Origin of the sequence: Pseudomonas sp. W5-01 (genome assembly GCF_046540435.1) — a bacterium.
Lineage (GTDB): Bacteria > Pseudomonadota > Gammaproteobacteria > Pseudomonadales > Pseudomonadaceae > Aquipseudomonas > Aquipseudomonas graminis_B.
On the sequence record NZ_JAXCIP010000004.1, the window covers coordinates 575,803 to 632,453 of the forward strand.

At 59.0% G+C, this 56,651-nt stretch carries 50 protein-coding genes, 3 pseudogenes and 1 riboswitch (1 of these 54 running past the window's edge); of the genes and pseudogenes, 26 read left to right on the forward strand and 27 right to left on the reverse strand.

The features are described 5' to 3' along the window. Nucleotides 1–183 precede the first annotated feature (183 nt). The 3 genes from SLW75_RS16095 (at nt 184) to SLW75_RS16105 (ending at nt 2,634) form a co-directional block, all read left to right on the forward strand. Nucleotides 184–528, forward strand: coding sequence for a YXWGXW repeat-containing protein (locus SLW75_RS16095; RefSeq protein ID WP_074884139.1), 345 nt, complete (start codon nt 184–186; stop codon nt 526–528). A gap of 343 nt (nt 529–871) precedes the next feature. After that, entirely contained in the window at nt 872–2,317 is a 1,446-nt protein-coding gene (locus SLW75_RS16100; RefSeq protein WP_410934911.1) for a DUF6861 domain-containing protein, read from the forward strand. 8 nt (nt 2,318–2,325) lie between these two features. Next, entirely contained in the window at nt 2,326–2,634 is a 309-nt protein-coding gene (locus SLW75_RS16105) for a hypothetical protein (RefSeq protein ID WP_065991887.1), read from the forward strand. Nucleotides 2,635–2,790: 156 nt separating this feature from the next. Here SLW75_RS16105 and SLW75_RS16110 read toward each other — a convergent pair whose 3' ends face one another. Next, nucleotides 2,791–3,210 (reverse strand): phosphate-starvation-inducible protein PsiE, encoded by a 420-nt coding sequence (locus SLW75_RS16110; RefSeq protein ID WP_410928410.1) that lies wholly within the window; start codon nt 3,208–3,210, stop codon nt 2,791–2,793. A 448-nt stretch (nt 3,211–3,658) separates the two neighbouring features. On the opposite strand from SLW75_RS16110, the gene SLW75_RS16115 reads away from it, so the two are divergent. Then, nucleotides 3,659–3,925, forward strand: coding sequence for a YebG family protein (locus SLW75_RS16115; RefSeq protein WP_065991884.1), 267 nt, complete (start codon nt 3,659–3,661; stop codon nt 3,923–3,925). Nucleotides 3,926–3,980: 55 nt separating this feature from the next. Here the strand turns inward: SLW75_RS16115 and SLW75_RS16120 are convergent, their stop codons facing one another. Then, nucleotides 3,981–5,003 carry a Glu/Leu/Phe/Val dehydrogenase family protein gene (locus SLW75_RS16120; protein WP_065991883.1) on the reverse strand — a complete coding sequence of 341 codons (1,023 nt, stop codon included), beginning with the start codon at nt 5,001–5,003 and terminating at the stop codon, nt 3,981–3,983. A gap of 195 nt (nt 5,004–5,198) precedes the next feature. On the opposite strand from SLW75_RS16120, the gene SLW75_RS16125 reads away from it, so the two are divergent. After that, nucleotides 5,199–6,002, forward strand: a complete 804-nt coding sequence (locus tag SLW75_RS16125; protein ID WP_065991882.1) for a SirB1 family protein — start codon at nt 5,199–5,201, stop codon at nt 6,000–6,002. Here SLW75_RS16125 and SLW75_RS16130 read toward each other — a convergent pair. Continuing rightward, complete coding sequence (locus SLW75_RS16130) at nt 5,999–9,475, reverse strand: dermonecrotic toxin domain-containing protein (protein ID WP_410934912.1); 3,477 nt, start codon at nt 9,473–9,475, stop codon at nt 5,999–6,001. The genes SLW75_RS16125 and SLW75_RS16130 overlap by 4 nt on opposite strands. 383 nt (nt 9,476–9,858) lie before the next feature. On the opposite strand from SLW75_RS16130, the pseudogene SLW75_RS16135 reads away from it, so the two are divergent. Continuing rightward, a pseudogene (locus SLW75_RS16135) lies at nt 9,859–10,080 on the forward strand (hypothetical protein); the annotation flags it as partial. Here the strand turns inward: SLW75_RS16135 and SLW75_RS16140 are convergent. After that, a complete protein-coding gene (locus tag SLW75_RS16140; protein ID WP_410934913.1) occupies nt 10,081–13,557 on the reverse strand; it encodes a dermonecrotic toxin domain-containing protein in 3,477 nt (1,158 codons plus the stop codon). A 578-nt stretch (nt 13,558–14,135) separates the two neighbouring features. Between SLW75_RS16140 and SLW75_RS16145 the strand changes: the two genes are divergently transcribed. Beyond that, the gene (locus tag SLW75_RS16145; protein ID WP_410934914.1) at nt 14,136–14,534 is read left to right on the forward strand and encodes a hypothetical protein; all 399 of its coding nucleotides are present in this window, start codon (nt 14,136–14,138) and stop codon (nt 14,532–14,534) included. A gap of 52 nt (nt 14,535–14,586) precedes the next feature. Here the strand turns inward: SLW75_RS16145 and SLW75_RS16150 are convergent, their stop codons facing one another. The 3 genes and pseudogenes from SLW75_RS16150 to SLW75_RS16160 form a co-directional block, all read right to left on the reverse strand. Beyond that, nucleotides 14,587–15,111 carry a hypothetical protein gene (locus SLW75_RS16150; protein WP_410934915.1) on the reverse strand — a complete coding sequence of 175 codons (525 nt, stop codon included), beginning with the start codon at nt 15,109–15,111 and terminating at the stop codon, nt 14,587–14,589. Between the two features lie 184 nt (nt 15,112–15,295). After that, nucleotides 15,296–16,205, reverse strand: a pseudogene (locus SLW75_RS16155) (SDR family oxidoreductase). Between the two features lie 251 nt (nt 16,206–16,456). Then, nucleotides 16,457–16,912: a flavodoxin gene (locus SLW75_RS16160; protein WP_192132606.1), complete on the reverse strand. Its 456-nt coding sequence runs from the start codon at nt 16,910–16,912 to the stop codon at nt 16,457–16,459. Between the two features lie 340 nt (nt 16,913–17,252). Between SLW75_RS16160 and SLW75_RS16165 the strand changes: the two genes are divergently transcribed. From SLW75_RS16165 to SLW75_RS16195, 7 genes are all read left to right on the forward strand, one after another. Then, nucleotides 17,253–17,858 (forward strand): hypothetical protein, encoded by a 606-nt coding sequence (locus SLW75_RS16165; protein WP_065991868.1) that lies wholly within the window; start codon nt 17,253–17,255, stop codon nt 17,856–17,858. Nucleotides 17,859–18,045: 187 nt separating this feature from the next. Next, nucleotides 18,046–18,615: an antibiotic biosynthesis monooxygenase gene (locus SLW75_RS16170; protein WP_065991866.1), complete on the forward strand. Its 570-nt coding sequence runs from the start codon at nt 18,046–18,048 to the stop codon at nt 18,613–18,615. 231 nt (nt 18,616–18,846) lie between these two features. Further along, nucleotides 18,847–19,557 carry a dihydromonapterin reductase gene (gene folM, locus SLW75_RS16175; RefSeq protein WP_065991864.1) on the forward strand — a complete coding sequence of 237 codons (711 nt, stop codon included), beginning with the start codon at nt 18,847–18,849 and terminating at the stop codon, nt 19,555–19,557. A 20-nt stretch (nt 19,558–19,577) separates the two neighbouring features. Continuing rightward, complete coding sequence (gene folE, locus SLW75_RS16180) at nt 19,578–20,138, forward strand: GTP cyclohydrolase I FolE (protein WP_410934916.1); 561 nt, start codon at nt 19,578–19,580, stop codon at nt 20,136–20,138. A gap of 3 nt (nt 20,139–20,141) precedes the next feature. Continuing rightward, nucleotides 20,142–20,513, forward strand: a complete 372-nt coding sequence (folX, locus tag SLW75_RS16185; protein WP_065991860.1) for a dihydroneopterin triphosphate 2'-epimerase — start codon at nt 20,142–20,144, stop codon at nt 20,511–20,513. 89 nt (nt 20,514–20,602) lie between these two features. Then, nucleotides 20,603–20,899, forward strand: coding sequence for a DUF1244 domain-containing protein (locus SLW75_RS16190; RefSeq protein WP_065991857.1), 297 nt, complete (start codon nt 20,603–20,605; stop codon nt 20,897–20,899). Beyond that, nucleotides 20,892–21,233 (forward strand): HopJ type III effector protein, encoded by a 342-nt coding sequence (locus SLW75_RS16195; RefSeq protein WP_065991855.1) that lies wholly within the window; start codon nt 20,892–20,894, stop codon nt 21,231–21,233. The genes SLW75_RS16190 and SLW75_RS16195 overlap by 8 nt, the downstream gene beginning before the upstream one ends. Nucleotides 21,234–21,318: 85 nt before the next feature. On the opposite strand, the gene trxB is transcribed toward SLW75_RS16195, so the two are convergent. Further along, nucleotides 21,319–22,281, reverse strand: a complete 963-nt coding sequence (trxB, locus tag SLW75_RS16200; protein ID WP_065991852.1) for a thioredoxin-disulfide reductase — start codon at nt 22,279–22,281, stop codon at nt 21,319–21,321. A 384-nt stretch (nt 22,282–22,665) separates the two neighbouring features. Here trxB and cysZ point away from each other — a divergent pair, with 384 nt between their 5' ends. After that, nucleotides 22,666–23,421 carry a sulfate transporter CysZ gene (gene cysZ, locus SLW75_RS16205; protein ID WP_410934917.1) on the forward strand — a complete coding sequence of 252 codons (756 nt, stop codon included), beginning with the start codon at nt 22,666–22,668 and terminating at the stop codon, nt 23,419–23,421. 79 nt (nt 23,422–23,500) lie between these two features. On the opposite strand, the gene SLW75_RS16210 is transcribed toward cysZ, so the two are convergent. Continuing rightward, nucleotides 23,501–24,133, reverse strand: coding sequence for a hypothetical protein (locus SLW75_RS16210; RefSeq protein ID WP_410934918.1), 633 nt, complete (start codon nt 24,131–24,133; stop codon nt 23,501–23,503). Between the two features lie 204 nt (nt 24,134–24,337). Here SLW75_RS16210 and SLW75_RS16215 point away from each other — a divergent pair, with 204 nt between their 5' ends. Both SLW75_RS16215 and SLW75_RS16220 read left to right on the forward strand, forming a co-directional pair. Next, on the forward strand, nt 24,338–24,643 hold the full coding sequence (locus SLW75_RS16215; protein WP_410934919.1) for a hypothetical protein: 306 nt from the start codon (nt 24,338–24,340) through the stop codon (nt 24,641–24,643). A gap of 169 nt (nt 24,644–24,812) precedes the next feature. Further along, the gene (locus tag SLW75_RS16220) at nt 24,813–25,979 is read left to right on the forward strand and encodes a glycosyltransferase family 4 protein (RefSeq protein ID WP_410934920.1); all 1,167 of its coding nucleotides are present in this window, start codon (nt 24,813–24,815) and stop codon (nt 25,977–25,979) included. Nucleotides 25,980–26,105: 126 nt separating this feature from the next. On the opposite strand, the gene SLW75_RS16225 is transcribed toward SLW75_RS16220, so the two are convergent. The 3 genes from SLW75_RS16225 to SLW75_RS16235 all read right to left on the reverse strand — a co-directional run bounded on the left by SLW75_RS16225 (nt 26,106) and on the right by SLW75_RS16235 (nt 28,416). Beyond that, nucleotides 26,106–27,209: an NADH:flavin oxidoreductase gene (locus SLW75_RS16225; RefSeq protein ID WP_410934921.1), complete on the reverse strand. Its 1,104-nt coding sequence runs from the start codon at nt 27,207–27,209 to the stop codon at nt 26,106–26,108. Between the two features lie 124 nt (nt 27,210–27,333). Then, nucleotides 27,334–27,816 carry a glutathione peroxidase gene (locus SLW75_RS16230; RefSeq protein WP_065991844.1) on the reverse strand — a complete coding sequence of 161 codons (483 nt, stop codon included), beginning with the start codon at nt 27,814–27,816 and terminating at the stop codon, nt 27,334–27,336. A 114-nt stretch (nt 27,817–27,930) separates the two neighbouring features. Beyond that, the gene (locus SLW75_RS16235; protein ID WP_065991842.1) at nt 27,931–28,416 is read right to left on the reverse strand and encodes a peptidylprolyl isomerase; all 486 of its coding nucleotides are present in this window, start codon (nt 28,414–28,416) and stop codon (nt 27,931–27,933) included. On the opposite strand from SLW75_RS16235, the pseudogene SLW75_RS16240 reads away from it, so the two are divergent. From SLW75_RS16240 to SLW75_RS16250, 3 genes and pseudogenes are all read left to right on the forward strand, one after another. Next, nucleotides 28,385–28,746: pseudogene (locus tag SLW75_RS16240) on the forward strand (DUF3565 domain-containing protein). The gene SLW75_RS16235 and the pseudogene SLW75_RS16240 sit on opposite strands and share 32 nt — an antisense overlap. A gap of 94 nt (nt 28,747–28,840) precedes the next feature. After that, entirely contained in the window at nt 28,841–30,934 is a 2,094-nt protein-coding gene (gene pta / locus SLW75_RS16245) for a phosphate acetyltransferase (RefSeq protein WP_065991837.1), read from the forward strand. An 82-nt stretch (nt 30,935–31,016) separates the two neighbouring features. Further along, nucleotides 31,017–31,916 carry an acyltransferase gene (locus SLW75_RS16250; protein ID WP_410934922.1) on the forward strand — a complete coding sequence of 300 codons (900 nt, stop codon included), beginning with the start codon at nt 31,017–31,019 and terminating at the stop codon, nt 31,914–31,916. A 66-nt stretch (nt 31,917–31,982) separates the two neighbouring features. On the opposite strand, the gene SLW75_RS16255 is transcribed toward SLW75_RS16250, so the two are convergent. Then, nucleotides 31,983–32,684, reverse strand: coding sequence for an OmpA family protein (locus SLW75_RS16255; protein ID WP_065991834.1), 702 nt, complete (start codon nt 32,682–32,684; stop codon nt 31,983–31,985). A gap of 422 nt (nt 32,685–33,106) precedes the next feature. Here SLW75_RS16255 and SLW75_RS16260 point away from each other — a divergent pair, with 422 nt between their 5' ends. Next, nucleotides 33,107–34,306, forward strand: coding sequence for an HD-GYP domain-containing protein (locus SLW75_RS16260; protein ID WP_410934923.1), 1,200 nt, complete (start codon nt 33,107–33,109; stop codon nt 34,304–34,306). A 24-nt stretch (nt 34,307–34,330) separates the two neighbouring features. On the opposite strand, the gene SLW75_RS16265 is transcribed toward SLW75_RS16260, so the two are convergent. From SLW75_RS16265 to SLW75_RS16310, 10 genes are all read right to left on the reverse strand, one after another. Next, nucleotides 34,331–34,621 carry a helix-turn-helix domain-containing protein gene (locus SLW75_RS16265; RefSeq protein WP_410934924.1) on the reverse strand — a complete coding sequence of 97 codons (291 nt, stop codon included), beginning with the start codon at nt 34,619–34,621 and terminating at the stop codon, nt 34,331–34,333. Then, entirely contained in the window at nt 34,618–35,940 is a 1,323-nt protein-coding gene (locus tag SLW75_RS16270) for a type II toxin-antitoxin system HipA family toxin (protein WP_410934925.1), read from the reverse strand. Before SLW75_RS16270 ends, SLW75_RS16265 begins: the two co-directional genes overlap by 4 nt. 114 nt (nt 35,941–36,054) lie before the next feature. Continuing rightward, nucleotides 36,055–38,817, reverse strand: a complete 2,763-nt coding sequence (locus SLW75_RS16275; RefSeq protein ID WP_410934926.1) for a LuxR C-terminal-related transcriptional regulator — start codon at nt 38,815–38,817, stop codon at nt 36,055–36,057. A gap of 370 nt (nt 38,818–39,187) precedes the next feature. Next, nucleotides 39,188–40,552 (reverse strand): DUF1329 domain-containing protein, encoded by a 1,365-nt coding sequence (locus SLW75_RS16280; protein WP_369318527.1) that lies wholly within the window; start codon nt 40,550–40,552, stop codon nt 39,188–39,190. 14 nt (nt 40,553–40,566) lie between these two features. After that, the gene (locus SLW75_RS16285) at nt 40,567–42,489 is read right to left on the reverse strand and encodes a DUF1302 domain-containing protein (protein WP_065991819.1); all 1,923 of its coding nucleotides are present in this window, start codon (nt 42,487–42,489) and stop codon (nt 40,567–40,569) included. 362 nt (nt 42,490–42,851) lie between these two features. Beyond that, nucleotides 42,852–44,528, reverse strand: coding sequence for a fatty acid--CoA ligase (locus SLW75_RS16290; protein ID WP_410934927.1), 1,677 nt, complete (start codon nt 44,526–44,528; stop codon nt 42,852–42,854). Between the two features lie 215 nt (nt 44,529–44,743). Then, nucleotides 44,744–45,646, reverse strand: coding sequence for a hypothetical protein (locus SLW75_RS16295; protein ID WP_410934928.1), 903 nt, complete (start codon nt 45,644–45,646; stop codon nt 44,744–44,746). A gap of 44 nt (nt 45,647–45,690) precedes the next feature. Then, nucleotides 45,691–45,954, reverse strand: a complete 264-nt coding sequence (locus tag SLW75_RS16300) for a bacteriocin immunity protein (RefSeq protein ID WP_369318529.1) — start codon at nt 45,952–45,954, stop codon at nt 45,691–45,693. Next, entirely contained in the window at nt 45,944–47,965 is a 2,022-nt protein-coding gene (locus SLW75_RS16305; RefSeq protein ID WP_410934929.1) for an S-type pyocin domain-containing protein, read from the reverse strand. The genes SLW75_RS16300 and SLW75_RS16305 overlap by 11 nt, the downstream gene beginning before the upstream one ends. A 292-nt stretch (nt 47,966–48,257) precedes the next feature. After that, nucleotides 48,258–48,887: a LysE family translocator gene (locus SLW75_RS16310; protein WP_122536168.1), complete on the reverse strand. Its 630-nt coding sequence runs from the start codon at nt 48,885–48,887 to the stop codon at nt 48,258–48,260. An 88-nt stretch (nt 48,888–48,975) separates the two neighbouring features. Between SLW75_RS16310 and SLW75_RS16315 the strand changes: the two genes are divergently transcribed. From SLW75_RS16315 to SLW75_RS16325, 3 genes are all read left to right on the forward strand, one after another. After that, nucleotides 48,976–49,941, forward strand: coding sequence for a 2-hydroxyacid dehydrogenase (locus SLW75_RS16315; RefSeq protein WP_065991813.1), 966 nt, complete (start codon nt 48,976–48,978; stop codon nt 49,939–49,941). A gap of 96 nt (nt 49,942–50,037) precedes the next feature. Then, complete coding sequence (locus SLW75_RS16320) at nt 50,038–51,036, forward strand: methyltransferase (RefSeq protein WP_410934930.1); 999 nt, start codon at nt 50,038–50,040, stop codon at nt 51,034–51,036. 40 nt (nt 51,037–51,076) lie between these two features. After that, nucleotides 51,077–51,196: riboswitch (yybP-ykoY riboswitch) on the forward strand. A gap of 90 nt (nt 51,197–51,286) precedes the next feature. Next, on the forward strand, nt 51,287–51,871 hold the full coding sequence (locus SLW75_RS16325) for a TMEM165/GDT1 family protein (RefSeq protein WP_296316609.1): 585 nt from the start codon (nt 51,287–51,289) through the stop codon (nt 51,869–51,871). Between the two features lie 203 nt (nt 51,872–52,074). Here SLW75_RS16325 and SLW75_RS16330 read toward each other — a convergent pair whose 3' ends face one another. The 4 genes from SLW75_RS16330 to SLW75_RS16345 all read right to left on the reverse strand — a co-directional run bounded on the left by SLW75_RS16330 (nt 52,075) and on the right by SLW75_RS16345 (nt 54,182). Continuing rightward, a complete protein-coding gene (locus SLW75_RS16330) occupies nt 52,075–52,893 on the reverse strand; it encodes a M48 family metallopeptidase (RefSeq protein WP_410934931.1) in 819 nt (272 codons plus the stop codon). A 153-nt stretch (nt 52,894–53,046) separates the two neighbouring features. Beyond that, nucleotides 53,047–53,688: an SOS response-associated peptidase gene (locus SLW75_RS16335; RefSeq protein WP_410934932.1), complete on the reverse strand. Its 642-nt coding sequence runs from the start codon at nt 53,686–53,688 to the stop codon at nt 53,047–53,049. Between the two features lie 51 nt (nt 53,689–53,739). Then, complete coding sequence (locus SLW75_RS16340) at nt 53,740–54,000, reverse strand: DUF2007 domain-containing protein (RefSeq protein WP_410934933.1); 261 nt, start codon at nt 53,998–54,000, stop codon at nt 53,740–53,742. Further along, nucleotides 54,000–54,182 carry a CPXCG motif-containing cysteine-rich protein gene (locus SLW75_RS16345; protein WP_410934934.1) on the reverse strand — a complete coding sequence of 61 codons (183 nt, stop codon included), beginning with the start codon at nt 54,180–54,182 and terminating at the stop codon, nt 54,000–54,002. The genes SLW75_RS16340 and SLW75_RS16345 overlap by 1 nt, the downstream gene beginning before the upstream one ends. Before the next feature lie 215 nt (nt 54,183–54,397). Between SLW75_RS16345 and SLW75_RS16350 the strand changes: the two genes are divergently transcribed. Then, nucleotides 54,398–55,561, forward strand: a complete 1,164-nt coding sequence (locus SLW75_RS16350) for a 1-acyl-sn-glycerol-3-phosphate acyltransferase (protein WP_410934935.1) — start codon at nt 54,398–54,400, stop codon at nt 55,559–55,561. 169 nt (nt 55,562–55,730) lie between these two features. Then, on the forward strand, nt 55,731–56,651 hold the start of the coding sequence (locus SLW75_RS16355; protein ID WP_410934936.1) for an autotransporter domain-containing protein. Its footprint extends 2,178 nt past the window's final position; 921 of the gene's 3,099 nt are visible here — the first part of the coding sequence; it begins with the start codon at nt 55,731–55,733; the stop codon falls past the right edge of the window.

Consider the following 56,651-nt stretch of genomic DNA (forward strand, 5'->3'; position numbering starts at 1 on the left):
CATTCTCAACCCGCTCCGTCCCCCGCCGACGATCGCCAACGTCCCTGTAATGCCCGCCGATTCAGCCCTCAGACAGAAAGCACCTGCTACAACAAACCTGTAGCAACAAACCTGTAGCAAGCCGGCTGCCCCGTTACACAACAACGGCGAGCAGCAGAGTCTGGACAAGTCTGAGGTGACGATATGTCTCTACGATACATAGCGCTGATTGGCGCGCTGGCGCTCGCGACCGGCTGCGTGGAAGAAAGAGTGGTGCACGAACGCCGAGTGGTCGACCGACCCGCGCCCCGCGCCGAATACGTCGAAGTCGTCGCCCCACAAGCGCCGCCCGTGCGCGTCATCGAAGAAGAACCGGCTCCGCGCCCGGGCTATGTCTGGTCCCGCGGCTACTGGCGCTGGAACGGCAACCGCTACGTCGCCGAACACGGCCACTGGGAAGCGGTACGGCCTGGCTATCGTTATCAACATCCGTACTGGGAAAGTCGAGGCGATGGCTGGCATTACCATGTTGGGGTGTGGGTGAACTGACCGTTCTTCGCACGTGAAAATGCCCCGTTTAGACGGGGCATTTTTTTTGGATTCGCTGGTGGATAGCTCATCGTAAAACAGCTCGCTGATTGCAAGCGGCGATTACAAGGGAGAGGCAAGTTTGTACCGAACGACCATCCCATCTTGCAAAGTATCTCGGTCGCCGCTGCAGCAACCTGCCGACTGCTTGAAGCATCACTGGTCGTAGCGCTAATGGCGAAGGACAGGATCCACTCTCAGTTGTCTTCTTGCGGCTGTAGTCCTAAATTAGCGGCATGCCGTGGTCCTGTCGGGCCACCATCTGGGCGTAAATGCCGCCCAACAATGGAGACCTAACCGCTAAATGGATTTTTTCGCTAATTTACCTGGCTGGGGCGACATGGAGCGAAACCTCGACCAAAAATTCAGTGAGCTGACTCAGGGCGTTGATGACGGCTGGAACGGCTTCACCCGCCGCATCAGTAACGGCGCAACTCAAGCCTACGGATACGTGAGTGGGCATAGGATCGATAATGTTCGCCACGCGCTGGACTTATCCTCCCCCATCATGCAGATGAACATTCGGCGCAAATGGGCGTCGATCAATATTGAGGAAATTCTGCCGGAGTTGATTAAGCTGTTGCAGGAAGTTGTGATGATCGTGGGCGGCAGCGTAATGATGGGAGCTGCGATGGGTGGCGCAGCCGGCTCACTTGCTTTAGGTGCTGGAGCCTTGCCCGGTGCGGCAATCGGCGCAAGTGTAGGGTTGCAGGTCGGAAACTTGATCATGGCAGCGCTTGGGTTATATGCAATCGCTGGTTATTTCTCGGCAGGTATCGGGCCATGCCTATCGACGATATACGAAGGGCTATGCACTGCGTGGCAAGCTGAAGACGGCTTGAAAGATCCAGGCCTTGACCCCACTGGCGGTTCCGCTGCGATGATCCAAGACCGCATAGAGCGCGCAGCTCGGCTGCTGGCCCAAGGGCAAGAGCAATTGGTCTTGCTATTACTGATGGCTATTGTCACTTATCTCACTCGAGGGCAGATGAGAGCGGGGGTATCCAACAGTTTGGAAAGTATCGCGACGAGGAGTGCCAAGCTACGAGCAGATGTTTCCAGCAAACCAATCGTTGAATGGCTCACAAAAAACGAAGAGAACCTTTTGGGACATCCTGAATTACAGATCAGGGGGGTCACTTCAGTCGAGCAGCTGGCGCGGGAAAGTAAAATGCGTGACTTTTACGCCAAGCAAGACCCAGAGTTCGTGTCAGTCGAGCATAAACGAAACTCTGTGAAGACACTTGAGCCAAAGGGCTTAAGTAACCAGCAGGTCCGTGATTATCTGCAAAGCGTTGACGGACAAAAATATATAGCTAAAATCGCAAAGGCAGACCCTGAGTTACCATTTCCAGATATTTTGGAAAGAGCCATCAGTCATGTAGCCTCAGGAAGTACCGTACCGGTCACCACCAGCATTACAACACCGCTTGTGAAAATCGTACCTGTGACAGAAGAAAGCGTCTCTGCCTACTCACCATTCTTCACCACAATGGAAGAATTGCAAGCGGCGGCTAAATCCGATAAAACTCTAGCGGATGCACTCGGCTTACCGGTTACGAGTGAAAATGCTAGATATCACGTGTTTGAAATTACGCCACTGCAGCCCACCGAAGTTTTCAAGAGCACGGTTGCACCGACAGTGGAATTCGGCGGGAGAATCACCAGAACAGGCGGGGCGGCACAATATTTAGTGCCTAATCGGCAAGAATGGTCCGCAGCAAAGCTCATTGGCGAAATCGACAATTAGGAATCAGTATGGACATACTAGCGCTGAAACAGACCGCAATCGAGTTACGCAAGCAATTAGAACGGTATAAAGAAAAGGAACCGGCAGCACTCGCGTTGTATGAGCATATGGAGCCTTTAATATCGGCCGCCGAGCGAGGTGAGATTAATACCCAGGTCGAAGCACGAGACATACCAGGTCATCGAATTATGGATGAATCAAACCTCCGAAAATATCGTGATCTCTCTGGAGCGTATAGCAATTTCTATATAGAACTTATCGAAGGCCGTGACATGCTCAAAATGGTAGAAGAAATTGCTAAAAAGGCAAGAATGTAAAAGAGCTATATCCGGGCAATCGTGGACCGATATGAACGCTGCGGAAACGTACCGTGACTTCTCGGCGTTGGCTGCTAACCGCATACCTACCAAAAGCCAAGACCTATGCCGGGCAAACGGTAGATGAGTCCTAAACAATAAGGACTCATCCCATCCCTACTCCACTTTCTCCTGCACCGACGGATACCTCGACGAGGAATACCTCACCACCAAAATCGAGAACGCCAGCAACAGCACGCCGCCGCAGACATAAATGATCCCCAAATCCGGCGCTTTGTGATGCGACACGTCGCTGATCAGCAAGCGAATCAAAGCGGTCACCCCGATGTAGAGCAAGAAGCGCAGCGGCATGTGGTTGGTCTTGAAATAGATGCCGACCATCGCGCCCAGTTCGAGGTAGATGAACAACAGCAGAATATCGTCCACCGCGATGTAGTCCTGCCCGAGCATGCCGATGAACGCTTTTATAGCGGCGTATGCGGTGACCGCCCCAATACCGAACAGCGCCAGATAGTGAAACGCTTCAACGGCCAGATTACCCAGGCTGTTGGCGCCGCCGTGAAGCTTCGCCCGCATTCGATCTGCCCATCTCACACCAGCCATCCCTCACCTCCCCTGACCAAAACAAAAGTGTTCATAACGAGCGCTGCGATTGAGCGCAGCGGTGGATCTGTCGACGCAGGGCGTTGGCCGCGTTGATGTTCACGATGTACTTCCTTGGGTGATCCGGACGGGATGATGCGCCGCGCGCATGACGATTTGCCCGTGCGCAGCCTGGTTGTAGGCAAGCATTAATAGGGCCATCGGCTAAGGTTGAGAACGTGACCAGATGTCGCAAGGCTGCGCCTGGTAAAAAAAGTGAGCGCTCACCCCCTACCCAAGCCGAGGCGATTCACCTATGCTGCGCACTGTATAAATACACAGTAAAAAGACGGAGCACGCTGTCTTTGCATCATCCGTCGGCCGAAGCGTTGAGCGCCCGGGCTGATCCCTTACAACTCTGGAAATGACGACGAGGCCAACAATGGCTGTTGAAACCCTTTACCGCAGTACCCGTGATTTGGAGACTACGTTCGTGGACCGCAAACTCGCCGATGCCCATGATCAGATGCTGGAACTGGCAGAGCTGCTCACCGATGTGCTGATGAAGAACGTCGCCGGGCTCTCCGAAAAACACGCTGAAGACGCCAGTATTTTCATGGCGAAGAACCGCGCCGTCTTCGCTGCCGCTTTCAAGAGCAACGCCCTTGCCCTCAACGAGCTGGCACCCGCGGCGGAGCAGGCTGAGTAATCAGCCCAGCGACTTTGGCTTCAGCCAGTTGAGGCAGATTTGCCACGAAGGCGATTCACTCCATGTCCAGCAGCCGTTCTGCCAGCTCATCCGCCACCCGCGCGGGTGAGCGCTTTTCAGCTTGCGCATGGGCGAACACCTCGGTCAGCCGCGTGCCGATCTGAGACAGATGCGCGGTGATGTTGCCCGGGCTTTGCCCCTGATGATGCAGTGCGACATAGATCAGGCCACCGGAATTGATCACGTAATCCGGGGCATACAGAATGCCGCGGGCTTCCAGTTGGTCGGCGATCGCGGCACAGCTCAGCTGGTTATTGGCGCCACCCGCGACGGCGGCGCAGCGCAACTTGGTGACACTGTGGCTGTTGAGTACGCCGCCCAGCCCGCACGGCGCAAGGATGTCGCAAGGCGTGCTGAGCAACGCTTCGCTGGCAATCGGCTTGGCGCCCAATTGCTCCATGGCGAGTTGCACCTTGCCGCTGTCCAGATCTGCGACCAACAACTCGGCGCCCGCCCCATGGAGCTGTTCCGCGAGCGCATAACCCACATGCCCCAATCCCTGAATGGCCACGCGCAAACCTTCAAGGTTATCGCTGCCCAGCCTGGCCATGGCCGTGGTCCGAATCCCCGCGTACAAACCCAATGCGGTGTGCGCAGAAGAGTCGCCGACCGCCGTGGTGCCGGTGACATGCTGAGTGGATTGGGCTATGCAGTCCATGTCCTCTCTGGAAGTGCCACTGTCCATGGCCGTGACATAACGTCCGTCAAGGGTCTGCACGAACCGTCCGAACGCCTCGAACAGGGCAGCGCGATCAGGCACGTGGGCCGGGCGCATGATCACGGCCGTTCCACCGCCCAATGACAATCCGGCGAGCACGGCTTTGTAGCTCATGTTCCTTGCCAGCTGGATGGCGTCCTCGATGGCGCTCTCTTCGTTTGGGTAGGAGAGGTAGCGACAGCCCCCCATCGCCGGACCTTTCTGGCTGCTGTGGATCGCGATCACCGCTTTCAGGCCGGTGCGCGGCTCAACCATCATGTGCAGTGATTGCACGCGTGAGCTTTGCATGAGAGCGAACATGGGCACTGCTCCCCTTTTTCGTACTGGCGAGTATAGGCGCTGAATGAAAAAAAGAAGGTCGGGCCGAGCGGATCCGGACGACGGACTGCTGTTGGCCACGCGCGATGAATCAACGCTGGACGAAGGCAGCGGCCAAGGCTAAAACAGAGTCATCCTTTAGTTCTTCTCAGCCGTCTTATCCTGCCGGAGAAGTCGATGAATCCGCGCCAGCAATGCATTGCCTGTCTAGAACGGAACCCGCCCTCCACATTCGACGCTGCGGTATGGATCGCTGCGGAGCACGACGGGGAAGTTGATGTTAAGGTTATTCGCGATCAGCTCGCCGCGCTGGAGCGCAGTGTCAGTGCGGCATTACCTTTATTGCCGGTCGCCGAGCTTGCCCAGCCCTTGCTTCGGCAACTGGCGACGCTGGGGTTCCAGCAAGACGATGCCGCTCAGCCCAAACCCCAGGCTGCCTTGATTCACAAAGTGCTTGAACGTCATCGCGGCCAGCCGCTGGGGCTGGCGCTGGTTGCGCTGGAAATAGCGAAGCGACTGGAGATTCCCCTCGAAGGCGTGAACTTCCCGGGGCATTTTCTGCTGCGGGTGCCCAGCGCCGACCATACCCTGGACCCATGCGGCGGACGCAGGCTCTACCCCAAGGACTGCCGTGAGTTGCTCCTGCGTCAGTTCGGCGCGGACATGCCGCTCAAGGCTGAGCACATGAAAACCGCGACGCCTGCAGCCATGCTTCAACGCCTCTCGCGAAACCTGCGCTATCTGCATCAGTTAAACGATGATTTGCTCGCGGCACTTAAAGACGCAACCCGCGTGATGGAACTGGGCCAGGCCAGCACCAGCGATTACCTCGCCCGTGCCAGCCTGTACCAGCATCTGGACTGCCCCCAGGCCGAACGTTTCGACCTGGAGCATGCGTTGATGTTGAGTGATGACCCGTTGCAGAAGTTGCGCCTGACGCAGCGTCTGCAGTCTCTGCCGAGTGGGCGCGCCATCCATTAAACGGTCTGGGCTGCCAGTTTTTTTACCGCCCACTGACCGACTTTGATGACCAGTGCCTTATCATGAGTCAGGACTGTCTTGACGCCGGTGCCTCCCAGTATTGATCCAAAGACAGCAGATCCAAAAAACCAGGACGCGGTCGCGCGGTCTCCGTCGTGATAGGCGAGCAAGCCTCGTTGTATATCGATGGCGGTGTGAAGCACTGTCCATGCAAGCGCTCCACCGGGAAACGGCATCAGCAGCACGGAGCCGAGTAACCTTACAACCGAATAAACCTTCTCGAGCCAGCGCTTCGTCCGGCTTTTGGTCTGAGCATCGACATCGGCAATGATGCGACTGATTTGTTCGTTGTAAAGTTCATGGATGTCAGTGATTCGATCGGTATTCTGGTGCTCCCTGTTTTCAACGCGGACCCACTGCACCGGGAGATTGCGGTCCATGGCGTCGAAACGAGACCCCACACTCGGCTGTCCTTTGTAGGGAACACGAAGGTAGTAATAGTGGCGCATGGCAGGCGAGCGCATAAGTTGCACGTAGTCGGTCACCTTTCGGAAGCTGACGCCATCGGGAGCATCAGGGGTATATAACAGATTGAAGTCGCCATCCGAGGAGCTGAAATCCCGGAGCATATAAACGCCTTGAACAATGTAACCGGCAAAGCGGAACATTGAAGCGCTGCTGCGGCTGATACGGCGTTGCAGCCCCTCGTTTTTGTCGAGCACCTGCTTATCCAGCGAAACAATCAATGGCACCAACCATTGATATTGCGCAGTGGATAAATTGCCTTTCAAAAATTCTCGCATCGCAGCTGAGCGCATATCGAACTGCAGACGCCTGCCAAATAACGCCCTGCGATAGCGATACTGCTCGTGAGAGGTGTCCAGGAACTCTCTCCTGATCCACTGGATGTAACGCTCACCCAACGCCGCTTCCCGCAACGATTTGTCCACTCGTTGGACGAAGTACAAGGGCAGCGCCCTGAGGTCCTGCCCTACCGAGGAGTACATCGGCGCCGCAGGAGTAAAAGCGTACTGGTCGGAAAACCCTTCCATGAACAGGCTGGTCAAGGACCTCAGCCGCGTGTACGCACTGAAGTCCGGATTCGCGACGTACGCAGCGTTCTCCAGATCCACGAAGAGCGTATCGGTATCGACGCGCTCGTTGATGCCTTGGCTGGCAATGTAATCATTGAGCAGCTTGCTGCCTTCGCTCCTGGCGAATTGCTCGAAAGACACCATCGCCTGCGTTGTGTGCACAAACGCCTTGTTCAGTTCGCTGACCCGATGATCAAGCAATGCAAGGGCGCCACGGTTCGCATAAGCAGTTTCCATGGTGAACCCCAACAAATCAGCATCATCCCGAGTCAGCGTCCGGTCGACCTTATGACGAATTGCATCTGAGAGACGATCTTCGAAGTTGTCCCCTTCCAGCTCATGGAAAACGACACTGGACTCACCCCACAACGTGCCCTTGAGACGAACTTTTTCCAGAAAATCGGAATGGTCAGCCTCGGCGGTTAAAGCCGTCTGGTCTTGCACATAATTGCCGCCCGCATCGGTCGCCAGCCAGCTGCCGACTTCGAAGGACAACTGGCGCCACGAGCTGAACCCGAACATATCCTGGCCGCCTGGCGCACCGGGTGCGTAAAGAACGTAATGATCGTCGCCTGCCGCATCCTGCTTACGGAACACCAGCAGATCTTTGAAGCGCATGCCGTTGACAGCCAGTTTCAGGCTGCCCAGCGTCATCACTGCACCGTCTTGAATAATGTCGGCGCGCACCAGATGGATGAGGTCCTGGCTTCGGTCGTCCATCAGATGGCCTTGCAGCACAGCAGCCCAAGCACTCAGCGCCAACGCGGCGTCTCGCCTGTGGGTCAGGGCTCGCAAGGTCTCCTCATGGGTAAACTGCGCCCTGAGCCGCTGCAGGTAACGGCGCTGCACATCCAGCTCATCAAGCATTGTTTTCACAAACTCGAATGTAAACGCAGGATTCGAATACGCAACAGGGACCATCACCTTGCCGGGACCTGAAACTGCCGGCAGGCCATGCATCGCGAAATCAAGCAGCGACTTGCGGTGGTTCACCGAAAAAGTGCCGCCCTGAAGGTCGAACTCATCCGGCACGCTGATCATTATTTGCTGCGCGTCGATCGAATAGCCCAGATGCCTGCGCACATAGCGATCAATCTCATGACGGGCAAATACTTCCAACGATTCCAGCCCCTCAAACAGCGCATCAACTGCACGCTTGCGTTCGCTGAATTGGTTATTGAGGTTCGCATAGTGCTCGCGCTTCTCGGGGGCCGCGTATTTAAGCCATTGAGGCTGAGTGAGGTCCTCGGCACGAATGGAAAGGCTCCTGAACCGGTGCCCCATCCCTTCATCAATATGAGCACACACCTGCACTTCACTGACTTTTTTCAAAAAGGTGTGATTGCCCTCGCTGTTCGCTCTGGCCTGTTGCACCAGAAACTCGAAGTCCATGGCCTGCTTGTTACGAAGTCCCTGAACATGGCAGTGCAGCAGTGGCTCGATACAAGGCTCGTATTCAAGATCGTCGTTGCCGAAAACATGATTTTCGGGCAATCCCGCAAGATCCGATAAATAAAGGTTCTTCAGCAACGGCTCCTTACCCGATGGCCAGGACAGTCGCCGAGCCAGCTGGCTGTTGAGCTCAGAAAAAGAGTCATACCGCTCAACTCCGCCTGCGGCCATGACCAGATAACAGGGTCCGGAGGCGTGGCGGACATCGACCGCCTGTTCATCCCGCGCGACCGCGAAGACCGAGAGCAGCGGCGCTTTCATTTCGCGCGGCAGACGCAGGGATATCTTGAAAAGCCCGCCAGTGGGTTGGTGACTCAATGCATGCAGCAGGCGTTTTTTTTCCTCGTCGTTGAGTCGCTGCTCAATAACCTGAAACTCAATGTCGTGCTTGAGTGCCGAATGATGATGCGCACTGACGATTTCGTGGCGCGCCGCACTTTTGCCGCCCGCCGGGGAATGCTCACGGCTGTCCCATGCCCAGCCAAGCGCCGCGTGATAAGCCCCGGGAAACATCGCCAGCACTTGGCCAAAAATACTTTTGATCGTGGAGAAATCTTTTTCTGCCACCAGGTGCTGCACCTCGGTGCTGTCGTGGCGGTAATACAGGCGTTGGGAATCTTGATCGAAGGCGCTGGCCCCTTGCGTCATCGCCTGAATCAGGGCATCAGTAAGTGAACGCGAACTTTGCACCGCTCCGGACGCGGACGCGGTGTTCAGAAAAATAATGTCCGGGTTCCACACTGATACATTCCCGCGCAGAAAGCTTGAAAGGCGGTCAAAAGCGACATCACGAAGCGAGGGGAGCTTGTCCAGTACCGAGGTGCATTGCGAGCACGCCGTGGTAAAGGCGAGAAAGTGCCGGGTGGTGGCGTGCTGCTGAAGCGCACTTTGGTTATTGAAGGGAATTGCAGCAGATAGATCATTCATGGATACAGCTCCGATAAAGAACCGTCACGCCCACCGGCATCCGGCCAATGGGTACAACGTGAGCGGTTCGAGCGGGCTATTTTCCGACGTTTGCTCAGCTTGGTAAGCGGTACATATTGCTTGGCTCATGAGGCTGAACGGACGCAGTTCGCAGGAAATGAACACCGTACTCGACTGACTGGAGTCTTCTCCTACTGTTGATATGTCAGAGTGCACAGCGGAAATCCAGCCGTCTGCGGCCCCCGAAAACATCGATGGGCGCATTCAAAGTTGAGGGTTTGAAGTCTGATGAATGACTGATTTTTCTTAATGGCTGAAGCAGTCACTCAACGCTGTATTGTTAGCGCCTGAATCAACGTTTGGTTTGCGCTGCTGCGATTGCTGATGGGCTTGCCTCAGTCAAGAGCGCCAATCGAGTGATAGTACTGGGCCAGGCCAGCACCAGCGATTACCTCGCCCGTGCCAGCCTGTACCAGCACCTGGACTGCCCCCAGGCCGAACGTTTCGACCTGGAGCATGCGTTGATGTTGAGTGATGACCCGGTTCAACGGGTGCGACTCACTCAACGTCTGGTTCAGCTCCCCGGAATGGGTGCGCTGCATTGATCATCGGAACTGCGGCAGCCCAACCGACGACGGCTTTGACGTCTTGCCAAGGCGCTTCAATTTCTCCGCCTTACGGATCTTGCGGACTTGCTTGGCGGTTTTGTAGGCGCCCTTCGCAGCATCGATGAAGTAGCGTTTCGCGCGTTCATGGTTGCCGTCCTGGTAGGCGTAGATGCCCCGAAACAGATCGACCGTCGCGTGCAGGGCTGTCCACACCGCTTTGGTTTTCGGGTTCAGATTTGCAACATAGCCGCCGTATTTGCGAACAAAGTTGTACGTCTTGAGCAAGCGCCGCTCGTTGACACTCTCGGTCTGAGCATCAATGTCCACCATCAAGTGGGTAACGATGAAGTCGTGCAGATCTTCGAAGTTCCTGACCGACGGCACTGAGTGAGCGACCTTGTAGAATGTGTTCCTCACCATGGGGGACTGTTCAAGTTTTTGCAGCAATGGGCCGATGGTGCCCTGAGCCCTGAAGTTCGCGCGGTCGTAGTAATACCGGTTCATGCCAGGGCGCGACACCGAGCGAACAATGTCGTCCTCCTGACGAAACAGATGACCATCAGGCGCGTCAGGCGTGTAGGCCAGCGTCCCAAAGCGGGCGTGGGTGGCGTCCGGTTTGAAGAGGTAGATATCGACAAGTGTCTTGTGCTCCATCACCAATCGATGAAACGTTCCCGGAGTCTCCACCGTATTCCCGACAATGCTGCCATCCAGCCCTGCAATCATCCGTACGAGCCAGTTGTACTGATCGAGCGCAAGGCGCCCGGCGACATATTCGTCCAGCGCGTCACGGCGCATCTGGTAATGAGTCTTGCGGGAGAACAAGGCGACGATCGTCTTGGGCGGGGAATTGGAAATGCTCCAGGTATGTCGGCGCAGCTGCGTCAGGTACTCATCCGCGTAATTTGAGCCGCGGATCATGCTGTCAACGATTGCGCCGGAAAGTGCGGAAAGGTCCTGGCCGATGGATGAGTGCAACGTGGCGGCGGGGTGAAAGGCGTACTCTTCCTCCGAGTAACCCACCATGAACAGATCTGTCAGGCATTTGAGCGTGGTATAGCGGCCAAAATCGGGCTGGCCCTCAGCCGTTGCGTTCTCCAGATCGCAGAACACGGTATCCGGGTCGATACTTCCCGGTATGCCGGAGGCCCTCAAGTGCGCAGTGATCAAGCGTTCGCATTCACGCCGGGCCGCTTCACGCCAAGGCGTGATGCCGAATTTGTCGTAAGCGGCATTCAGTGCCTCAATCCGGTAGTCCAGCAACACCTGCGCGGTCCGCTGCTGATCGGTAACGTGCTGCATCCGCGCACTGGACACACTCGGATCCCGCGCCAGAATCTGCTCGATCTTGTAATAGCTCAGGCCCGACAGCGCGTCCGTAAGGAAGGAGCCATTGATGGAGATGAACTGCACGCTGTCGGCAGTCCACTCCGAGGGCACCAACTGAACTCTCGCGATATAAGGGACGACGTGATGATCCGGGTTGACGACCGTTTGATCCAGCAAGTACTGCGCGCCCTGTGGGGTCGCCAGCCAACTGCGGATTTCAAACGACAATTCACGCCATGTGGAGAAATCGAGCAGATCGCGGCGGCTCGGGTGGCCGGGCGCATAAAGCACGTAGAATTCATCCTTGCCGCGGATCTCACGCAGAACAACCACATCCTCGAGCCTCCGGTTGCCGCCCTTGAGGTACAAGGCTCCGATTTTCAACGTGCTGTCTCTGCCTAGATTGGCCTGCACGCGCTCAATCAGCGCCTGGCCGCGTTCCGACAGATGCCCTTGCAGCGTTGCCGCGCAGGCACTCAATGCGATATCGCTCGCGCGCAAGGCACTCAGGGCTTTCAGGGTGTCCTGCTCGCGGTAGCGGCGCTCCAACTCGAGCCCGTAGCGCCGCTTCAAATCGAGGTCTCGCACCAAACGGCAGACAAAATCGAAATTCAGGCGCAGATGGGAGTACGCGGGGTCAATCTCAATACTCGGCCCCAGGCGAAGCTCGACCTCGGGCATGCCTTCGAGGGCAAAGCCAAGCAATGTATTCGTGTAAACGGTTCTCAGCGGCTCATCAGAGAAGGACATTTCATCCGGTAGATTGATCCTCAGGCTGGAAGGATCGAACGTATAGCCCAAGTGCTTCATGAGGTAGGCGGCAATTTCTCGACGCGCATAGATTTCAGCCGTTTCGGTGCCAGCCAGTTGCGCCTGCACACCCTCCTCACAACGCGCCTGCTCTTGCGCGAGCGCGTCATAGCGCTGACGGTCAGCAGCAGGGGCGGACGTGAGCCAATCCGGCAGGCTGCGCTCCTGCACGAATGCCAGCAGAGCCAGATAGCGAACATTCAGGGCCTGCTCCAGATCATCCAGGCGGCTGACGTCGTCGAACATCCGCAGCAGTGCCTGCGAGTCGCCACCGCTCAGCGATGCCTGGGCACTGAGGTGATCGAAGTCGTTGATCTGCTTCTCTTGCAAGCTCGCGATAAAGCGCGCAGCGGGCGTATCGTTCAGCAGCGAGTAACTCAGCTGCACCGAGCCCGGGGCGGCCTCGGCGATCAGCAACTGGTGTTCGAGCGAGAGGTAACCCACCAAGAGTTCGCGTGAGTCCTCTTCGCCAAGGCGGTGATACAGAGAAGCCTCCATCGCCCCAAGCGTGGCGAACTTTTCCACCCCGCCCGCCGGGGTCATGAGGAACACGGGTGAGCTGTTTCCATCGGCAGCCAGGGACGAGCTGTCGGTATTTTCAGCGGTTGCCACAAAAGCGCCGATCAGCGGAAGCGCAGCGCCTTCCGATGTGCGCAACGACACGGCATAACGACCTTTGCAATCAACATCGTCAACCACCTGTCGCAGCCGAGTCCGGTCCGCCCCGTCCAGCTCACGTTCGCCGACGGCCAACTGGATGGCATGGTGAAAAACCCAGGACTGCAGCTTCTCCAGCACAACATCGCGCGTACCCGTCACAGCGTCCTCGCCGGGAATGGGCGTGAAGGTCTGCTCCTCGAAGGTCCAGTACTCGTCGAGACTGAACTTGAAGAAACCCGGCAGCTTGCTCAGCAGGCTCGGAAACAGCGTCCTGATGGCTTCGATGTCCCAGCCCGGCAAGGCGTGAGCAGGATGAGCAGAATCTCGACGGGTGGACACGACGGCCTGTTTATCGTCGAGGTACGCACGGTCCCCGATAAAGGCGTGCAGCAGCGCCTGAGTCAGCGCAAGCGGCTCCGGATGAAACCCGCCGGTGTTTTTCCTGTGAATGAACAGCGCGTCAGGGTTTGGAAACCGGGTGCTTCGAGCAAGGGCGTCGACCAGCAACTGCCTCGCTGCCTCCTGCAAGGTGGGGGCTTGGCGCAGTTGCTCGACGATCGACGCCGACAGCTCGCCTTCGCTTTTTGCATGATCGAGCAGGGAGCCCGCATTCTGGCGGGCACTGTTTTCAACAGAACGATGAGTCATCTTTACAGCTCCAGGATAACCATCCACGCCACCCAGGCATCCAGCCAAAGTGTGAAAAACGTGAACAGTCCAAATGAGCTGTCATCTAACCCGCTGAGTCGCAGAACGATGGAATAACTATTGATTGAGATGAGCGACAGGCGCCGACCCGTTGTGCAGGAAATAAAGTTGAACATCGCCTGTTTGTGGTGCCTTCCTACTGTTGCTGCGGCGGTAACACTGCTTGTCACAAACTGCGCTTTTTCGCTTACAGCAAACCCCTTAACCTTCGCGCCATCCGAGCAGTCCCTCACCCTCTGCCAACCGTGGCAAAGGAAGGGGGAGCTCAATCGTCGTCACCGACGTTGTGTTTTGAAGCTCCTGGATTCAACGTCTTATTTGGCCGCTGCGATTGCAGCGGCTTTTTTTGCTTTGGGGTCAGTAACGATTTCCGGAAGCCTTTTATGCTTGAGGGTCCATCCTTCCGCTCAAAAACAAAGCTCAGAAAAATCCCACAGCATGTCTAGCGACATTCCTACGCAACGTTCTGTTTAAACATTAGTCATCGGCGAGGTGGAGACACCGCGCGACGATACCCAACAATAAATGGCTAATGGAGCTCTAACATGTTCAAGAAAAAAATGACTTCACTGATCCTGGCGGCAAGCCTGGCGTCGCTTGCTGGTGTAACTGCAGCGCAACCTGCTGCAAGCACGATGAATTTCTGCACCAAGATTTCAGGCGCTATTCCGGCCGGCACCGTAAACCCAAATGAGGAACGGGTGATCTACGGACCGTACACGGTGACCTGCGGGACGACGTCCCATCACTTCAACGTGACAGGCGCTTCAGGGCAAGTTCCTGTGTTCGTCCAACAGCTTCAAGGTGGCAGTTGGTCTTCGATAACTAGACCAATGTACGATCCATCAGGCTTGTTCGGTGCTGGCACATTCCGGCTGGTGATCGATAATCGACAAAGTTCCAAGTCAACCAGCTACTCCGGAAGCTACGTCGTCCCGATGTAACAGCTGAAGGCCTGGGACACACTGGCTGTGCCCCAGGCCGCACCCACATCTTTCAGGCACGAATGTTCACCAATGAGCGCTCGCGAGGACGCTTTGCATGTTCCTCCAGTGCCATCAGCACAGAAACCGCGGTCTTCAGATCCACCACGGCGCCTCTCCCCATTTCATTGCCTTGCTTGATAGAGTCCTGCAGTCGGTCGAATTGCTGGCTGAAGAACTCATACGCATTGACCTCCTTATCCATATTAATCTCGTTTCCCAGCGCATCGAACTCGACATTGATGCTAGACATAGAGCCAATAAGGTCCCCATCAATAATTCCCTGCTCGGCCAGTAAAACGCCGATTTCCATCAGTTGCCTGTTACTGGTCTTGCGCGGATCAAATCCAGCCAGATTGATGTTCAAGCCCTCCAGCTTTTTAACATCAGGAATGCTCTTGTCCGCCCAGTACTGACGTACTTTCTGCTTCACCGCTTCCTCTTGAGGGTTGAGGCCGGAGCGCACGTTAAATTGCTTGTCCGGGACAGCGCTGTATACCCTCAGCCGCTCTTGCACCTTACTCAAATTGCCAATCATAAAACCTCCTGAAAATCGGTTGATCCTCAGGCATGTCGGGCGACTGGGGGCGGGGTTTAGGCTGAAAAAGTGAAGACGGAATCATTGCCTCATTCAGAGACCGTTCCTACGTCGCGGCAAATAACCTTCCTACAAAAACGGCCAGTTCGATCGCCGAACTGGCCGCTTATTGATCAAAGCCTGATCAGGCAAATCTCTGCAGATTGGCCATCATTTCCTTGAGCGCTTCGACGTTGTCAGCAGGATGCACCGCATCGCTGAAGCCACTGATGGTTTGCCATTGCGCCGCGACGTCTTCCGGCGAAAAGCCTGCGTGCGGGTCGAATCCGGCGCCCAGGCTGCGCTCCCAGCGGACCTTGCCGATCCAGCCGCCGCCTACTTCATACAGGCCGGCGCTGTCCTGACACTGCTCGCTGCCCAGGTACACCACGAGTGGGCTGACCAGTTCAGGCTTGAGCAGCTCGAACACGCTGGCTGGGATCAGGCCTTCGGTTCATGCGTGTGCCGCCGGTGGGGGCGATGGCGTTGACGAGGATGTTGTTCTTGCGCCCTTCAACCGCGAGCGTGCGCGTCAAACCATATAGGCCGAGCTTGGCCATGCCGTAGTTGGCCTGACCGAAGTTGCCGTAAATGCCGGAAGTGGACGAGGTGAAGATGATGCGGCCGTAGCCCTGATCCCGGAGATGGGGCCAAGCTGCGCGGGTGACTTTGTAGGCGCCTTCGACGTGGACGCGGTAAACCAGGTCCCAGTCGGCGTCTTCCATTTTGGCGAAGCTTTTGTCGCGCAGAATACCGGCGTTGTTGACCACGACGTCGACGCGGCCGAAGGCATCGAGAGCGTTCTGGACGATCTTGTCGCCGTCGGTGACCGAATCATGATTGGCAACCGCTTCGCCGCCCGCTTCACGGATTTCCGCGACTACCCGATCCGCCGCCGAGGCATTGGCCCCTTCGCCATGGGCCGAACCGCCGAGGTCGTTGACGATCACCCGCGCGCCGTGTTTCGCGAACAACAATGCGTGGGCTCTTCCCAACCCGCCGCCCGCACCGGTGACGATTACCACTTTGTCTTCGAAACGTACGGACTCGCTCATGCTGCTCTCCACGATGATGAAGCCGGCGCTGCGCCCACGGCCCCTGACTCATCAGGAGCCATGAAGGGCAGCAGACGCGGGCGTGATGGTCATCGAGTGTCAACGACTCGGCGCCGGGTCACAATCAACAGGGGACACGCTGAATGGTGGTCGATAACGCCGGGGGATGGCTCTGTCATGCCTCGGCGGAGACGGGGCATGGCTCTGTCATGCCTCGGCGGAGACGGGGCATGGGCGCGCCATTCAGCTATTCAGCTATCAAGCCGGCCAATGAACTCCGCCAGCCACGGCTCGGCATCGCTTTCCGGGGTCACGGTTTCGCTGGCATCGAGTCGCAGCATTTCCTGCACCTCGCGGATCCCCAGTTCGCCGAACAGCTCGCGCATCAACTCGCCGCCTGCACAAAACGTGTCGCCATAACTCGCGTCGCCCAGGGCGATGACGCCGCCAGGCAGCCCTCGCCATCCAGCAGGCAGTACGTCACGGATCTGGTGATAGAGCGGCTGAATGTTGTCCGGCAGCTCGCCCATTCCGGTGGTGGAGCTCACTGCCAGCAGAGCCTGGGGTGCAAAGGCCTGCAGATCGGCAAGGGCAGCGCGCGGATTGAACAGCACCTCGTGCCCTGCATCCTTGATGATCTGTTGGGCGTGGCGAGCGACCTCTTCAGCCGAGCCATACACCGAGCCCGCAATAATCGCGACTTTCATGGGTTAATCCTGTGACGGGTAAAATCGTGCGGCATTATGCCCCAGCGCGGCGCGATGATGCCTGATAGGAGCGCCAGGTGATCAGAGCACCGCTGATGCAAATGGTTTTCAACGATGTCGGTCATCTCCTGTCCTATACTCTCAAGCAGTTCACGTTCAGATCGTCGCCGCTGATCCACAGCACGCCGAGTGAAAAGCCTCAAGTTAAGTGATCAACGGGCACACGCTCGGCTAGAGATGAAAATCCTGAAAGAGTAACATCCTGCAACTGACGAACGGTCGCAACCAACATGCGAACCATCTGTCTGCTCTCTCAATAACCGGTTAATCGAGCTTGGCCATGCAGCGCGACAATATCCTCACGCCGGATGAACTGGAGTTTATCCAGAACATGCAGCACAACCCCACGCTGAATTTGCGAGACAAATCCAGCAGTCTGGTGGTTAACGGCGGCGTGCAGATTCAAGATCTGCTGACCCGTCTCGCTGCCCATGAGCAAGTCACGATTCAGGCCCAGTTTGATAATCAGCAAATGACCTTCCCGCTGCATCTTGTCGAAGACGAGTTTCACGCGCTGCATCTGGAGCTGGGTGCGCCAAGCATCTTCGAGGAAGGCCCGCGCATTCGCCCATGGCGTCTGATCCTGCCTGAGCCGATTCCGCTGGAGACCGCAAAGGGCTCGCTCACCGCACTCTGGGTTCATGAAATCTCGTTCAAAGGCATCCTGCTGGAGATGCGCAAGCAGACCAAACCGCCGAAGTCATTCGCCGCGTGGTTCACGCCTCAGGGCTATGCGCCCATCGCCTTGCGTGGCAACTTCGAACGCCTGAACCATCATGGTCTTGCGGCGTATCGGTTGAGCCAGAACAGTAAAGAAGACACTGAACGTCTGCGTCAGTACATCCTTCAGGAACACCGCAAGATTCACCCCTCGATGCACCTCTAGGATTGCCTGATCAGGCGATCCCTCCCGGCACCCTCTTCCGTCCGACAAACACCTCTGGCTTTATCGCAGGTTTCAGGAATAATCCTTGCTTGCTTTTCCCAGTGAAGCTGACGCATCGCCACCACCCCGGCGACCTGTCATGTGATTTCCCTACCCGGGAAGTTCACTTGTTTATCGGAGATACACAATGTCTACCTCACCCGTCACGCTGATGGTTGCCCGTCGCGTCGCCCATGGCCGCTATCAAGAGCTTATTGCCTGGCTGCATGAAGGCGAACAACTCGCTACAGACTTCCCCGGCTATCTAGGGTCAGGTGTGCTCGCTCCTCCGCCCGGGGATGACGAATTCCAGATTATTTTCCGCTTCGCCGATGAAGCCACCATGCACGCCTGGGAGCATTCTGCCTCCCGACGCTCCTGGTTGGTGCGCGGCAGTGGTTTGTTTGCCAAGAATTCTGTGCACCGGGTGAGCGGTATCGATGGCTGGTTCGGCGCCGCTGGTCAGCGTCCGCCGCGCTGGAAGCAAGCCGTTGCCATCTGGCTGGCGTTCTTTCCGGTGTCGCTGATCTTCAACTTTGTGCTGGGGCCACTGCTCGGTCAGCTGGAGCTATTCCCGCGCATCATGATCAGCACGTTGATCCTCACGCCGCTGATGGTGTTCTGGTTCATTCCGCTCTCGACCCATCTTCTGGCGGGGTGGCTGCACAGCAACGTGCCTGCTCAGGTCAGCGGAACAGAGCCGGCATCTACCCGATAGCGCTCAGCGACAAACGCTTTCCCGATCTGGACGCCGCCGACCTGCGATGCAGTGGCCCGGCGTGGCGCCGCTTCAAAAACATGTACAGCCCTGTCGGTGTTGTACAAGAACCGACCGTTGGGGTAACTTTGCCCCACGGTCGTTTTCGATGGTGCACGCGAGCATCCACTGTTCGCCATTCAGCACCGACTCGCCCGACCTCTCTCCCCCGTTGATGAATGCGTGACGACCATGGCCTGCTCCCCTGCCCCTGTCTTGATCACTGGCGCCAGCCAGCGCGTCGGCCTGCATTGCGCCGAGCGTCTGTTGGCGGAAGGCCAGCCGGTGATCATCACCTACCGCAGTGAGCGGCCGGGCGTGCAACGCTTGAAGGCGCTGGGCGCGGTGATACTTCAGGCTGATTTTTCGTCGGAGACGAGCGTGCTGGACTTCATCGCCCGGCTCAAAGAGCAGACCGACAGCCTGAGGGCCATCGTGCACAACGCGTCCGACTGGCTGGCCGAAACGCCGGGGGACGAGGCGGATGTTTTCATGCAAATGTTCAACGTCCACATGCTGACGCCTTATCTCATCAATCTGCACTGCGCCGAGCTGTTGCGGCGCTCGGAGACGGCCGACATTATTCACATCAGCGACGATGTTACCCGCAAGGGCAGCAGCAAGCACATCGCTTACAGCGCCAGCAAGGCGGGGCTGGAAAACCTGACCCTGTCCTTCGCAGCCCGATACGCGCCCCATATCAAGGTCAACGGCATTGCCCCGGCCATGCTGATGTTTCAACCCGACGACGATGCGGCATACCGCGCGCGCACGCTGGAAAAATCGGCACTGGGGATCGAACCCGGCGCCGAGGTGATTTACCAGAGCCTGCGCTATCTGCTGGATAACCCCTACGTCACCGGCACCACTCTGACCGTAAACGGCGGACGGCACGTCAAGTAAGCCGCCCCGAGGAACCATTGATGACCCTGTCACTGCCACAGCATTACCGTGAAATCCTCGTCGGACTGGGTGAAGATCCTGAACGAGAAGGCCTGCTGGATACGCCCAAGCGCGCGGCCAAAGCCATGCAGTACCTGTGTCATGGCTACGAGCAGACACTGGAAGAGATCGTCAACGGCGCGTTGTTTGCCTCCGCGAGCGACGAGATGGTGATCGTCAAAGACATCGAACTGTATTCGCTGTGCGAGCATCACCTGCTGCCCTTCATTGGCAAGGCCCACGTCGCGTATATCCCCACCGGGAAAGTCCTTGGCCTGTCGAAAATCGCGCGCATCGTCGATATGTTCGCGCGGCGCCTGCAGATTCAGGAAAACCTCACGCGGCAGATCGCCGATGCGATTCAAGACGTGACCAAGGCCGCAGGCGTGGCCGTGGTGATCGAGGCTCAGCACATGTGCATGATGATGCGCGGCGTTGAAAAACAGAACTCGACCATGAACACCTCGGTGATGCTCGGCGCCTTCCGCGAGTCGACCACGACCCGCATGGAATTTCTGCAATTGATCGGACGGAGCAAGTAGTCCATGGCAAGACTCGAACCCGGCACCGCACGCATCAGGGTCAAAGACCTGTGCCTGCGTACTTTTATCGGCATCAACGAAGCCGAAATTCTCAACAAGCAGGACGTGTTGATCAACCTGACGATCCTGTACGCGGCGCAGGAAGCGGTGCGCGACAACGACATTGATCACGCGCTGAACTACCGGACCATCACCAAGGCCATCATCCAGCACGTGGAAAGCAACCGCTTTGCACTGCTTGAGCGCCTGACCCAGGAAGTGCTCGACCTGGTGATGACCCATGAGGCGGTGCAATACGCCGAAGTCGAAGTGGACAAGCCCCACGCGCTGCGTTTCGCCGAGTCGGTGTCGATCACTCTGGCGGCAGCCCGCTGAGTCCTTCGCTCGCCGGTGAAGGCCCACGCTTGCCCGGCCTGCCTGCCACTCTTATCATCCGCCCATCTTTACTTCCCACAGAGCACACCATGACCGAGCAACAACGTCTTGAACTCGAAGCCGCCGCTTTCCGCCGTCTGGTTGCGCACCTGGACAGCCGCAAGGACGTGCAGAACATCGACCTGATGAACCTCGCCGGTTTCTGTCGCAACTGTCTGTCCAAGTGGTACAAGGCCGAGGCCGACGAGAAGCACATCGACATCACGCTCGATGACGCCCGCGAAGTGGTTTACGGCATGCCGTACAGCGAGTGGAAATCCACGTACCAGAAAGAAGCCAGCACCGAGCAGCAAGCTGCGTTCGCCAAGGAACCCAAGCATGACTGACCTGCCCGGCCTGCGCGCCAGCCTCGCCAGCGGCAATCATCTGTTCGCAGACACCCTGGCCTTCATCGCCGCGCATTACGACTATCAGCCTCAGGCGTTCAGCAACGGCCCGGTGGAAAACGCCGCTGGCCAGAACGAAGGTTCGTGCAAGACCCTCGGCCTGGCGCTGCTGGAAGGCCTGAGCGATGAAGAAGCACTTCTGGCTTTTGGCGAGCACTACCGTTCTGTGCTCGATACACCGGACGGTTCCGACCACGGCAATATCCGCGCGCTGATTGCCAACGGGCTGGCCGGTGTGAAGTTCTCGGCCGAGCCGCTCAAGCCCAAGGCCTGACCGCGCACTCGACGCTGATGGGGCCGTCTGCCCGACATAAAAAAACCGGCTCAATGAGCCGGTTTTTTTGCAACTGGAGGTCAGGTCAGAACGACACGTTCGCCAGGCCGTCCAGGTAGCGCTCGACGTCCAGTGCCGCCATGCAGCCTGCGCCAGCCGAGGTGATTGCCTGACGGTAAACATGATCCGCCACGTCGCCGGCCGCGAAAACACCGTCAACGCTGGTGGCTGTCGCATTACCTTCGCGACCGCCTTGAACGACCATGTAGCCGTCTTTCAACGCCAACTGACCGTCAAACAAGCTGGTATTCGGCGTATGGCCGATGGCGATGAATACGCCGTCGACGGTCACTTCGGAATGGGTGCCGTCATTGTTCTTCAAGCGCGCACCGGTCACGCCCATGTTGTCGCCCAGCACTTCGTCCAAAGTGGCGTTGAGTTTGAGCTCGATCTTGCCCTCGGCAACACGTGCATGCAGTTTGTCGATCAGGATCTTCTCGGCGCGGAAGGTATCGCGACGGTGAACCAGGGTGACCTTGCTGGCGATGTTGGCCAAGTACAGGGCTTCCTCGACGGCCGTGTTGCCGCCGCCGACCACGGCGACCGGCTTGTTGCGATAGAAGAAACCATCGCAGGTCGCGCAGGCCGACACACCTTTGCCCATGAACGCTTCTTCGGACGGCAGACCCAGATAACGGGCGCTGGCGCCGGTGGCGATGATCAGCGCGTCGCAGGTGTAAGTGGCGTTGTCCCCTTTCAGGCTGAACGGTTTGCCCGCCAGATCCACTGCATTGATGTGATCGAACACAATCTCGGTCTCGAAACGCTCGGCGTGTTCACGCATACGCTCCATCAAGGCCGGGCCGGTCAGGCCATGGGGGTCGCCCGGCCAGTTGTCGACTTCGGTGGTGGTGGTCAATTGACCGCCCGCCTGCATCCCGGTGATCAGCAACGGCTTGAGGTTGGCGCGCGCGGCATAGACTGCAGCGCTGTAGCCGGCAGGGCCGGAGCCAAGAATAATCACTCGCGAATGACGTACATCAGACATGACACACTCCTATTGACCGGCCATCGTTACGCGTGGTCGGAGTCACTGGGTCTGAACCGGCGTACCGGTTGAGAGGGTTGGGACTGACGGGGCCTGTGGCTACACGGGGCGCCCGCCGATCCTGAAAACGAGAAGCTGCCACTCGGGACACAGCAGCGGTAAAAGTTGGCCGCAAGCTTATCGGGGCGGAGAAGATTAAGGAAATATCGTTTCACAATCCAGCTCATAGGCCAGCCCTATGTGCGTCCTCCGCTTTGCACATGCAGTCCTGCATAGACTTTATCGCTGCACGATTGTTTCAGCGAATGTCGCACCTGCAGCGGCGCTTCCGCCCCCGTCGCAAAGCCGGTAAGGTCGGCGCGATATCACTGCCTGGAGGCACACATGCCTGCACCCGTCCTGTCTGGCCCTCAATACCTGCGCGAAGGCCTGAAACTGGTCCTTAGTCCTGGCCTGCGCCTGTTCGTCCTGCTGCCGCTGGCGATCAATCTGGTGCTGTTCAGCGCCATGATCTACTTCGCCGGCCACGAATTCAGGCTCTGGGTTGACTCCTTCATGCCGACCCTCCCCGGCTGGCTCAGCTTTCTCAACTACATACTGTGGCCTTTGTTCGTGGTGCTTGTGGCGCTGATGGTGTTCTTCACCTTCACCATGATCGCCAACATCATCGCCGCGCCGTTCAATGGATTTCTCGCCGAGAAGGTGGAAGTGGTGTTGCGCGGGACGGACGATTTTCCTGCCTTCAGCTGGGGTGAGCTGGTGGAAATGGTGCCGCGCACCCTGAGCCGGGAAATGCGCAAACTGGGCTACTTCCTGCCCCGCGCCATTGGCCTGTTCATCCTTTCGTGGATCCCCGTGGTGAACCTTGTCGCCGCGCCGCTGTGGCTGATGTTCGGCGTGTGGATGATGGCTATCCAATACATCGACTACCCCGCCGATAACCACAAAATGAGCTGGCAAGACATGCTCGCCTGGCTGCGTGCCAAACGGTGGCAAAGCATGAGTTTCGGTGGGATTGTTTATCTGGTGCTGCTGATACCGGTGGTCAACATCCTGATGATGCCGGCGGCGGTGGCCGGGGCGACGTTGTTCTGGGTGAGGGAGCGTGGTGCGGAGACGCTGGCGGAGCGCATCCACTGATGCAGAGAAAAGGCCTCGATTGAGGCCTTTTTTGCGTGAGACGCAGGGGTTCTATCAGTGTAGCCACTCGCTTATCCGGCTAAAGGCCACGGCTGGAAAAATACATTCTGATAGCTTCAATCATGACAACGATGATTATCACAACGACCCAGCACATTAAGCCCAGCATCGCCCATACACCTTCACCGAAGGTAGAACCACACTTGCAGTTACCCTCGGCGTCGCGGTTCAGCTGGTTAATGAACGACTGCACTCTGAGCATGATCAGGAACTGTGCGAACGTCGAAATGACGGATATCCCTAGCGGGATAAGCCCAAGGCCTGCCGAAGCGACGCCTTTCGGACCTGTTGCGATGTTGTGGACGAACACAACAAGTGACGGGGCGAGTGCCAGAAGAATCATACCTGCCGCAAGCGTGCCCCAATAAGGCATCCCCCGCTGCCCTTTCTCTTTCAGCAAAGCGTCAACCTTGCCAAACATGAACGGCATATAAATCAGTCCGAAAATGGCGCGCGGGACCGGCCAGATCGGTTTCGCCGAATACGCTTTGTACCGCGACCAGTTTTTGTAATACCAGTAGAGCCCATACAACCCGCAAGTGATGAACATCATCACCGTTAGCTTGACCAGCGACACGGTATAAAACGGCGGGCCGCTTGTAGGCAAAGCCGTCAAATCGGCAGCAGGTGGCGCGTTGAATTGCTCGGACACAGTGTTTCCTCCAGAAGTGAGGCGACGCATGCTAAAGGCGGAAACACTCTTTTAATCAACCTTGAGAAAATCAGGACGATTCCTACGACAGTATTCGCCACGTCCCACAGCCTTCCTGTTTAACCATGGGCATGCCCACTCCGGGAGAGCATTTGCCGCCGCGTTCGATCGCCCGGCGTGTTCATCAGCAGGAGTTATATGCCCATGGATTCAACCCCACTGAACACCCTGATCAAAACCACTGTCAGTCCTGCGTCCTTTGTAATGGACCGACAGAAGAAGCCGGAACCCCATGCCCCTGCGTTCATGCAGGCACTGGCGCAGGCGACTCAGCCGTTCGTTTCGAACACCCTCAAAGCTGAATCCGCGAACCTTGCCAGGCCCGCAGAACCCCGTTCGCACCTGCAACTGACCAGCCTGAACCCGGTGCAGACCCATTACGTGCCAGAACCGGCTGCCCTTGAACGCACCGGCGAGTCGAGGCTTGTGCCCTTCGCTGTTGGTGGCTGACGCGTCCCGTGTCACCGCAGTCTTATTCGAACCTGACCGGGTCGTATGTCGCTCTTAAATCGGTCAGGTTCGAGTGATGCCAATTTCAAATCCCGGCCAGTCATTTGCAGTCACAATTCCATCACCGAACCGCCACACAAGCGCAACGACTCCCTCAGAAACTGATGTCATGAGTAAATCCCTGCGCATTACCCTGATCACCGAAACCTATGCCCCGGAAATAAACGGCGTGGCCAACACGCTCAGCCGTTTGTGCGACGGTCTGCGCCTGCGGGGGCATCGGGTTGAGGTGATTCGGCCACGGCAAAGCGAGGACGAGCTGCGCGCGGCCGGGGAGGATTTGATGTTGTGCCGTGGCTGGCCGATTCCGGGGTATCCCGGGTTGCAGTGGGGGCAGTCGTCGATGCACAAACTCCTGCGTCGATGGCAGCGCAATCGTCCGGACGTGCTGTATATCGCCACGGAAGGCCCGTTGGGGCTGTCGGCGCTGCGTGCCGCACGGCGACTGGGGATTGCCATCGTCAGCGGTTTTCACACCAACTTCCAGCAATACACCCGGCAGTACGGGCTGAGCTTCGTCACGCGCCTGCTGACGACCTACCTGCGCTGGTTTCACAACCGCTCCAACGCCACCCTGGTGCCCAGTTTCACGCAGAAAACCGAACTCGAACGCCGAGGCTTCGAGCGATTGGAGTTGCTGTCCCGGGGCGTTGATTGCCAGTTGTTTCACCCGTCGAAGCGTTCGAGTGCGCTACGTGAAAGCTGGGGCCTTGAACCGGGTGATACGGCAGTCCTGCATGTGGGACGGCTGGCGGCGGAGAAAAACCTGGGGCTGCTGAAAATCACCTTTGACGGACTGGTGAGCACCTATCCCGAGAAAAACCTGCGCCTGGTGATTGTCGGCGACGGGCCGGTCAGGCCGACGCTGCAACGTCAGCTCCCGAACGCCATCTTCTGCGGCACCCAGCGCGGTGATGCGCTGGCGGCGCACTATGCGTCGAGTGATCTGTTTCTGTTCCCGAGCCTGACTGAAACCTTCGGCAACGTCGTGCTGGAAGCGTTGGCGTCAGGGCTGGGGGTGGTCGCCTATGACGAAGCCGCAGCGGCCCAGCATATTCGCCACGGCCACAATGGCGCGGTGGCGATGCCCGGGGATGAGGAAGGGTTCATCGACGCCGCACGCTGGATGCTGGAAGATGAAGAAACCTTGCGTCGGGTCAGGCTGAATGCCCGGCAACACGCGAGTCGTCAGGGATGGGCCGGGATTATCGACTCATTCGAGACTTATTTGCGCGCTGCGAGCGAGACGCGGGATGGGGTTGTTTTGGGGGTGTGAACGGGACAGTAGCGACTCCGCGATGGGTGCAGTCAGGGACAGATTAATTTACGGTGAAGCGCTGTAAATAAATCAGTCCCTTTTCTTGCTTTTCTTGCACCTCTTTCCTTCACTAGTCCCTTTCCTTCACTCCAATCGGCCTAGGGCTTCGCGGCTGAACGGCAAGATGTCATGCTCGCGGCCTTCCTTCACTTTCATGGCCCAGTCCGGGTCGACCAGCAGCGCACGGCCGACTGCGACGAGATCGAACTCCTCGTCACCCAGACGCTTGAGCAGGTTTTCCAGGCTCGCGGGCTGAGCGACTTTGTCGGTGTTGACCATGAACTGCAGAAACTCGCCGTCCAGTCCGACACTGCCCACCGTGATGGTAGGTTTACCGGTGAGCTTGCGCGTCCATCCGGCCAGGTTCAGGTCGGAGCCTTCGAACTCAGGCTCCCAGAAACGCCGTGTCGAGCAGTGGAAAATGTCGACGCCTGCGTCGGAAAGGGGCTTGAGGAACGCGTCGAGCTCTTCCACCGTTTGCACCAGCCGTGCGCTGTAATCCTGCTGTTTCCACTGCGAGTAACGAAAGATGATCGGATAATCCGGGCCCACTGCTGCTCGTACGGCCTGGATCAGTTCGATGGCAAAGCGTGAGCGGTGCGCGAGGTCTCCGCCGTACTCGTCGGTGCGCTGATTGGTGCCTTCCCAGAAGAACTGATCGACCAGATAGCCATGGGCGCCATGGATCTCGACGCCGTCCATGCCGATGGCCTTGGCGTCTTTCGCCGCCTGGGCGAACGCCGCGATGACCTCGTCGATGTCTTGCTTGCTCATGCCATGAACGACAACGTTGCCGTCCTTGAGCTTCTCGGTCGGGCCATAGGCCGGCACCGTGCCATCCGGCTCAGTGCCCAGCCGACGCACAGCGCCCACGTGCCAGAGTTGCGGCACAATCTTGCCGCCTTCTGCATGAACCGCTTCCACCACTTTGCGCCACCCCTCCAGCGCCGCGTCGCCGAAGAACTGCGGCACGTTGGGGTGGCCATTTGAAGCCTTGTGCCCGACCGTGGTGCCTTCGGTGATGATCAAACCAACGCCCGCAGACGCACGACGACGGTAGTACTCGATGACGTTGGAATTGGGTACGCCGCCGGGTGAAAACGAGCGGGTCATCGGCGCCATGACGATGCGCGTCGGCAACTCGAGGCTGCCCATATGGAAGGGTTTGAACAAGGCTTGAGCAGGCATGCAGGCGTCCTCGGCATTCTGGAAATATGATGAAGGTCATACAGAATGAGCCGAAGCGCAGGGGATACGAAGCACTATTGACTGGAGTGATTAAGGCTCAGAAGAAGCGCAGCAAAGCGAAATACTAGGGCAGCGCCTTCTCGATCGCGCTCACCACCTTGGCGTCATCCGGAAGCGTACTTGGGGAGAAGCGTGCCAGAACGCGGCCATCCTTGCCGACGAGAAACTTCTCGAAATTCCAAGTGATGTCCCCGGGAAACTCGGCGCCTTCGCCTGCGAGCATCTGGTACAGCCGATGCCGGTGCGGTCCGTTGACGTCGAGCTTGTCGCCCAGCGGAAAGGTCACGCCGTAGTTCAGCGAACAGAACGCCTGAATCTCTTCCTGGGTGCCGGGCTCCTGACCAGCGAACTGATTGCACGGCAACCCGAGAACGCTGAAGCCTTGATCCTTGTACTTCTGGTACAGGGTTTCCAGCCCGGCGTATTGAGGCGTCAGGCCACATTTTGACGCGACGTTGACCACCAGAACCACTTTGCCCTTGAGCGGCGCGAGGGGTAGCTCCTGGCCATCCAGAGCCTTCAATTTCAGCTCGTGAAATACACTCATGACGACTCCCCTAGAAACCCTTGGCCGAAAAAGGCGCCCTGTCAGACTGCAAAAACAAATGTTTTCACAAGACCGCGAGGACGCCTGGCCAGCTCACTCAGCTTAGCAGGACAATCAGTGGTGATGACCACCTTCGCCGTGCACGTGACCGTGGGCCACTTCTTCTTCGCTGGCATCGCGGATGTCGACGATCTTCACATCGAAGTTCAAGCGCTGACCGGCCAGTGGGTGGTTGCCGTCGACGGTGACGTCGTCGCCGTCCAGATCACGGATGGTCACGATCTGCATCTGGCCGTCCGGAGCGGAGGCATGGAACTGCATGCCGACTTCCAGTTCGTCGACACCTTCGAACATGCTGCGGTTCAGGGTGCTGACCAGTTCGGCGGAGTATTCGCCGTACGCATCTTCAGGCTCGATGGCCACTTTCAGTTCGTCGCCGACTTCCTTGCCATCCAGTGCCTTTTCCAGACCCGGGATGATATTGCCTGCACCTTGCAGGTAAACCAGCGGCGCGCCGCCGGCAGAACTGTCGATGACCTCACCAGCGTCATTGGTCAGGGTATAGTCGATGGAGACAGCCTTGTTGGCGGCGATCGGCATGGGGCGAGACCTTTTGCAAATAGATATGAGCGGCCAAGTCTAACCAAGCAGTCGCGCGAAAGCGAACGCAACTCAGACGGACGGCCCCGATTGGAATCCCCTAAAGCTCCCTCCCCCCACTCAATCATTACCGGCTTTGTTCAGGACGAGGACGGTCATTGGGTGGTTGAACTGTCCTGCGGTCACACCCAGCATTTGCGCCACGACCCGCCTTGGCAATCCCGGTCCTGGGTGCTTGATCCGGCGCAGCGCCAGGCAACAATCGGCCAGTCCTTTCACTGCGGCTGGTGCGCGTCGGGGTCAGATAACGATAACCTTGGCCCCCCTTGAGACGCTGCGACTGAACAGCGTCCTGGTTTATCCGGTCCGATGGCTGAATTCATAGCGCCATGACCCTTGCACTGCTCATTTTCGAGAAGCCCGCATGCAGACTTTCTTTATCGCGCCCACAGATTTTGGTGTGGGCCTGACGTCCATCAGCCTGGGGCTGGTGCGCACCCTGGAGCGTGCCGGGCTCAAGGTTGGTTTTTTCAAGCCGATCGCTCAGCCTCATCCCGGGGACGTGGGCCCCGAACGCTCGACTGAACTGATCGCCCGCACCCACGGCCTCAAGCCGCCCAAGCCATTGGGGTTGAGCCACGTCGAGCGCATGCTCGGCGAAGGCCAGCTCGACGAGCTGCTGGAAGAAATCATCCAGCTGTATCAAGAGGCCTCGATTGGCCGCGACGTGCTGATCGTAGAAGGCATGGTCCCGACACGCAGCGCCAGCTACGCGGCGCGGGTCAACCTGCACATGGCCAAGGCGCTGGACGCGGAAGTCATTCTCGTATCGGCCCCGGAAAACGAAGTGCTGACCGAGCTTTCCGGCCGCGTGGAGCTGCAGGCGCAGATGTTCGGCGGCCCGAAAGATCCGAAGGTGCTCGGTGTGATCCTCAACAAGGTCCGCACCGACGAGAGCATGGAAGCCTTCTCGGCACGGCTCAAGGAGCACTCGCCACTGCTGCGCAGCGGTGATTTCCGCCTGCTCGGCTGCATTCCGTTTCAGGCAGACCTGAACGCACCGCGCACCCGTGACGTCGCCGACCTGCTCGGTGCGCAAGTGATCAACGCCGGCGATTACGAACAGCGGCGCATGTCGAAGATCATCATCTGCGCCCGCACGGTGCTCAACACGCTGCAACTGCTCAAGCCGGGCGTGCTGGTGGTCACACCGGGGGATCGTGATGACATCATTCTGGCCGTGAGCCTGGCGACGCTGAACGGCGTGCCGTTGGCCGGACTGCTGCTGACCAGCGACACCCTGCCCGATCCGCGCATCATGGACCTGTGCCGAGGCGCACTGCAGGCCGGGTTGCCGGTCCTGTCGGTGAGCACCGGTTCCTACGAGACCGCGACGCAGCTCAATCAGCTGAACAAGGAAATCCCCATCGATGACCGCGAACGCGCCGAGATCATCACCGATTTCGTCGCCAGCCACCTCGATGCCAACTGGCTGCATCAGCGCTGCGGCACGCCGCGTGAGATGCGCCTGTCGCCCGCAGTGTTCCGCTATCAACTGATCCAGCGCGCCCAGGCAGCAAACAAACGTATTGTGCTGCCCGAAGGCGCAGAGCCATTGACCGTGCAAGCGGCGGCCATTTGTCAGGCCCGCGGCATTGCCCGCTGCGTGCTGCTGGCCAAGCCCGAAGAAGTGAACGCCGTCGCGCGAGCCCATGGCATCGAACTGCCGCCGGGGTTGGAGATTCTCGATCCGGATCAGATCCGCGAGCGCTATGTCGGGCCGATGGTGGATCTGCGCCGCAGCAAAAACCTCAATGCGCCGATGGCCGAGCAGCAACTGGAGGATCCGGTGGTGATCGGCACCATGATGCTGGCCCTCGACGAAGTAGACGGGCTGGTGTCGGGGGTGATCCATTCGACCGCCAACACCATTCGGCCTGCCTTGCAGCTGATCAAGACGGCGCCAGGCTGCACCCTCGTTTCATCGGTGTTTTTCATGCTGTTTCCGGAGCAGGTGCTGGTGTACGGCGACTGCATCATGAACCCGCACCCGACCGCCACCGAGCTGGCGGAGATCGCCGTGCAGAGCGCGGATTCGGCCGTGGCGTTCGGCCTGTCACCGCGGGTGGCGATGATCAGCTACTCCAGCGGCAATTCCGCCAGCGGCGAAGAAGTGGAAAAGGTACGAGAGGCCACGCAACTGGCGCGCGAGACCCAGCGTGGTTTGTTGATCGACGGGCCTTTGCAATACGATGCCGCCGCCAACGAGCACGTCGCTCGGCAACTGGCGCCGGACAGCCCGGTGGCGGGTCGCGCCAATGTATTCGTGTTTCCGGACCTGAACACCGGCAACACGACGTACAAAGCGGTGCAGCGCAGTGCGGATTGCGTAAGCCTCGGCCCGATGCTGCAAGGCCTGCGCAAGCCGGTCAATGATCTGCCGCGCGGCGCTCAGGTCGACGACATCGTCTATACCATTGCACTGACGGCGATTCAGGCGGCCACGTTGCCGCAATAACATTGCGCTGCAATATCGCTTGCCCACAATAACCCCGCCGGGACCCACCGGCGGCCGACTGCCCCCCCGGAGTTCGATTCACATGGATTTCCTGCCCGCCCCTTTGCGCGGCGTCATCGCCTCGTTGCTGTTGGCGCTCAACACGATTTTCTGCTGCACGCCGCTGTTCGTCGTTGCCATCTTCAAGCTATGCCTGCCCTTCCCGGCCGCACAAAAGGTGACCGACTGGCTGATGAGCCACATCCACGAAGCGTGGATCAGCAATAACAACGTCTGGATGGACGTGATCGGTCACACCCGCTGGCACCTGAGTGGGCTGGACAGGCTGGACTATCAGCACTCGTACCTGGTGACGAGCAATCACCAGAGCTGGGTTGACATCATGGTGCTGCAGTACGTGCTCAACCGGCGCATCCGCCCGCTCAAGTTCTTCCTCAAGCAGGAGCTGATCTGGGTGCCGGTGATTGGCCTCGCCTGGTGGGCGCTGGGCTTTCCGTTCATGAAGCGCTACAGCAAGGCTTATCTGGCCAAGCACCCGGAAAAGAAAGGCAAGGACCTCGCCACCACCCGCCGCACCTGTGCGAAGTTTCGCAACAATCCGGTGGGCATTTTCAACTTCGTCGAGGGCACGCGCTTCACCGAAGCCAAGCACGCACAGCAGAACTCGCCATTCCGTTACCTGTTGAAGCCCAAGGCAGGCGGCATCGCTTTTGTGCTGGACGCCATGGGCGAGCAGCTGGAATCCATCGTCAACGTGACCATTCATTACCCGGCCGGTCGGCCAGGGTATTGGGACTTGCTCTGCGGCAACGTGCGCGAAGTGGTCGCGCATTTCGAAGAGGTGCAGATCCCGCCGCAGTTCATTGGCAAAAGCTACGACCAGGACGATGCCTACCGCCTGGAGTTTCAGCAGTGGATCAATCGGCTGTGGGAAGACAAGGACGCGTTGCTCGCGCAGATGCATGAGCGGTATCCAGGCTGAACGCTTATAAACCACAAACAAAAACCCCGGCTCACTGGCCGGGGTTTTTGGTTTCACGTCACGCGTTTATTGCTGCTGTTGGTATTGCTGGCCAGGAATCGGCTTGAGGTTGACCTCAACGCGGCGGTTCTGGGCGCGACCGTTGACGTCGGCGTTGCTGGCGATCGGCGAATCAGGACCGGCACCGCGCACCGACAGGTGAGCCGCATCAACCCCTTGGGAGGTCAGGTAGGTCGCGACGCTCTGAGCGCGCTGCTGCGACAGGTCCATGTTGTGCTGACGGCTGCCGGTGCTGTCGGTGTAGCCGACGATCTCAATCATGTTCTGGTTGTACTGCTTCAGCGAACCGGCCAGGTTATTCAGTGGCGAGTAGAAGCTGCTGGCAATGGCCGACGAATCAGTGGCAAACGTGATGTTGCCCGGCATCACCAGCTTGATGTTGTCGCCCTGACGTTGAACTTCAACGCCGGTGTTGGCCATGCTGGCGCGCAGTGCAGCTTCCTGCTTGTCGGCGTAGTAGCCGTAACCGGCAGATGCCGCGCCTGCTACGGCAGCGCCAATCAGCGCACCTTTGCCACGGTTGTTGTGATCGATGGCAGCACCGGCGACGGCGCCGGCCAATGCACCCAGGCCGCCGTACTTGGCGGTCTTGCTCATGCCGCCGGAGTTCTGCGCCTGCCCCTGATTGTCGTATGGGTTCTGCGTTGCGCATCCGGAAAGCACGGTCAGTGCGGTGGCAGCAATGATCAAACGGCGAAAGGTCAACATCAAGGAGAGCTCCTGTTTTGCTTTTCTACGGCCAAAAATAAAGGCCGACGATTTGGGCAATTAGAGCATGCACCCCGTCAAAAATTCCTTAACGCGGGCTGAACCGCCAGTGCACGACCAGAGGCCGCATTTCTTTACTCACAAAAGCAAATATTTAGGTGCGTTTTTGACATGCTGTTCATCGTATTTATTGACTTATCCGAACCTTGGTGGTTGCCCAGAATCTACATAAATCATTGATGCAGATGCGTTTATGGCAGCGCCACCCTAATGCACTCAGAATTAACAGGGTTTAATTTTTCCAGCGCTTTCCTATACTGGCAATGCGCAAGTACTGGAAAGCGCAGTGATGAAGCACTCAACAAAGATCGCTCTCACTTTCAGGTAAGGCAGCGCTGTATAACCGCGCAAGAGCTGACTCTATGCTAAGAAAAATCCCCGTTTCCGACCTCACGCTGGGCATGTACATCCACGAGTTCTGCCGCCCCCGGATCAACGATCCGTTCTGGACCGCGCACGTCGAACGCGAACTCAGCGACGACGCGGTGTTGCGGCACATTCAGGCGTCGACCCGTGAAGTCTGGATCGATACCCATCTTGGCAGAAGCCCTGCCGACAGCTCGCCAGCCGAACAGACCTTCCCTGAGTGTCCCGACCCATCCGAAACTGCGCCGTGCAGCCTGGAAATGGAACTGGCCCGCGCGCGCCTGATTTGTGGGCGCGCGAAAGCGCTAGTGATGACCATGTTCAGCGATGCCCGGATGGGCCGGGCGATGAACACCGAAGACGTCGATCTGTTGGTGGAGGAAATTGCCACGTCCGTGATGCGCCACCCCCACGCACTCATCAGCCTGTCGCGCTTGAAGACGACCGATGAGTACACCTACATGCACTCGGTGGCGGTGTGCGCATTGATGGTTGCGCTCGCGCGGCAGATGGAGCTGGACGAGGATCATGTGCGTGAAGCCGGCGTCGCCGGGCTGATGCATGACGTCGGCAAAATGATGATCGACTCGGCCATTCTCAATAAGCCTGATCGCCTCACCTACGAAGAATACGAAGTCATGAAGCACCATCCGCAGGCCGGTCTGGAAATCCTCCAGGGCTGCGAGCGGGTGACCCGACTGGTGATGGACGTGTGCCTGCATCATCACGAAAAAATCGACGGAAGCGGTTATCCCCACGGGCTGAAAAGTGACGAGATCAGTCTGCTGGCGAAAATGGGTGCTATCTGTGACGTCTATGACGCGGTGACTTCGGACCGGCCCTACAAGAAAGGCTGGGACGCCGCGCATTCGGTTCGCGAGATGGCGTCCTGGAAAGGCCACTTCGATGCGACGGTATTCCAGCACTTCGTCAAGACCGTCGGTATCTACCCCGTGGGCGCGTTGGTTCGTTTGAAAAGCGAGCGTCTGGGCGTGGTGGTCGAGCAGGATGAAAAGTCCCTGCTGCACCCGAAAGTGAAGGTTTTTCTGTCTACCCGGACCCGCATGCCCTTCGAGCCGCACGTCATCAACCTCGCCTGCCCCTCGGTAAGCGATGGCATCCTCAAGTTCGAACTGGCTGAAGACTGGGGCCTTCTGGACGTGGTCAGCATGTGGGCGGGTCAGCCCGCCGCCTGAGTGTACCGTCGGGCCGATCATGCATCAAAAGCTGGTCGCCGCCGGCCTGGGTCGCAACGGGATAATGCCGACCTGCATGCCGAAGGGTCTGAACACCGCGTTGAGGGTCTGCACCGTCGGATTCCCCTCGTCCTGCTCGATCTGGCGCAGCGTGCGCAACGAGATTTTGCACATGCGCGCGAACTGTTCCTGGCGCAATCCCGTGATTTCGGTCCGCAGCCGTTTGACGGCAGCGCCCATCGAAACGGTCCCGTCCAAAAGCTGCCCCCGAAGTTCGTCGAGGATGATGCCGCGCTGGCGTATGTCGTCGTTCATCGCAGGCCCCATCCCTTGAGCGTTGCATCCAGCTGCCCCAGCCTGATCCGTGGATGATTCAAGGTCTTTTGCGGCAAGCCCATTTCATTCAGCAAATCAGGCAACGCCCGCAGGCGTTCGGCATCGGTTCTGAGGCCCTCAAACAATCCGTCGGGGTCGGCCCATGGGGATAACGCCTGGCAGGCCTCACGCCAGTCCACTTCGCCGGCGCGTTCGATGGGGTCAGGCCATTTGGTGGTGCGCGTCACGCCTTCGTCGTCCATGACCATAGGCGCCAGGTCGTAAATCGGCGCCAGAGCGAGTCGCTGTTCATCGCGCAGGATCGACGTGTTGCGCCCATGGTTGTCGCTGTTTCCCAGAATCTGATTGATCAGGTCGCGCCTTATGTACTCGGCAACCATTTGAGGGATGCCCCCCTGCTGAGCATTCGCCGACCAGGCGTTAGACAGCGCGGCGACGGCTTGCACGTGCGTCATGTACGCGCCGGGGCGGGTGATGTCGGCGAGCGAGTACACCGATTCGACAGCCAGCCGGCGCACGCCCTGTTCATCGACGCTGCGGTCGAAGCGTTTCATCCACAGGCTGGGCTTGCGGGCCTCTTCAAGGCTCATGCCATCACAAGGAACGGTGTATTCACCGATGCGTTGGAGGGCCTGGTAATAGCAAAACTCGCTTCTGAGAATGGTGCGATCCGTCTCGTTGCCTTTGTTGCGACAGAATTTCACGAACCAGTGTTGACGGACTTCGCTGTCGGCGAGCGTTGCATCAGGGTGCATGAGTCCTGCGGTGTCCTCGGCCAGCAACAGCTTCGGCGCCTCGCCGCCCGCTCCCGTCGCACCTCCTACGGCTGCGCCTTGTTCATACGCGTATTCGAGAAAGCGGCTGTCCCGAGCAACGACCTCACTCCGGTCAAAACCGATGCTGCTGGCCTTGGGCAAAGCTTCGAACGATTCCTTGATCCGCAGATGCCCGACGGGCGCAGGGGTGCAGCGCTGCAAGAGCACCAGATCGGCCGGGGTGTTTTCGCCTTCAGGCACTGCCAGACGCGCCAGCAGGAAACGGCGCGCCGCTCCTGCGGGAACGATGTCATGCAAAAACGCCGGCAGCCCCGCCGTTCTGAACAAATCCCAGCCCAGTGGAATTCGAGCGCTTACGGATGGCGAGGTGGGACGATCAAGCGCATCGAGGTGGTCAATTAGAAATGCCTGCTCATACGCAAAGCTGCACGGGCTGTTCTGCCCTGACTCTGGCTTCTCGATGTCGAAACGCATCGCATCGTGCCATCGTCCCGACAGGTAGAGTTGGAGGGTCAACTGCATGACAGGGCGCTCGGCAATTTAATGCCTAAACCTTAGGGCCTGAGCGCATAAAAGGCAATTAAATGCCTAAAATGGGTAGTATTTGAAAAAAAAGGGTATTTAAGTGCCGATCGCTCAGCCCAGCAGTCCTAGCTCTTGCGCCCGGGCCACTGCTTGCGTGCGTCGCTCGACGCCCAGCTTGCCGTTGATGTGGCTGGCGTGGGTTTTGACGGTGTGCAGGGAAATGAACAAGCGCTCGCTGATCTCCTGATTGGAACAGCCTTGCGCGATCAACTGCAGCACGCTGAGTTCTCGGGCGCTGAGGTGGTCGCCGCCGTTGCAGCCGAGCGGTTCAGGGGTGACGCGCAGGCAAGGCAGCCTCTGACCGGGAGCAGCTTCAGGCAGTTGCTGAAGCAGGTAATCGACCAGCCGGCATGGGGGGCGTTTGTGTAGTTGCTCGCGCAGCCAGTCGGGATGACCACGAATCAGCCGCTGGAAGGGCAGAACCGCACCGCCCGAGGCGAGCAGAAGGCTCTGTTGAAACAGCTCATCTGCCTCGGGCCCGCGTGATGTGTCGAGCAACAACAGGATGCGCTGACTCAGCGCATTGAGTCCGAGCAGTCCTGCGCCGATCCGCCGGGCGTACTCAACCAGACTGAGCAGCCGCGCCATCGCCTCTTCGGTACGGCCCTGAACGTGGTCAAGAACCGCCCGCAGCGTTTCGATCTGTTGAGGCAGTTGCGGCGAGCATTCGGGGGCGGCGGCAGGTTGATTGCCGCCATAGGTCTGTCCCAGTCGCAGCAGCCAGGCGTCGGCCAGGTCGATACGGCCCTGGGCCAGCCACAGCTCGCATTTGGCGAGGGTGATCATTGCCAGGTAATAAACCGGCGGCACGTCCCAGATGTGCATCAGCCGCTCGGCCTCGGCCAGCTCGGCGAAGGCTTCGGCGTAGCGTCCTTCGCGCCCCTCCATTCCGGCAATCACGCAGTGGCCGATCAGCACGCTGATGTCACGGCAGGCGCGCGCCTCGGCGAGTCCGGCGTTCAAGCGCTCGCGGCCTGCCTCCGGTTGAAGGCACTGCACCAACAGATAACCTTCGTACAACGTCAGTCGCGCGCGGACCGCGTACAGCTTTTGTGAAGACAGGCCGTTCAAACGCCGCAAGCCCTGGCGCACCTCCTCCATCGAGCGAAGCGTTTCGCCACGGGCCTGCAGCGTGCGAGCGCGGTCGTAGTGCGCCAGTGCTTCAAACAACGGATTGGCCACCCGTTGCGCCAACTCCAGGGCGTCACGGTTCAGCGCCCGGGCGCGCCATAAATCTCCATCGGCGATGGCCAGATTCGCCAGCGTCGACAGGCACAGCAAACGCTGACCGTACCGCTTGGGCGGCAGACTGACCAACGCTTCGCTGCAATAACGTCGGGCCGTTTCACTGTCGCCGCGGCCTCGGGCGATGATCCCGCTGAGCGCCAGCCACTGGGCCAGCATTGAATTTTGCGCGGTCGCGGAAGGGGCCGGCAGGAATCGACTGAGGTGGTTGCCCAGTTCCTCGGCTGCGTCCAGCTGACACGCCAGGCCCAGGGCCCAGGCGTACAGCACGATCAAACGCGGCGTGCTGACCAGCAGGCTGTCGGGCAAGTCCATTTTCCAGCGCAGCAGCATGCCGACGTTTTGCTCGGCAAGCAGTTGTTCTTCGGACAGGTTCTGCACCAGATTGGCCGCCACATCCAGATGTCCCGCGCGCAACGCCTGCTCAATGGCTTCGTCGAGCAGCCCCTGGTCGCTGAACCAGCGGCAGGCATTCAGGTGCACGCGCCGTTGTTGCGGTGTGACACTGGGTCCGGCGCGCGCGCGCAGCAGGTCAGAAAACAAATGGTGATAGCGAAACCAGCGGCCATGCTCGTCCAGCGGGACCAGAAACACCTGATGGGCTTGCAGGTACCCAAGCATCTCATCGCTGTCATGACTGTCACGTGCGGCATTGCACAGGGCGCCGCTGAAGCGCTCCAGACACGCGGTTTCATAGAGAAAGGCCTGAACGTCGGCAGGCAAGCAATCAATGACCTCTTCGAGCAGGTAATCACGGATCAGCCCTTCCCCGCCGTTGAGCCCTTGGGTCAGCGCGTTACTCCCCGCTTCGTTGGCCGCCAGCAGCCAGAATCGCAGGCCGGCCACCCAACCTTCACTGCGTTGCAGCAAGGCGTGCAGTGCTTCATCGCTCAAGCCATGGCGCTGCGGATCCAGCACCGCAAGCGACTCGTCGTCGGTCAGACGCAGGTCCTGCTCGGACAACTCCAGCAATTGACGGGACAGCCGCAGCCGCGCCAGGTGCCAGTTCGGCCTCTGCCGGCTGGTGACCATGATGTTCATGCCCGCAGGCAGATGATTGAGCAGAAATTGCAGGCAGCGATCCAGCACGGGGCCCTGCACCAAGTGATAGTCGTCGAGCACCAGCAGCAGCGGTTTGCTCAGCATCAGGTGCATCGCCAGTTCGTCCAGCAAACCGTCCAGCCACTCTTCGAAGGCAAACGGCTGGTGACGCTGACGCATCTTCAGAAGGCCGAGCGCCTGGGCGCCGAGTTGGGGGAAAAACTGCTGGAGACCGCAGAGAAGACGTTCGAGAAAACGGCCCGGGTCGCTGTCCCGGTGGCTCAGACCCAGCCAGAGGTTCTGCCACTGATCGGGCAGGCTCTCGCAGAACTCCACCGCCAGTGAGCTTTTACCGAACCCGGCCGGCGCGCTGACCAACAAGAGGCGCCCGGACAGACCCGCACTCAGCCGCTCGCACAATCGAGGTCTCGATACATAACCTTCAGGCAATGGCGGACGGAAGAAACGGCCTTCCAACGCAGTGACGGCGTGATTTGCGAATCCTTGCAAACGCGACAGATCAGTCATGGCCGGCTCTTGTTGGAGTGCTTGTTGTTCGGCGTTCAGATGTCGGGAGACTAGCGGCTATGGGGAACCTTTTGAACATTGTTAGACGAAAGACTGTAAGAAAACGTATCCCATCAACAGGGCGAATGTTGGTTTATATGTCCGGGGAGGTACGTTCGGCGCCGTCGGGGGAATGCGGCATGTGGCAAAGGATCGCTGCGCAGGTCGCCTGAAGGCGGGACTCTGTCAGCGCGGGCAAAAAAACACCCCGATCGCTCGGAGTGTTTCCTTTCTGCTCCATGGGGATCAGCCATAGGGTAAGACAGCGGAGGACTTCAGTGCGCTGTAGCTGTGATCAACATTGCACGCTCTCCGCTTGTACGGTCAGCCGTTAGCGCACGCCTTCCTGGCGCAGCGCGTTGGGCGAGAAGTCGCTGGCAGTGGCGGTGAAGCCGAAGTCATACGCCCTCTTCTCTTCGTTCTTCATGCCCAGCGCCAGGTAGCGACCTGATTGCAAGTCGTACAGGGCTTCAAGGGCGTACCACGGCACTTGCTTGTCGTAGTAGTTTTCGGCATGGGCTTCAGCCACGCGCCACAGTTGACCACGACCGTCGTAGTGATCGATGACCGCTGCCTGCCAGGTGTCTTCGTCGATGAAGAAGTCACGTTTGGCGTAGATGTGCCGCTGGCCTTCTTTCAGCGTGGCGGTCACGTGCCAGACGCGACGCAGTTCATAGCGCGCCAAGTCCTGATTGATGTGGCCGGCCTTGATGATGTCGGCGTATTTCAATTTCGGATCGTCGAGCTTGTAGCTGTCGGACGCGATGTACATCTCTTGTTTGCCGATCAGCTTCCAGTCGTACCGATCAGGCGCGCCGTTGAACATGTCGAGGTTGTCGGAAGTACGCAGGCCGTCGGCGGCGGTGCCCGGCCCGTCATAGGACACTTGCGGCGCACGGCGTACACGACGCTGCCCGGCGTTGTAGACCCACGCCGCACGCGGCTCTTTGACCTGATCGAGGGTTTCGTGCACCAGCAGCACCGAGCCTGCCAGACGCGCTGGCGCCGTCACTTCCTGCTTGAAATAGAACAGGATGTTGCCCGGATTCTTTGGATCGAAATCCTTCATCTTGTCGCGAAAGACGAACTCATCGTGGAAGTACACCGGGTTGAACGAGCCGTTGGTCTGCGGCGTGGCCTGGGTGACCAGACGCGAGACGCTGCCGCCACGATAACGGGTGATGTGGTTCCAGATCACCTCGAGGCCGTCTTTCGGGATCGGGAACGGCACCGCGGTCTCGAAATTCTCCAGGCCGTTACCGCCGCCCACCAGCTTGGTCCTGGTGGCGTTGTTCTTGATCGCAGCGAACACGTCAGCCGGCACAGTGGCGCCACGATGGGACGGGTAAACCGGCATTTTGTAGGTGTCCGGGTAGCGCTTGAACATCGCGTACTGGCCCGGGGCAAGTTTGTCCTTGTACTGATCCACGTTCTGCGCCGTGATGGTGAACTGCGCTTTTTCACTGGCGTACGGGTTGGCCAGGAAACCTTTGTCGTCCACCGCGCCCGCGTTGGTCGGCATCGGGCTCCAGGCCGGGATGGTGTTGGCAGCGTTGCCGGCTTTCTCCGCGCCCATTGGCGTCAGCGTGGTGCCCAGCTTGGCGGCTTCGGCGTCGGACACCGCCGCCATCACGCTGGTCGCCAGCAACGACAGCCCCAACACGCCCACCTGCAACAGACCCTTCGTGATTTTCATTTTCATTATTGTCCTTAGAAGTTCATGCCGAAGCTGAGCGCTACGAAGTCGCGGTCGTCCACGGTGGTGTACTTGCCGTCGAAGAAGTTGGTGTAGGAAAGGTTGGCGGTGTAGGTGTTCTGATACTCGGCGTCGAGGCCCAGACTCACGGCCTTGCGACCTTCCTCGAAATTGCCGCCAGGGCCTGGCGAGTAGCCGTCGACGTCGTGGGACCAGGCCACGCTCGGGCGCAGGTTCACACCGGCGAAGACGTTGTTGTAATCCCAGATGGCGCGGGCGCGGTAACCCCACGAATCGGTGGTGGTGAAGCCATCGTTTTCGCAGTAGCGGCTGAGGTTGTTCTGCGCGGCAGCGCCCAGGGTGCTGGCGTTGAGGGTCTGGCACTGACCACCCGGCAGCGGGCCAGGGCCATAGCTCGGGTCGCGGCCATAACGCAGTTTCGAGGTGCTTTCCAGACCGCCGACATGGGTCCAGCCGACCTCACCCACCACGGTCAGACGTTCGGCGCCCATCACTTGGTCGAAGAAGTGCGTGAAAGTGGTCTGCGCCTGGCTGATTTCCTTGCGGCGATAGCCTTTCTGGTCCTGGCCGGGTGCGCCCTGCAGCAACGACACGTTCGAGTTCAGCGGCGACAGGCCGGAATACAGAATGTCGGTAGTGTTCAACTGCACCGGTGCGTTCGGGCGGTAGCTCAGTTCACCGCTCCACGCCGTGCCGGTGGGCAAGGTGGTGGAGAAGCTCAGGCCGAACAGGTGGATGTCTTCCGGGTATTCAACGTAGTAACTGGAGTTGCCGGCGACCACGACGGGCAACAGGGTTGGCGCGAGGGCCGCAGCAACACCCCGAGGAACGCCATTGGCCGCCAGACCGCCCACCAGACCCGCTGCGCTGTAGGCGCTCGCCGGCCCGCCCTTGCCGCTGAAGATCGGCAGACGGCTGTGGTAATTCATGTAATAAGCGCCGAACTCGGTGTCCAGCGGCTCGAAGTTATAGTGCATGGCCAGGCCGTACTGGCCGCTGTCCCGGGCATCGCGATCAGGGCCGCGGGCAACCACGGCGCCCTCGTCAGGGCTGCCGAAACTCACGCCGCGGGCTGCCAGCGTTCTTTGAACGGGGCCACGCAACGCGGCTGGCAGAGCCGAATTGAGGCTGTCGCGGGTGCGCAGCACGGCAAGGTTGCTGTTGCAGCCGTCCGCGATGACGTCCGGTTGCGAGAAGAAGGTGCCGCAGTTGTCGACGACGGTCTGGTCCCATTCCAACTGGTAAAAGCCTTCTGCCGACAGGTTTTCGGTCAGGCTTTGCGACAGGTAGAACATGTTGACCGGAATCAGGCCTTCCTTGATTTCCGAGCCAGGACGCCGGAACGCGGACACGTCGACCGGGTTGATGCTGTTGATGCCGCCCTGGATGAAGGTACTTTCACCCCAACTGACGACTTGCTTGCCCAGACGCACCGAACCCGGCTCATCGGCAATGGAATAGTTGTGATAGACGAAAGCGTCGAGCAGCTCGAAACCTGAAGACTTGGCGCCCTCTTTGCGGCCCGAATCGCTGATGTCCTTGAAGTCGCGGCCTTCATCCTTGAGCTCGAAGTCGTACCAGTACTTGCCCCGCAGGAACACACCGGTGTCGCCGTACTTCAGTTCGAGATCGTGAATGCCCTTGAAGATCTTCGAAAACGTTTCTCCGCTTTTGAAGTTCAAGTGACCGTCGTCGGAGGTTTGCGAAAGACCGTGACCGCCGTTGTTGGAGCCGATCAGGTTCTTGTTGGCATTCTGGGTGGACCAGCTTGCCCCTACTGAGAGCGACGAGTCGAAGTTGCCTTCGATTTCTCCGATATTGAAACTGACTCCGAATGCAGGGCCGGCGAGCGTGGAAGCGAGGCTGACGGCCAAGGGCAATTTAGCCCGGCGCCAGAACTGGTTAGCTGATGTCATCGACGCTACTCCATGTGCTTTTATTTTTATGGCAGTGGGTGCTTCCGGAAACGACTCAGGCGGACGGGCCGCAGTGCCTGGTGTCAACGCTGATCGGGCAGCCAATCAACTGCGAAACGATCGATGCGCTTTTCTCCGGTACCAACCTACTGCCGACTATAGCCAGCAGGTGCTGCTGCTTGATCCCTCTAAAGTGTGATTTACAGCGCCGACACCTCTGGCACGCCGACGCCAGAGTGGCCAATCACATCGCAGGGGGAGCATGGCTGAAAAAGAAGAATTGGCAAGGAAGACGCCGGAGTAGAGCCTTCGCGGCACATTTTCAAAGCAATGAACGATGAAAATGGCCGCGAAGGAAAGCGTCAGAGCGTGGAGAGGAAAGCGCTGTTGCTGCCCTGCCATTCGAGGATGTTCTGGCGGATCTGCTTCTTGTCGAGCTTGCCGACACTGGTCTTGGGAATTTCGGTAACAAGGGCGATCTGGCTCGGAATCGCCCACTTGTTAATGTGCCCCTGTTCCACAAACGGCTTTAGGTGTTCCTTCAGGATCTTGGCATCCAGAACGTGACCCTCGCGGGCGACCAACAGCGCAAACGGGCGCTCGCCCCACTGCGGGTCAGCGATGCCGACCACAGCCACTTCACGGACACCGGGATGGCGACTGCAGAGATCCTCCAGCTGCAGCGAAGACACCCACTCGCCCCCCGTCTTGATGACATCTTTGATGCGGTCGCGAATGTCGATCCCGCCCATGCTGTCCAGCGTCGCCACGTCACCGGTGTGCAGCCAGCCGCCGGCCCACAGTTCGGCGCCCTTCTCCGGCTCGCGGTAATACCCTTCGCTCAGCCACGGCGCACGCAGCACCAGTTCGCCCTGGGTCTCGCCGTCGGATGGCAGAAAGTTGCCCTCGCCATCGACAATCGCTGCCTCGACCAGCACGCCCGGCGCCCCGGCCTTGATTCGGTAAGTGGTGCGTTCGTCTTCACTGGCGGCCATCAGGTCGTCGTTCACGTGCGCAACCGACACCAACGGCCCGGTCTCGGACATGCCGTAGGCCGCAGACAGCTGAATGCCCTTGGCCCTGGCCGCTTCGTACAGCGAACGATTGAGCGAGCTGCCGCCGATGATGATGTGCCAGCCGGTGAAATCCATGTCCTGGGCGGCTTTGGCGTTGAGCACCATCTGCATAATGGTGGGCACGCAGTGCGAGAACGTGACCTTTTCCTTTTGCCAGAGCGCCACAAGCAACTCGGGGTCGTAGCGGCCGGGGTACACCTGCTTGACGCCCAGCATGGTGGCGGCATACGGCACGCCCCACGCATGAACGTGGAACATCGGCGTGATCGGCATGTAAACCTTGTCGCCGCCAAGGATGCCTTCGACGCTGCCCATGATCGTCGCAACGGCCAAGGTGTGCAGCACGAGCTGGCGATGGGTGAAATACACCCCTTTGGGGTTGCCCGTGGTGCCGGTGGTGTAGAACGTCGTCGCCACCGAGTTCTCGTCGAAATCCTCGAACTGATAGTGGGGACTCGCCGCGGCCAGCAACGCTTCGTACTCGCCGACGAGATTGGGCAGGCCGGTGGTAGCGCCATCGGAATCGGTCAGTAACAGTGTCTTTTCCACCGTCGTCAGTTGCCCGGCGATGGCGTTGTAGAGGGGCACAAACTCGCTGTTGACCAGCACCAGCTTGTCTTCAGCGTGGTTCATGGTGAACAGGATCTGCTCGGGCGACAGCCTCACGTTGATGGTATGCACCACCGCACCAATCATTGGAATGGCAAACATGCATTCCAGGTAACGATGGCTGTCCCAATCCATCACCGCTACGGTGTCACCCGCCTTGACCCCCGCCGCGGTCAGCGCACCGGCCAGCCGGCAGATGCGCTCGTTGAGCATTTGATACGAATAGCGCGAATGGTCCCGGTAAACGATCTCACGGGTCTTTTCGTAGCGCACGCCTGACAGCAGCAGTCGCTTGATCAACAGAGGGTACGGGTACGCCCCTTCGGCGGGCGGAATCACGCGGGTGTGCAGCATAGGAATCCCTTTTCACGGTGCAGGTGCGGGCTTGAAAATATGCACTGTAGGGCCTGGGCGCGTCGATCGGATCAGCCGAAGGGATGAATTGTGTCAGCGCACGTAACCGAGCCCACACGTGTGGGATACCAGCCAAAGGATACAAAAATAAGACCAAACGCAGACGAATTGTCTGCGTTTGGTCTTTTTGGGGTAGCTAGCCGGCCATTAAGTCCTCAAGGGGCAAGACTGGCCGACATGCTCGGCGTGGTCAGGTAGGGCCCGATTGAGGATGCATATTCAGCCACCGCAGCATCAATCCGTTGCTTCAGCACGACGGTGGCGCGCTCGACTTCCGCCATCGCCAGTGGACCTGGAACAAAAAGCAAATGGCGGAGCGCTTGGCTGTCAGCAAGGTCATCTTCCGGCTCACCGCTTCCGTCCGAGCGTGTTTGTGGAATGGGCTCCCTGGTAGCCCCTACTAACTCTGTCGCCAGTCGGGCTTCTCGCAACGCTGATTCTTGGGCTCGCTGATTAATCAGTGCTTGAGCCGCAGCTTCGGCCTGTTGCTCGGCAAGCTGGCGGGCGGCCACTTCAGCAGCCTCCTTCGCCCGACGCTCCTGAAGCTCGCGGGCTTGTTGCTCCGCGAGCTGTTGAGCGTGGAGGCGAGCTGCCTCCTCCGCCCGTTGTCGCGCCAGTTGACGAGCTGCTTCCTCTGCCTGTTGCTGAGCGAGTTGTCGCGCTGCCTCCTCGGCCCGTCGTTGAGCCTCTTGCCGGGCGGCCTCAATCATTTGCGCATGAGTCGATGAAAGCTGATTGATGAAATTGTTCAAATACCAAACAACCTCACTGGCAATGATTTGACGATGCACCTCCACAAGGGAAACGGACATAAATGAAAGATCCGCCCCTACCATGCTATTGAACTGATCCAAGGTGAGATGCCCTGCATCGTCACGTTCCCCAGGGGCATAAGGGGGAATAGACGCAAGCTTGGCTGCTCTCAGTTGCGATGCAGCGTCGCGATACCGCTCAACAATCTGAAGATCAGACATTCCAGATGTTGAGCCTAAATGAGCGATAACTTCGCTCTGGATTGAGCCTGGAAGCTGCTGAAGTAACACGGTGTAATGAGCCATTGATAAATTCCTTTTAAATAAATATGGAGATGCCCAATTGGTCGTCAATCAGACGCCGACTTGAAACCAGCTTTACCATTAGCTGCTCGCCAGGCCTTGACTTCTTTTACTATTCCTTCCGGAGAATCATCAGCATCGGGCTTGGGGTAGTAGATCAAATCGGAGCCATCGGGGTGTTCGCCGAGGCGCTCAAAAGTCATTACCGCTTGGGTGTGCTGATACTCAGTTTTGTAGTCCACAACACAGATTTTTCTAACGAGCTCTAGAAACTCTGCTTCGGTGATCCCTTGAATCGTTTCAGCGTTCATTGTCGCGTCCCTCATTACGTAAATCTCTGTGGATTGCGTCGTGGTTAGCTGGGGTATTGAGTCTTAAATTATCAACGCCGTACACATCTCCTCCCTGTGAGATTGGAACAACGTGATGTATTTCGAGTTTTACCCTTCCGCCTTTCCTATCTTGCCTTACCGCAAAAGGCGCGAGGCCAGATTTGATGAGAGCAATGTTCCTCTCACTCATATTTGCAGTGATCTCAGGGTGTTTCGACATCTCGCGCCATATGGCCCGCTTCAGATTTCGAAATTCAGCATAGTTCTTACCTCGCAGTGCGTCTGCAATCACTGACGGCACTGGCGAACCCAGACCATTGGATACGGACGCCTGCCAGTTGGGATCGATATCGCCACCGAAACCGCTCACAACCCCTGGCAAATACCTGGGGCTGTTGAACATGACATACACAGGCGGAAGGCCCGAGTCCGCCGGAAAGACAAGTATGTAGTCCTCAAAATCCTCTATGTCATAAGTCGGGAAATGTCCAAGCTGCTCCGAAACGGGCGAAATAGCGGCCCCGGAATATTCAGGCCCTTTGGACTCATCGGCCGGCAAAGCAGTAGAGCTGCTCTCCGGGCTAACCGCGGGTGTCCAGATCAGAGCCGGGCGGTCTGCCCCGTCCTGTTTAAATTCATACGCTTTGGTGCTCGAGTTATAGACGAACGTTCGCACACGGACTTTGGAGCTGACCATCAAACCGTCGGCTTCAGCCCAGACCGTTTTTAGTTCGCCTTCACCCTCCTCAATCCTTAACCGGTGGGTAACCTCAACCGTTCCAACGCGGCCTGCGATGAAATCGAGGTCGACATTGCCAGAGACCCCAATTTCCGACGCAGGCGAAGCAATCAGTGGGGGCGCGAGTTCACCGTCAGCCAACTCGGTTGGATAAAGTAAAGCAAGTTGCGGAATCGACCGCCCTAGTGCCTTGGCTGCCTGTCGGGTGAACAGCCTCTGCGCGATAGCTTTGGCTGTTTCAGACGCAGTGGGAAAGTTCTGCGTTGGAGCATTCGGTCCTGCCACCATCGACCAGAGTCGGCTTGCTTCAGTAGCATGCTTTAAGACCAGAGACTCGTCATTGGCTACGGAGTTACGCGTCTTCCAGGCTTGCTCGGCATAGTGTTCTGAAAGCGCCGCAGATTTATCGAGCAACTGAGTCACTGCTTTTGCGTGCAAGTCGGCTTCAAGCGCCTGCTCATAGGCAAGACTCCACGCTTGGTGAGTCTGAAAAGCTTGTTCTGAGCTAACGCTTCGACTTTGTAAGATTGCTCCGTAGTGCTCGCTGGTTATTTGGAGAGGATCACCCCCAGTAAAAGCATGCGAGCTCTGACGATTACTTTCAGAAGCCGCTTTTTTTTGGGCGATCAAGTAGTTGATCCGGGCTTTATGCTCAAGTATCGCGTTCAGTGACTGTTGACGCTGAGCGTCGTATAACAAGCTGTCTTCGCCGAGTTCGGACATGAGCGAGACAGGCAGTGCGGCTACATTGTGATCATGCTGAAGATCAAGCTCGCGTTTTCGAGTTGCTTGCGCGAGAGGTAAGGATTCCAGGGCTTGACGGTGAGCCGCTGCTTGACGCTCTTGCTCGGCTCTAGCGTTTGCCGCAGCCATAGCAGCTTGAGCTTGCGCCTCCCTTCTGGCTTCTTGCTCAGCCTCAGCGTGAGCTTGGGCTCGAACCCGTGCCTCAGCGTCAGAAATGGATTGCTGATGAGCTTCTTTTTGAGCCTGTAATTCAGCGGCTGCCTTGACGCGGGCCGCTTCAGCACGCTGACGCGCTTCCTGTGCACGGCGGCGCTTATCGCGAATACGCAGCCGGCGACGTTTGGAGCTAGACAATGTCCCGGCTCTGCCGCCCTCACCTCCGCTGCCACCCCCCCATCCAATGCTCCATCCGTCACGGGAGGGTCGAAGTCCCCCGCCAGAGCCGTAAGGATTACCAGGAGGTATCCCTCGATTGACAACAATATTTTTTTCTTCGGTGTTGCTCATACAGGTTCTCCTTTTTGTCTGTATGGCAACCACGTAACGCTCATCCCTCTGATGTCAGGTAATACATAGTTATGGAGATTTTTTTATTTGTTGTGATATAGGGAGCAGCACTGCGAGCCCTGCCTTTTTCACATCGGAATAAAAAGCAAGGACAAAAAAAACCCGCCGTTTAGGCGGGTATGTTTCCAAACAGGTTACCTAGCAACTGTCTAAGCTAAGTCTTTTTTGATCGAATCGCATTGCTCAGCATTCACCTTAAGGCGCGACGTCGCAACGGACCATCACATCAACCTCAATGCATTTCCGTCAACGCCAGCTTCAAGCCCAGCGCAACCAGCACCCCACCCATCGCCCGATCAAACCAGTGACCCATCCGCGCAAAGCCCGCGCGCACCCGGGGCTGGCTGAACAGGCGTGCCACCAGGCAAAACCACGCGCCGGTCGCGAATGCCAGGTAAACCCCGTAGCCCGCCTGAACCAACATCGGCGTGTGCGGGTTGATCACGACGGTGAACAGCGACAGAAAAAACAGCGTCGCTTTCGGGTTCAGGCCGTTGGTGACGAACCCGGCCGTGAAGGCGCCGCGCGCGGTGCGCTCGCCTTTGGCGATGTCCACGGGCGCATCCGATGCGCTGGCAGGTTTGGCGCGCAGTGCTTTGATGCCGATGTAAATCAGGTAAGCCGCTGCCGCCCATTTCAAGGCATTGAACAGGACGATGGATTGCGAAACGATCAAGCCAATCCCCAGCAGCGAATAGCCGACGTGCAGGAAAATCGCGGTGCCCACACCCATGGCGGTGTAGGTGCCGGCCTTGCGCCCGTGGGTCACGCTCTCGCGCACCACGACCGCGAAGTCCGGCCCAGGACTGGCGACGGCCAGCAGGTGGATCAGCGCAACGGTTAAGAATTCGGGCCAGTACATTGAAGTTCTCCAGGCGTTATGGTGAGCGGCAGGCTCTGGTAGGCTCGTCACATTACGCTTCCCACCCACCGAGCAAAAGGTACAGCTGATGCCCAGTCAACGCCGAGCAGTTTTCCTGGATCACACCTCTCTGGATCTGGGGGATCTCGACCTCGCGCCGTGGCGTGAAACCTTCAGCGAACTGGTGCTGCACGCGAGCACCACGGCCGATCAGGTGGCCGAGCGCTTGAAGGACGCCGACGTGGCCATTTCCAACAAGATCATGATCGATGCCGACACGTTCGCCGCCTGCCCGAATCTGAAACTGGTGCTGGTGACCGCAACCGGCGTCAACAATGTCGACCTCGATGCCGCGCGTAAACACGGTGTGGTGGTGAGCAATTGTCAGGGCTATGGCACGCCTTCCGTGGCTCAACACGCAATGATGTTGCTGCTGGCGATGGCCACCCGCTTGCCTGACTATCAAAAAGCGATTCAACAGGGCCAGTGGCAAAAATCGAAGCAGTTCTGCTTGCTGGACTTCCCCATCGTCGAGCTGGAAGGCAAGACACTGGGGCTACTGGGCCATGGCGAACTGGGCGGCGCCGTCGCGAAGCTGGCCGAAGCTTTCGGCATGCGCGTGCTGTCGGGTCAGATTCCCGGTCGTCCTGCCCGCCCTGATCGCGTGCCACTGAATGAGCTGCTGCCACAGGTCGACGCCCTCACCCTGCATTGCCCACTCAACGAGCACACCCGGGACATGATTGGCGCCCACGAGCTGAGCTTGCTCAAACCCAAAGCCTTCATCGTCAACACCGCTCGCGGCGGCTTGATCAACGAGCCGGCACTGGCCGATGCCCTGCGCAACGGTCATCTCGGCGGCGCGGCCACCGACGTGCTGACGGTCGAGCCACCGGTCAACGGCAATCCGCTGCTGTCGGGCGATATTCCGCGATTGATCATCACGCCCCACAGCGCCTGGGGCAGTCAGGAAGCGCGGCAGCGCATCGTCGGCCAGATCAACGAAAACGCTTTGGCGTTTTATGCAGGCGAACCCGTTCGGGTCGTGAGCTGACACGCAGCGCTTTGCAGGCCCGCCACTCCGTTGCACAGGGCACGTGCGCGGCGCGGCAGGCCTGTTAAACTTCGCCCTTTTTTTAAGGAGCCGACCATGGACCCGCGCAGTGAAGTGTTACTCCGGCAGGCCGATTTGTTTCAGGGCTCCTTGTTGCTGACCGGCCTCCCCGCCGACGACTTGCTGGGCACGCTGCCCAATGCACGTGGCTGGAGCTGGCACGCTGGCGACTTCGACACCCTCGGTACGCGGTTTCCCGAGCGCGTGCACTTCGGCACCGAAGCACCGGCCGAACCCTTTGAAGCGGCGGTGCTGTTTTTGCCCAAGGCCCGCGACCTCGCCGATTACCTCATCAACGCGCTCGCTTCGCGTCTGGCCGGACGTGAGCTGTTTCTGGTCGGTGAAAAACGCGGCGGCATCGAAGCCGCGGCCCGCCAGCTGAGCCCGTTCGGGCGCACGCGCAAGCTCGATAGCGCGCGTCATTGCCAGCTCTGGCAAGTCACCGTCGAAACGCCTCCGCCAGCCGTTGAACTCGACAGCCTGGCCAAACGTTTCGACATTGAAATCGAAGGCGGCGCGCTAAAGGTGGTGAGTTTGCCAGGCGTGTTCAGCCACGGCCGTCTGGACCGGGGTTCGGCTCTGTTACTGGAAAACATCGACCGGCTTCCCGCCGGCCATCTGCTGGACTTCGGCTGTGGCGCGGGCGTTCTCGGTGCGGCGGTGAAACGCCGTTACCCCGAAACGACAGTGACGATGCTGGATGTCGACGCGTTCGCCACTGCCAGCAGCCGCATGACCCTGGCTGCCAATGGCCTCGAAGCCGACGTGCTGACGGGTAACGGAATCGACGCCGCGCCAAACGACCTGGACGTGATTCTGACCAATCCGCCGTTCCATACCGGCGTGCATACCGACTATGCAGCGACCGAGAACCTGCTGAAAAAAGCACGGGAACATCTGAGAAAAGGTGGTGAACTGCGCCTGGTAGCCAATAGCTTCCTGCGCTATCAGCCGATCATCGAGTCTCATCTGGGGCCTTGCGCGATCATGGCCGAGGGCCAGGGTTTCCGGATATACCGCGCGAAACGTGCGTGATAATTAGCGCTTGCCGAACGGCAAACGGCTAGGCAGAATCCGCACCGTCCTAGGGGAGTAGTCTCCCACGAGCGCCATGCTCGTCCGGCACGCATCAACATACTTGGTCCTCAGACCATGGTGCGTGCGACCCCAGATCCGCTCAGACGGATCGGTGGTTTGACAAGACCTATGACACGAACATCCTGACCCGGGGCGGGGAGGTTGTACGTGTCATAGCCGTGTTGACCCGCCCCTTAGGAAAACCCTGATGCTGGAATCCCTGTTGGTCCCCACCACCGTCGTCGCACTGGCTGAAATCGGTGACAAGACCCAACTCCTCGCGCTCGTGCTCGCCGCTCGCTTCCGCAAACCCTGGCCCATCATCGCCGGGATTGTCGCCGCCACGCTGGCCAACCACGCCGCAGCCGGTGCCGTTGGCGCATGGTTCAGCAGCTACCTTTCAGACGCCGTCCTGCACTGGATCCTGGCCGCCAGCTTCACCGCCACCGCGCTGTGGACGCTGGTTCCGGACAAGCTGGACGACGATGAAGCCAGTACCGGGCGCAAGTACGGCCCCTTCCTGACCACGCTGATCGCGTTTTTCATCGCGGAAATCGGCGACAAGACGCAGATCGCCACGGTCATGCTGGCGGCGCAGTATTCCAACTTGTGGCTGGTGATTATCGGCACGACGCTGGGCATGTTGCTGGCCAACGTGCCGGTAGTGCTGGCGGGTAATTTCGCTGCGGAGAAACTGCCGCTGACGCTGATTCGTCGTCTGGCAGCAGGGGCATTTTTCATTCTGGCGATCGTTGCGGTGTACAAGGCGATGCAGATCAGCGGCTGGGTGTAGGCCGATCCACGATCTAGAAAGCCAGTGGGAGACTTCCCGACATCTGGACGCCGCGCTGTCGTGCAGCAAGCTCACTCCATGTGGGAGTGAGCTTGCTCACGAAGACGGCGTTCCAGGCGCTGAGATGCAGCGAATGTCCCGACCTCTTCGCGAGCAAGCTCGCTCCCACATGACACGTGTCTGCCAGAGGGATCTGGCGCTGATCAGCCCTTCGGGGCCTGCTGATACAGCGGCATCACTTTCGGGATCGCTGCCTGCAACGAGGCGATCCGGTTCGACGAGGCCGGGTGGGTGCTCATGAATTCAGGCTGCGACGCGCCGCCCTGAGCTTCCATCTTCTGCCACAGCGTGATCGCGGCGTTCGGGTTGTAACCGGCGCGAGCCGCCAGTTCGAGGCCCAGCAAGTCCGCTTCGTTTTCATTGGCGCGGCTGTTCGGCAGTGTCAGGCTGTAGTCGACCACGGTGTCGGCCAACGCCAGACTGTCCTGCCCCAACCCCAATAAGGCACCGGCGCCCTGCTTCGCCATCTGCACACCGTAGGCCTTGGACATGGCTTCACGACCGTGTTCACGCAAAGCGTGGGCGATTTCGTGGCCCATGACCGCCGCCAGTTCGTCATCGCTGAGCTTCAACGTATCGATCAGGCCGCTGTACACGATGATTTTGCCGCCGGGACCGCAGTTGGCGTTCAGCTCATCGCTTTTGATCAGGTTTACATCCCACTGCCACTGCGCCGCGTCGGGCCGCAATTTCGGCGCCTGAGCAATCAGCCGCTTGGCGATGGCCTGCACGCGCTTGCCCTCGGCGCTGCTGTTGTCGAGCACGCCTTTGGAGGTGGCTTCGCTGACCGTCTGCTGATACGACTGGGCGTACATCTTGTTGACTTCGTCAGTCGACAGCATGCTGAACATGTATTGCTTGCGCTCGACCCCCACCGAATCGCCGGTGGTGGTATTGACCGCCTGACACCCGGCCATCAACAGAGCTGCCGTCACACCACAAAGAGCAAAAATCCCGCGCATTTCGTATCTCCATTGAAACAATCGCGCCATCCTAGGCAATACACGGGCTGAGCACCAGATGCCAGCCGTCTGCCAGGCGAAAAGGCGCAGTAAAACGCGCCCGTGTAACAGGAAATAGATAACGGATCGCGATTCACACTGGAAGAGAGAGCACTACAACGGCGTCAGGCATTCCGGCGCGTTGAGCTTCGGGTCGTTGACCAGATTGGCCAGCGGCCGTTCGCGCAGCTGGGTCTGCGGAGCGGCGAGCAATGATTGCAACGTGATCAGCGGGCAGTCCGGATCAAGCCAGGCGCGCTGCCCTTCATCGTCGAGAATCAACGGTCGACGCTGGTTCATGGCCGATTGCGTGACCACGGCGACGCTCAGGTAGGTGTGGCCTTCTACGGGATAGGCTTCCCAGAGCGCCGCGAAATACAGCGTCGATCCTTCGGCCGGCGTCAGCCAGAACGGCCGCTTGCGCACGCTGCCACGCCATTCATAAAAACCATTGGCCGGCAGCAGGCAGCGTCGCTCCCGAAAAGCCTGCCTGAACATCGGCTGCTCGGCGACGGTTTCAGCGCGGGCGTGGGCCGGCGTGCGGGACATGTCGGTCAGCCAGGGCGGCGTCAGCCCCCAGCGCGCCCTTGCCACCTCGCGCCCGCGCTCGGCGCCCTCCTCGACCTCGCCCCCCGCCCGGACCATCAAGACAGCAGCGGCAGGAGAAATATTCCACTGCGCTTGCTGATCGCTCGGAAATCCGGGCAAGGCCGCAAAGGCAGGCGACCAACGAAACAGCGCATAACGTCCACACATGGGTTCAGCACAACTCTTTTGAAAAGCGAATGAGGCGCGCGCGAACCGGATTCAGCACAGCAACACATCGGGGTAGCTGTCCGGCTCGTCGCCGGGCAGCGGAAAGGCGGCATTGTACTCGGTGATCAACTGACGCGCCCGCTCGGCCCGGTCGTCATCGACCGTCAGGCCCAGCAACCCGAACGCCGGCAAGTCCCCGACGGCACCCAGCAGATGCCGACCGGTAATGTGGGACTCGATGCCTTCACTGGCAAGCATCGCTTGCAACAGCTCGCCTTCCATCAGGTGTTCGGGCTCATAAATCTTGCGCATCACTCGTTCTCGCTGCGGACGTCCAGCGTCCACGCTTCCCCATCGGTCTGCAGACTGAAGACGATCGGCCGACAGCAGACGGGGCAATCCTCAATGTAGGTCTGATCGCCGCCGGACAGATCCAGCACCGCCTCCACCGGTTCGCCACAATAAGGGCAGTCATAATCCTGTATTTCCTGCATCGCAGTCTCCGGGCCCAGTTTTGCGTATAATCGCCGACTTGTTTGCGGGTCGAGCTTTAGTCCTCAGCATCCGGGTATCAGCCTGAGTCGACATCTTGAGCGAAGCCGCCTTGTTGCGCGGCCGCCGCCCAGGCACCACGCCTGTGGTGTCGTGACTCGCTGCTGCAACCGGACTCGACCTCCTTTACCTTAGCCGTTTCCGACAAGAGAGCATGATGGGCGAATTCGATGCCATCCGACCGTACGACGACACCGAAGTAAAAGCCGTGCTTGATCGGCTGCTGGGCGACAAGGCGTTCCTCGCCATCCTCACGCATTTCCGATTTCCGCGTCTGGCCGGCTCCCTCGGCTGGATTCTGCAACCGGCCATCGCGCGCAAGCTGCGTCGCCAGTTCGCCGGCATCGACACCGTCGCGGCCCTGCAGGACAAGGTCGAGCATTACGTCGACCACACCATCGAACGCGCCACTGACGGTGTGACCTACACCGGCGTCGAGCAGTTCAAGTCGGGGGTGGCGTACCTGTTTCTGGCCAACCACCGCGACATCGTGATGGACCCGGCTTTCGTCAATTACGCGGTCTACCACGCGGGCCTGCCAACCCCACGCATTGCCATTGGCGACAACCTGCTGCAAAAGCCCTTCGTCAGCGACCTGATGCGCCTGAACAAGAGCTTCATCGTGCACCGCTCGATCATCGGGCGACGGGAGAAGATGGCGGCCTACCAGTTGCTGTCGGCGTACATCAATCATTCGATCCGCAATGACTGCCAGTCGATCTGGATCGCCCAGGCTGAGGGCCGCGCCAAAGACGGCGACGACCGCACCGAATCGGCCATCCTCAAGATGTTCCACATGAGCCGCAAGGACGAGCCGTTTGGCGAGGTCATTCAGTCGTTGAACCTGACGCCGGTGTCGATCAGCTATGAGTACGATCCGTGCGATCACGCCAAGGCGCGGGAGCTGTACATCCGCGCCACCACCGGCAGTTACACCAAAGTGCCGGGCGAGGACGACGTCAGCATTGCGCTGGGGATCACCGGCTACAAAGGCCGCGTGCATGTGAACTTTGCCCCGCCGATCACCGAGCTGTTCGAGGACACCAAATTGCTGGCCATCGAAATGGATCGGCAGATCCTCGGCGGCTATCGACTGTTCCCGGTGCATTACCTGGCGTACGCGCAGTGGGCCGACGCCGACCCCGAACTCAAGGTGCCGAAGGCCGCCGAGGTGTTCCCGGCGGACGAGCTGGGGCGCGCGGAAGATGAATGGCAGCGCCGCCTCAATGGCTGCCCCGCCGAGCACCGGCCGTTCCTGATTCAGCAATACGCCATGCCGGTGCGCAATCAGTACCGGGTGAAGGCGGGCTTGCCGCTTTAAGGCCCCTTCCCTTCCACGAATAAACGGCGCTCTCAGGGCGCCGTTTTTCGTTGTGCGCCTCCGTGGGTGGTCGATCCCCGCCTTCACAAATGTGTCACCGCTGACACACTCAAGCGTAAGACTGGCTTGCTAGGGTCGTCGCCTATCCAAACGAGTGAAGGCGTACGCTATGCGATCCAGCAAACCGGTTGCCCATGTCATGGTGTCTTCCCTGGTACTTTCGTTGCTCGCCGTGTCGGTTCAGGCAGCGAGCCGTGCGGGAGACGACGCCATCAACGGTGTCGACCTGCTTTCCGGATTCGACACGCTGTGGACGACCGGTGCGACCTGGGACACGGGCACACCCACCGCCCTGGGTCAGAGCCTGCTACGGCGCAACCTGCAAATCGTGGTCGACCGCGCCAACACCCGGACACTCGCCCAGGAAACCGCCGCCTACTTCGACGACCGTCGCGACCAGAGCTATAGCGCAATCAGCGGCCTCGGCTCGTTGAGCGCTGCCTTCAAAGCGGGCGCTGGAGCCTTCACGACCATCACCCAGTTCGACGACAGCAACAAAACCGTCAAATACGACGACAAAGGCAACGGCGCAGGCAGTTCGTCTTCGGCACTGGGCAAAGTCGTCGATCTGGTCAGCGCTGTGCGCAACGATGCCTCGACCACGCCCGCCAAATCCCACTATTTGTATCCGCGACCGTGGCGGCAAAGTCTCGACGGCCAGAGTCTGGCCTTCGTGGTGGCGCCCTCCCTGCGCCCGGCAGAAAGCACCACGCCAGCCAGCGACTCGGGATTCCCCAGCGGCCATACCAACGCCGCGTACCTGTCTTCATACGCCCTGGCCTACGCGATTCCCGAGCGTTTCAGCGAGTTGATGCTGCGCGCCTCGGAAATTGGCGACAACCGCATCGAGGCCGGCATGCATTCGCCGTTCGACGTGATGGGCGGGCGCATCACCGCAACCTATTTCGCCATCGATAACCTCTCCAACCCGGCCAACGCCCAACTGCGCGCCGATGCTCGCGCACAGGCACTGAGCTATTTCACGGCGCAGTGCGGCGGTGACGTCAACAACTGCATGGCGACCATCGAC

What these genes read in the sequence shown, in the direction of transcription:
- SLW75_RS16095 (WP_074884139.1), top strand. Translation starts at nt 184, where the DNA reads ATGTCTCTACGATACATAGCGCTGATTGGCGCGCTGGCGCTCGCGACC.
- SLW75_RS16100 (WP_410934911.1), top strand. Translation starts at nt 872, where the DNA reads ATGGATTTTTTCGCTAATTTACCTGGCTGGGGCGACATGGAGCGAAAC.
- SLW75_RS16105 (WP_065991887.1), top strand. Translation starts at nt 2,326, where the DNA reads ATGGACATACTAGCGCTGAAACAGACCGCAATCGAGTTACGCAAGCAA.
- SLW75_RS16110 (WP_410928410.1), bottom strand. Translation starts at nt 3,210, where the DNA reads ATGCGGGCGAAGCTTCACGGCGGCGCCAACAGCCTGGGTAATCTGGCC.
- SLW75_RS16115 (WP_065991884.1), top strand. Translation starts at nt 3,659, where the DNA reads ATGGCTGTTGAAACCCTTTACCGCAGTACCCGTGATTTGGAGACTACG.
- SLW75_RS16120 (WP_065991883.1), bottom strand. Translation starts at nt 5,003, where the DNA reads ATGTTCGCTCTCATGCAAAGCTCACGCGTGCAATCACTGCACATGATG.
- SLW75_RS16125 (WP_065991882.1), top strand. Translation starts at nt 5,199, where the DNA reads ATGAATCCGCGCCAGCAATGCATTGCCTGTCTAGAACGGAACCCGCCC.
- SLW75_RS16130 (WP_410934912.1), bottom strand. Translation starts at nt 9,475, where the DNA reads ATGAATGATCTATCTGCTGCAATTCCCTTCAATAACCAAAGTGCGCTT.
- SLW75_RS16145 (WP_410934914.1), top strand. Translation starts at nt 14,136, where the DNA reads ATGTTCAAGAAAAAAATGACTTCACTGATCCTGGCGGCAAGCCTGGCG.
- SLW75_RS16150 (WP_410934915.1), bottom strand. Translation starts at nt 15,111, where the DNA reads ATGATTGGCAATTTGAGTAAGGTGCAAGAGCGGCTGAGGGTATACAGC.
- SLW75_RS16160 (WP_192132606.1), bottom strand. Translation starts at nt 16,912, where the DNA reads ATGAAAGTCGCGATTATTGCGGGCTCGGTGTATGGCTCGGCTGAAGAG.
- SLW75_RS16165 (WP_065991868.1), top strand. Translation starts at nt 17,253, where the DNA reads ATGCAGCGCGACAATATCCTCACGCCGGATGAACTGGAGTTTATCCAG.
- SLW75_RS16170 (WP_065991866.1), top strand. Translation starts at nt 18,046, where the DNA reads ATGTCTACCTCACCCGTCACGCTGATGGTTGCCCGTCGCGTCGCCCAT.
- folM (WP_065991864.1), top strand. Translation starts at nt 18,847, where the DNA reads ATGGCCTGCTCCCCTGCCCCTGTCTTGATCACTGGCGCCAGCCAGCGC.
- folE (WP_410934916.1), top strand. Translation starts at nt 19,578, where the DNA reads ATGACCCTGTCACTGCCACAGCATTACCGTGAAATCCTCGTCGGACTG.
- folX (WP_065991860.1), top strand. Translation starts at nt 20,142, where the DNA reads ATGGCAAGACTCGAACCCGGCACCGCACGCATCAGGGTCAAAGACCTG.
- SLW75_RS16190 (WP_065991857.1), top strand. Translation starts at nt 20,603, where the DNA reads ATGACCGAGCAACAACGTCTTGAACTCGAAGCCGCCGCTTTCCGCCGT.
- SLW75_RS16195 (WP_065991855.1), top strand. Translation starts at nt 20,892, where the DNA reads ATGACTGACCTGCCCGGCCTGCGCGCCAGCCTCGCCAGCGGCAATCAT.
- trxB (WP_065991852.1), bottom strand. Translation starts at nt 22,281, where the DNA reads ATGTCTGATGTACGTCATTCGCGAGTGATTATTCTTGGCTCCGGCCCT.
- cysZ (WP_410934917.1), top strand. Translation starts at nt 22,666, where the DNA reads ATGCCTGCACCCGTCCTGTCTGGCCCTCAATACCTGCGCGAAGGCCTG.
- SLW75_RS16215 (WP_410934919.1), top strand. Translation starts at nt 24,338, where the DNA reads ATGGATTCAACCCCACTGAACACCCTGATCAAAACCACTGTCAGTCCT.
- SLW75_RS16220 (WP_410934920.1), top strand. Translation starts at nt 24,813, where the DNA reads ATGAGTAAATCCCTGCGCATTACCCTGATCACCGAAACCTATGCCCCG.
- SLW75_RS16225 (WP_410934921.1), bottom strand. Translation starts at nt 27,209, where the DNA reads ATGCCTGCTCAAGCCTTGTTCAAACCCTTCCATATGGGCAGCCTCGAG.
- SLW75_RS16230 (WP_065991844.1), bottom strand. Translation starts at nt 27,816, where the DNA reads ATGAGTGTATTTCACGAGCTGAAATTGAAGGCTCTGGATGGCCAGGAG.
- SLW75_RS16235 (WP_065991842.1), bottom strand. Translation starts at nt 28,416, where the DNA reads ATGCCGATCGCCGCCAACAAGGCTGTCTCCATCGACTATACCCTGACC.
- pta (WP_065991837.1), top strand. Translation starts at nt 28,841, where the DNA reads ATGCAGACTTTCTTTATCGCGCCCACAGATTTTGGTGTGGGCCTGACG.
- SLW75_RS16250 (WP_410934922.1), top strand. Translation starts at nt 31,017, where the DNA reads ATGGATTTCCTGCCCGCCCCTTTGCGCGGCGTCATCGCCTCGTTGCTG.
- SLW75_RS16255 (WP_065991834.1), bottom strand. Translation starts at nt 32,684, where the DNA reads ATGTTGACCTTTCGCCGTTTGATCATTGCTGCCACCGCACTGACCGTG.
- SLW75_RS16260 (WP_410934923.1), top strand. Translation starts at nt 33,107, where the DNA reads ATGCTAAGAAAAATCCCCGTTTCCGACCTCACGCTGGGCATGTACATC.
- SLW75_RS16265 (WP_410934924.1), bottom strand. Translation starts at nt 34,621, where the DNA reads ATGAACGACGACATACGCCAGCGCGGCATCATCCTCGACGAACTTCGG.
- SLW75_RS16270 (WP_410934925.1), bottom strand. Translation starts at nt 35,940, where the DNA reads ATGCAGTTGACCCTCCAACTCTACCTGTCGGGACGATGGCACGATGCG.
- SLW75_RS16275 (WP_410934926.1), bottom strand. Translation starts at nt 38,817, where the DNA reads ATGACTGATCTGTCGCGTTTGCAAGGATTCGCAAATCACGCCGTCACT.
- SLW75_RS16280 (WP_369318527.1), bottom strand. Translation starts at nt 40,552, where the DNA reads ATGAAAATCACGAAGGGTCTGTTGCAGGTGGGCGTGTTGGGGCTGTCG.
- SLW75_RS16285 (WP_065991819.1), bottom strand. Translation starts at nt 42,489, where the DNA reads ATGACATCAGCTAACCAGTTCTGGCGCCGGGCTAAATTGCCCTTGGCC.
- SLW75_RS16290 (WP_410934927.1), bottom strand. Translation starts at nt 44,528, where the DNA reads ATGCTGCACACCCGCGTGATTCCGCCCGCCGAAGGGGCGTACCCGTAC.
- SLW75_RS16295 (WP_410934928.1), bottom strand. Translation starts at nt 45,646, where the DNA reads ATGGCTCATTACACCGTGTTACTTCAGCAGCTTCCAGGCTCAATCCAG.
- SLW75_RS16300 (WP_369318529.1), bottom strand. Translation starts at nt 45,954, where the DNA reads ATGAACGCTGAAACGATTCAAGGGATCACCGAAGCAGAGTTTCTAGAG.
- SLW75_RS16305 (WP_410934929.1), bottom strand. Translation starts at nt 47,965, where the DNA reads ATGAGCAACACCGAAGAAAAAAATATTGTTGTCAATCGAGGGATACCT.
- SLW75_RS16310 (WP_122536168.1), bottom strand. Translation starts at nt 48,887, where the DNA reads ATGTACTGGCCCGAATTCTTAACCGTTGCGCTGATCCACCTGCTGGCC.
- SLW75_RS16315 (WP_065991813.1), top strand. Translation starts at nt 48,976, where the DNA reads ATGCCCAGTCAACGCCGAGCAGTTTTCCTGGATCACACCTCTCTGGAT.
- SLW75_RS16320 (WP_410934930.1), top strand. Translation starts at nt 50,038, where the DNA reads ATGGACCCGCGCAGTGAAGTGTTACTCCGGCAGGCCGATTTGTTTCAG.
- SLW75_RS16325 (WP_296316609.1), top strand. Translation starts at nt 51,287, where the DNA reads ATGCTGGAATCCCTGTTGGTCCCCACCACCGTCGTCGCACTGGCTGAA.
- SLW75_RS16330 (WP_410934931.1), bottom strand. Translation starts at nt 52,893, where the DNA reads ATGCGCGGGATTTTTGCTCTTTGTGGTGTGACGGCAGCTCTGTTGATG.
- SLW75_RS16335 (WP_410934932.1), bottom strand. Translation starts at nt 53,688, where the DNA reads ATGTGTGGACGTTATGCGCTGTTTCGTTGGTCGCCTGCCTTTGCGGCC.
- SLW75_RS16340 (WP_410934933.1), bottom strand. Translation starts at nt 54,000, where the DNA reads ATGCGCAAGATTTATGAGCCCGAACACCTGATGGAAGGCGAGCTGTTG.
- SLW75_RS16345 (WP_410934934.1), bottom strand. Translation starts at nt 54,182, where the DNA reads ATGCAGGAAATACAGGATTATGACTGCCCTTATTGTGGCGAACCGGTG.
- SLW75_RS16350 (WP_410934935.1), top strand. Translation starts at nt 54,398, where the DNA reads ATGGGCGAATTCGATGCCATCCGACCGTACGACGACACCGAAGTAAAA.